The organism is Planococcus sp. CAU13 (assembly GCF_000775575.1).
Taxonomy (GTDB): Bacteria; Bacillota; Bacilli; order Bacillales_A; family Planococcaceae; genus Planococcus.
Genome location: NZ_JRGN01000192.1, coordinates 1 through 57,671 on the forward strand (window position 1 = coordinate 1; position 57,671 = coordinate 57,671).

The 57,671-nt window shown below is 42.5% G+C and carries 57 protein-coding genes and 1 pseudogene (1 of these 58 running past the window's edge); 14 read left to right on the forward strand and 44 right to left on the reverse strand.

Translation table 11 applies throughout. The annotated features are described in order from the left end of the window. Positions 1–120 precede the first annotated feature (120 nt). Both KW93_RS08180 and KW93_RS08185 read right to left on the reverse strand, forming a co-directional pair. A complete protein-coding gene (locus KW93_RS08180) occupies positions 121–3,021 on the reverse strand; it encodes a DUF3427 domain-containing protein (protein ID WP_033542508.1) in 2,901 nt (966 codons plus the stop codon). Between the two features lie 21 nt (positions 3,022–3,042). Next, positions 3,043–3,450, reverse strand: a complete 408-nt coding sequence (locus KW93_RS08185) for a (deoxy)nucleoside triphosphate pyrophosphohydrolase (protein WP_033542509.1) — start codon at positions 3,448–3,450, stop codon at positions 3,043–3,045. Positions 3,451–3,736: 286 nt separating this feature from the next. On the opposite strand from KW93_RS08185, the gene KW93_RS08195 reads away from it, so the two are divergent. The 3 genes from KW93_RS08195 (at position 3,737) to nadS (ending at position 5,020) form a co-directional block, all read left to right on the forward strand. Beyond that, complete coding sequence (locus tag KW93_RS08195) at positions 3,737–4,162, forward strand: hypothetical protein (RefSeq protein WP_033542511.1); 426 nt, start codon at positions 3,737–3,739, stop codon at positions 4,160–4,162. A gap of 175 nt (positions 4,163–4,337) precedes the next feature. Beyond that, a complete protein-coding gene (locus KW93_RS08200) occupies positions 4,338–4,700 on the forward strand; it encodes a hypothetical protein (RefSeq protein WP_033542512.1) in 363 nt (120 codons plus the stop codon). Continuing rightward, complete coding sequence (gene nadS, locus KW93_RS08205; protein ID WP_033542513.1) at positions 4,697–5,020, forward strand: NadS family protein; 324 nt, start codon at positions 4,697–4,699, stop codon at positions 5,018–5,020. Before KW93_RS08200 ends, nadS begins: the two co-directional genes overlap by 4 nt. 105 nt (positions 5,021–5,125) lie before the next feature. On the opposite strand, the gene KW93_RS08210 is transcribed toward nadS, so the two are convergent. Both KW93_RS08210 and KW93_RS08215 read right to left on the reverse strand, forming a co-directional pair. Then, on the reverse strand, positions 5,126–6,985 hold the full coding sequence (locus tag KW93_RS08210) for an LTA synthase family protein (RefSeq protein WP_081986968.1): 1,860 nt from the start codon (positions 6,983–6,985) through the stop codon (positions 5,126–5,128). 1 nt (position 6,986) lies between these two features. After that, on the reverse strand, positions 6,987–8,585 hold the full coding sequence (locus tag KW93_RS08215) for an aminotransferase class V-fold PLP-dependent enzyme (RefSeq protein ID WP_033542514.1): 1,599 nt from the start codon (positions 8,583–8,585) through the stop codon (positions 6,987–6,989). Between the two features lie 410 nt (positions 8,586–8,995). On the opposite strand from KW93_RS08215, the gene KW93_RS08220 reads away from it, so the two are divergent. Next, positions 8,996–10,048 (forward strand): DNA/RNA non-specific endonuclease, encoded by a 1,053-nt coding sequence (locus tag KW93_RS08220; protein WP_033542515.1) that lies wholly within the window; start codon positions 8,996–8,998, stop codon positions 10,046–10,048. A gap of 128 nt (positions 10,049–10,176) precedes the next feature. On the opposite strand, the gene KW93_RS08225 is transcribed toward KW93_RS08220, so the two are convergent. Then, entirely contained in the window at positions 10,177–10,488 is a 312-nt protein-coding gene (locus KW93_RS08225; RefSeq protein ID WP_033542516.1) for a hypothetical protein, read from the reverse strand. Between the two features lie 201 nt (positions 10,489–10,689). On the opposite strand from KW93_RS08225, the gene KW93_RS08230 reads away from it, so the two are divergent. Both KW93_RS08230 and KW93_RS08235 read left to right on the forward strand, forming a co-directional pair. Next, on the forward strand, positions 10,690–11,121 hold the full coding sequence (locus KW93_RS08230) for a hypothetical protein (protein WP_033542517.1): 432 nt from the start codon (positions 10,690–10,692) through the stop codon (positions 11,119–11,121). A gap of 151 nt (positions 11,122–11,272) precedes the next feature. Beyond that, positions 11,273–11,941 (forward strand): DNA alkylation repair protein, encoded by a 669-nt coding sequence (locus KW93_RS08235; RefSeq protein ID WP_033542518.1) that lies wholly within the window; start codon positions 11,273–11,275, stop codon positions 11,939–11,941. Between the two features lie 215 nt (positions 11,942–12,156). On the opposite strand, the gene KW93_RS08240 is transcribed toward KW93_RS08235, so the two are convergent. The 9 genes from KW93_RS08240 to KW93_RS08280 all read right to left on the reverse strand — a co-directional run bounded on the left by KW93_RS08240 (position 12,157) and on the right by KW93_RS08280 (position 21,818). Next, entirely contained in the window at positions 12,157–12,708 is a 552-nt protein-coding gene (locus KW93_RS08240) for an ECF transporter S component (RefSeq protein WP_033542519.1), read from the reverse strand. Beyond that, a complete protein-coding gene (locus tag KW93_RS08245) occupies positions 12,698–13,312 on the reverse strand; it encodes a uridine kinase family protein (RefSeq protein ID WP_152602438.1) in 615 nt (204 codons plus the stop codon). Before KW93_RS08245 ends, KW93_RS08240 begins: the two co-directional genes overlap by 11 nt. A 22-nt stretch (positions 13,313–13,334) precedes the next feature. Beyond that, positions 13,335–14,315 (reverse strand): 2-hydroxyacid dehydrogenase, encoded by a 981-nt coding sequence (locus KW93_RS08250; RefSeq protein WP_033542520.1) that lies wholly within the window; start codon positions 14,313–14,315, stop codon positions 13,335–13,337. A 100-nt stretch (positions 14,316–14,415) separates the two neighbouring features. After that, the gene (locus tag KW93_RS08255; protein WP_033542521.1) at positions 14,416–15,621 is read right to left on the reverse strand and encodes an iron-containing alcohol dehydrogenase; all 1,206 of its coding nucleotides are present in this window, start codon (positions 15,619–15,621) and stop codon (positions 14,416–14,418) included. Between the two features lie 17 nt (positions 15,622–15,638). Continuing rightward, complete coding sequence (locus KW93_RS08260) at positions 15,639–17,084, reverse strand: aldehyde dehydrogenase family protein (RefSeq protein WP_052131525.1); 1,446 nt, start codon at positions 17,082–17,084, stop codon at positions 15,639–15,641. Between the two features lie 12 nt (positions 17,085–17,096). Beyond that, positions 17,097–18,368 carry a lactate racemase domain-containing protein gene (locus tag KW93_RS08265; RefSeq protein WP_235318389.1) on the reverse strand — a complete coding sequence of 424 codons (1,272 nt, stop codon included), beginning with the start codon at positions 18,366–18,368 and terminating at the stop codon, positions 17,097–17,099. Continuing rightward, positions 18,365–19,423: a tartrate dehydrogenase gene (locus KW93_RS08270; protein WP_033542522.1), complete on the reverse strand. Its 1,059-nt coding sequence runs from the start codon at positions 19,421–19,423 to the stop codon at positions 18,365–18,367. The genes KW93_RS08265 and KW93_RS08270 overlap by 4 nt, the downstream gene beginning before the upstream one ends. 171 nt (positions 19,424–19,594) lie before the next feature. Next, positions 19,595–20,356: an SDR family NAD(P)-dependent oxidoreductase gene (locus KW93_RS08275; RefSeq protein ID WP_052131526.1), complete on the reverse strand. Its 762-nt coding sequence runs from the start codon at positions 20,354–20,356 to the stop codon at positions 19,595–19,597. Positions 20,357–20,372: 16 nt separating this feature from the next. Beyond that, positions 20,373–21,818, reverse strand: a complete 1,446-nt coding sequence (locus KW93_RS08280) for an aldehyde dehydrogenase family protein (protein WP_081986970.1) — start codon at positions 21,816–21,818, stop codon at positions 20,373–20,375. 178 nt (positions 21,819–21,996) lie between these two features. On the opposite strand from KW93_RS08280, the gene KW93_RS08285 reads away from it, so the two are divergent. Beyond that, complete coding sequence (locus KW93_RS08285; protein ID WP_033542523.1) at positions 21,997–22,629, forward strand: GntR family transcriptional regulator; 633 nt, start codon at positions 21,997–21,999, stop codon at positions 22,627–22,629. Positions 22,630–22,846: 217 nt separating this feature from the next. Here KW93_RS08285 and rpiB read toward each other — a convergent pair whose 3' ends face one another. From rpiB to KW93_RS08330, 9 genes are all read right to left on the reverse strand, one after another. Further along, positions 22,847–23,311: a ribose 5-phosphate isomerase B gene (rpiB, locus tag KW93_RS08290; RefSeq protein ID WP_033542524.1), complete on the reverse strand. Its 465-nt coding sequence runs from the start codon at positions 23,309–23,311 to the stop codon at positions 22,847–22,849. A 44-nt stretch (positions 23,312–23,355) separates the two neighbouring features. Further along, complete coding sequence (locus KW93_RS08295; RefSeq protein WP_033542525.1) at positions 23,356–24,201, reverse strand: phosphogluconate dehydrogenase C-terminal domain-containing protein; 846 nt, start codon at positions 24,199–24,201, stop codon at positions 23,356–23,358. 73 nt (positions 24,202–24,274) lie between these two features. Continuing rightward, the gene (locus tag KW93_RS08300; RefSeq protein WP_033542526.1) at positions 24,275–25,084 is read right to left on the reverse strand and encodes a sugar phosphate isomerase/epimerase family protein; all 810 of its coding nucleotides are present in this window, start codon (positions 25,082–25,084) and stop codon (positions 24,275–24,277) included. Then, the gene (locus KW93_RS08305) at positions 25,081–25,872 is read right to left on the reverse strand and encodes a triose-phosphate isomerase (protein WP_033542527.1); all 792 of its coding nucleotides are present in this window, start codon (positions 25,870–25,872) and stop codon (positions 25,081–25,083) included. The genes KW93_RS08300 and KW93_RS08305 overlap by 4 nt, the downstream gene beginning before the upstream one ends. After that, entirely contained in the window at positions 25,865–26,554 is a 690-nt protein-coding gene (gene dhaL, locus KW93_RS08310; RefSeq protein ID WP_052131527.1) for a dihydroxyacetone kinase subunit DhaL, read from the reverse strand. Before dhaL ends, KW93_RS08305 begins: the two co-directional genes overlap by 8 nt. Positions 26,555–26,559: 5 nt before the next feature. After that, complete coding sequence (locus KW93_RS08315) at positions 26,560–27,555, reverse strand: dihydroxyacetone kinase subunit DhaK (RefSeq protein WP_033542528.1); 996 nt, start codon at positions 27,553–27,555, stop codon at positions 26,560–26,562. A 233-nt stretch (positions 27,556–27,788) separates the two neighbouring features. Then, on the reverse strand, positions 27,789–29,063 hold the full coding sequence (locus tag KW93_RS08320) for a TRAP transporter large permease (RefSeq protein WP_033542529.1): 1,275 nt from the start codon (positions 29,061–29,063) through the stop codon (positions 27,789–27,791). Continuing rightward, complete coding sequence (locus tag KW93_RS08325) at positions 29,060–29,542, reverse strand: TRAP transporter small permease (protein ID WP_033542530.1); 483 nt, start codon at positions 29,540–29,542, stop codon at positions 29,060–29,062. Before KW93_RS08325 ends, KW93_RS08320 begins: the two co-directional genes overlap by 4 nt. 39 nt (positions 29,543–29,581) lie before the next feature. Then, positions 29,582–30,595: a DctP family TRAP transporter solute-binding subunit gene (locus KW93_RS08330; protein ID WP_052131528.1), complete on the reverse strand. Its 1,014-nt coding sequence runs from the start codon at positions 30,593–30,595 to the stop codon at positions 29,582–29,584. Between the two features lie 536 nt (positions 30,596–31,131). On the opposite strand from KW93_RS08330, the gene KW93_RS08335 reads away from it, so the two are divergent. The 4 genes from KW93_RS08335 to KW93_RS08350 all read left to right on the forward strand — a co-directional run bounded on the left by KW93_RS08335 (position 31,132) and on the right by KW93_RS08350 (position 35,848). Beyond that, complete coding sequence (locus KW93_RS08335) at positions 31,132–31,884, forward strand: DeoR/GlpR family DNA-binding transcription regulator (protein WP_235318390.1); 753 nt, start codon at positions 31,132–31,134, stop codon at positions 31,882–31,884. After that, positions 31,881–33,182 carry a four-carbon acid sugar kinase family protein gene (locus KW93_RS08340; protein ID WP_033542533.1) on the forward strand — a complete coding sequence of 434 codons (1,302 nt, stop codon included), beginning with the start codon at positions 31,881–31,883 and terminating at the stop codon, positions 33,180–33,182. The genes KW93_RS08335 and KW93_RS08340 overlap by 4 nt, the downstream gene beginning before the upstream one ends. Before the next feature lie 3 nt (positions 33,183–33,185). Beyond that, the gene (pdxA, locus tag KW93_RS08345; RefSeq protein WP_033542534.1) at positions 33,186–34,199 is read left to right on the forward strand and encodes a 4-hydroxythreonine-4-phosphate dehydrogenase PdxA; all 1,014 of its coding nucleotides are present in this window, start codon (positions 33,186–33,188) and stop codon (positions 34,197–34,199) included. A gap of 179 nt (positions 34,200–34,378) precedes the next feature. Continuing rightward, positions 34,379–35,848 (forward strand): aldehyde dehydrogenase family protein, encoded by a 1,470-nt coding sequence (locus KW93_RS08350; protein WP_033542535.1) that lies wholly within the window; start codon positions 34,379–34,381, stop codon positions 35,846–35,848. Positions 35,849–36,200: 352 nt separating this feature from the next. Here the strand turns inward: KW93_RS08350 and KW93_RS08355 are convergent, their stop codons facing one another. Next, positions 36,201–37,184, reverse strand: coding sequence for a 2-hydroxyacid dehydrogenase (locus tag KW93_RS08355; RefSeq protein ID WP_033542536.1), 984 nt, complete (start codon positions 37,182–37,184; stop codon positions 36,201–36,203). Between the two features lie 356 nt (positions 37,185–37,540). Here KW93_RS08355 and KW93_RS16940 point away from each other — a divergent pair, with 356 nt between their 5' ends. Further along, a complete protein-coding gene (locus KW93_RS16940; protein ID WP_052131529.1) occupies positions 37,541–38,422 on the forward strand; it encodes a GGDEF domain-containing protein in 882 nt (293 codons plus the stop codon). A 183-nt stretch (positions 38,423–38,605) separates the two neighbouring features. Here the strand turns inward: KW93_RS16940 and KW93_RS08365 are convergent, their stop codons facing one another. The 11 genes from KW93_RS08365 to kduI are packed head-to-tail and all read right to left on the reverse strand — an operon-like array spanning position 38,606 to position 48,525. Then, entirely contained in the window at positions 38,606–39,226 is a 621-nt protein-coding gene (locus KW93_RS08365; RefSeq protein ID WP_033542537.1) for a bifunctional 4-hydroxy-2-oxoglutarate aldolase/2-dehydro-3-deoxy-phosphogluconate aldolase, read from the reverse strand. 42 nt (positions 39,227–39,268) lie between these two features. Next, positions 39,269–40,216 (reverse strand): sugar kinase, encoded by a 948-nt coding sequence (locus tag KW93_RS08370; protein ID WP_033542538.1) that lies wholly within the window; start codon positions 40,214–40,216, stop codon positions 39,269–39,271. Between the two features lie 31 nt (positions 40,217–40,247). Beyond that, positions 40,248–41,012: a 2-dehydro-3-deoxy-D-gluconate 5-dehydrogenase KduD gene (kduD, locus tag KW93_RS08375; protein WP_033542539.1), complete on the reverse strand. Its 765-nt coding sequence runs from the start codon at positions 41,010–41,012 to the stop codon at positions 40,248–40,250. Positions 41,013–41,035: 23 nt separating this feature from the next. Then, positions 41,036–41,947, reverse strand: coding sequence for a DMT family transporter (locus KW93_RS08380; RefSeq protein WP_033542540.1), 912 nt, complete (start codon positions 41,945–41,947; stop codon positions 41,036–41,038). Positions 41,948–41,980: 33 nt separating this feature from the next. Beyond that, entirely contained in the window at positions 41,981–42,736 is a 756-nt protein-coding gene (kduD, locus tag KW93_RS08385; RefSeq protein WP_033542541.1) for a 2-dehydro-3-deoxy-D-gluconate 5-dehydrogenase KduD, read from the reverse strand. Continuing rightward, positions 42,729–43,760, reverse strand: a complete 1,032-nt coding sequence (locus tag KW93_RS08390; RefSeq protein ID WP_033542542.1) for a zinc-dependent alcohol dehydrogenase — start codon at positions 43,758–43,760, stop codon at positions 42,729–42,731. Before KW93_RS08390 ends, kduD (KW93_RS08385) begins: the two co-directional genes overlap by 8 nt. Before the next feature lie 46 nt (positions 43,761–43,806). Further along, positions 43,807–45,114, reverse strand: a complete 1,308-nt coding sequence (locus tag KW93_RS08395) for a TRAP transporter large permease (protein ID WP_033542543.1) — start codon at positions 45,112–45,114, stop codon at positions 43,807–43,809. Positions 45,115–45,138: 24 nt separating this feature from the next. Then, on the reverse strand, positions 45,139–45,624 hold the full coding sequence (locus KW93_RS08400) for a TRAP transporter small permease (protein ID WP_033542544.1): 486 nt from the start codon (positions 45,622–45,624) through the stop codon (positions 45,139–45,141). 16 nt (positions 45,625–45,640) lie between these two features. Further along, the gene (locus KW93_RS08405; RefSeq protein WP_033542545.1) at positions 45,641–46,669 is read right to left on the reverse strand and encodes a TRAP transporter substrate-binding protein; all 1,029 of its coding nucleotides are present in this window, start codon (positions 46,667–46,669) and stop codon (positions 45,641–45,643) included. Positions 46,670–46,689: 20 nt separating this feature from the next. After that, positions 46,690–47,655 carry a C-terminal binding protein gene (locus tag KW93_RS08410; RefSeq protein WP_033542546.1) on the reverse strand — a complete coding sequence of 322 codons (966 nt, stop codon included), beginning with the start codon at positions 47,653–47,655 and terminating at the stop codon, positions 46,690–46,692. Between the two features lie 39 nt (positions 47,656–47,694). Further along, on the reverse strand, positions 47,695–48,525 hold the full coding sequence (gene kduI / locus KW93_RS08415; RefSeq protein WP_033542547.1) for a 5-dehydro-4-deoxy-D-glucuronate isomerase: 831 nt from the start codon (positions 48,523–48,525) through the stop codon (positions 47,695–47,697). A 324-nt stretch (positions 48,526–48,849) separates the two neighbouring features. On the opposite strand from kduI, the gene KW93_RS08420 reads away from it, so the two are divergent. Continuing rightward, on the forward strand, positions 48,850–49,611 hold the full coding sequence (locus KW93_RS08420) for an IclR family transcriptional regulator (protein ID WP_033542548.1): 762 nt from the start codon (positions 48,850–48,852) through the stop codon (positions 49,609–49,611). A 221-nt stretch (positions 49,612–49,832) separates the two neighbouring features. On the opposite strand, the pseudogene KW93_RS08425 reads toward KW93_RS08420, so the two are convergent. From KW93_RS08425 to KW93_RS08445, 5 genes and pseudogenes are all read right to left on the reverse strand, one after another. Beyond that, positions 49,833–50,108: pseudogene (locus KW93_RS08425) on the reverse strand (glycine betaine ABC transporter substrate-binding protein); the annotation flags it as partial. 113 nt (positions 50,109–50,221) lie between these two features. Then, positions 50,222–51,028 (reverse strand): carbon-nitrogen family hydrolase, encoded by an 807-nt coding sequence (locus tag KW93_RS08430; protein WP_327078715.1) that lies wholly within the window; start codon positions 51,026–51,028, stop codon positions 50,222–50,224. A gap of 31 nt (positions 51,029–51,059) precedes the next feature. Further along, complete coding sequence (locus tag KW93_RS08435; protein ID WP_033542550.1) at positions 51,060–51,920, reverse strand: fumarylacetoacetate hydrolase family protein; 861 nt, start codon at positions 51,918–51,920, stop codon at positions 51,060–51,062. A gap of 81 nt (positions 51,921–52,001) precedes the next feature. Further along, entirely contained in the window at positions 52,002–52,742 is a 741-nt protein-coding gene (locus KW93_RS08440) for an SDR family NAD(P)-dependent oxidoreductase (protein ID WP_033542551.1), read from the reverse strand. A gap of 156 nt (positions 52,743–52,898) precedes the next feature. Next, positions 52,899–53,768, reverse strand: coding sequence for a GAF domain-containing protein (locus KW93_RS08445; protein ID WP_033542552.1), 870 nt, complete (start codon positions 53,766–53,768; stop codon positions 52,899–52,901). A gap of 342 nt (positions 53,769–54,110) precedes the next feature. Between KW93_RS08445 and KW93_RS08450 the strand changes: the two genes are divergently transcribed. After that, the gene (locus tag KW93_RS08450; RefSeq protein ID WP_033542553.1) at positions 54,111–54,473 is read left to right on the forward strand and encodes a GNAT family N-acetyltransferase; all 363 of its coding nucleotides are present in this window, start codon (positions 54,111–54,113) and stop codon (positions 54,471–54,473) included. Positions 54,474–54,578: 105 nt separating this feature from the next. On the opposite strand, the gene KW93_RS08455 is transcribed toward KW93_RS08450, so the two are convergent. The 4 genes from KW93_RS08455 to gnd all read right to left on the reverse strand — a co-directional run. Continuing rightward, positions 54,579–55,142 (reverse strand): NADPH-dependent FMN reductase, encoded by a 564-nt coding sequence (locus tag KW93_RS08455; protein ID WP_033542554.1) that lies wholly within the window; start codon positions 55,140–55,142, stop codon positions 54,579–54,581. Between the two features lie 227 nt (positions 55,143–55,369). Continuing rightward, entirely contained in the window at positions 55,370–56,098 is a 729-nt protein-coding gene (locus tag KW93_RS08460) for a bifunctional nitric oxide dioxygenase/dihydropteridine reductase 2 (RefSeq protein WP_033542555.1), read from the reverse strand. Between the two features lie 97 nt (positions 56,099–56,195). After that, entirely contained in the window at positions 56,196–56,882 is a 687-nt protein-coding gene (rpiA, locus tag KW93_RS08465) for a ribose-5-phosphate isomerase RpiA (protein ID WP_033542556.1), read from the reverse strand. Positions 56,883–56,929: 47 nt separating this feature from the next. Then, on the reverse strand, positions 56,930–57,671 hold the 3' portion of the coding sequence (gnd, locus tag KW93_RS08470) for a phosphogluconate dehydrogenase (NAD(+)-dependent, decarboxylating) (RefSeq protein ID WP_033542557.1). It continues 155 nt past the right edge of the window; 742 of the gene's 897 nt are visible here — the last part of the coding sequence; its start codon lies off the right edge, out of view; it ends in the stop codon at positions 56,930–56,932.

Consider the following 57,671-nt stretch of genomic DNA (forward strand, 5'->3'; position numbering starts at 1 on the left):
AATTCTAATTTCAATTCTCATTCATTGAAATTAGATTAATGTATTTTAATAATTTTAACATTTTCCAAGTATTAGCATAACCATGATCTAAAAAAATTTGTTGTTGAAAGTTATCTGGAACTAGCTATCTTCTTCACTCCCAATGTAATAAAACAACTTACTCTCCACACTATTCTCCAACATCAAATTCATATGCACGACCGGAATTGTTTTATTGTTCTTATCTTGCATCGTCGATTGCTCCACTGCGTTTTTATCTGGTGTGGCTTTCCCCAAGTAGTAAAAATCGCCGCCTTCATCGTTATCTTTCTTTATAAAGAGATGCAGATCGATATTGTTTTGTTCGGAATTAATAATCGTTTGGACTTCTGGTGACAGCAACGTACGATTGCTGCGGGTCGACCATTTGAAAATTTCCTGGTTGATGAATTCTTCGTTATAGGCGACGCTCGATTCCACTTCGTCGTGCTTGTGGTAGGTTACAAAGATTGGACATGTGCCGTGTTTCGTTTTATAACCATACATTGTTGAGCTTTCATCGTTATGCCAATTTAATAAGCGACAGGCATCTTTTCGCGTGTATTTCTTATACAATGTCATCGGCTCTTCGCATGTATATTGCTTATTTAATTCGAAAGAACTCACAATAAGATCCAGAACCATCCCTTTAAATGCAGGATTCGACTCCAAGCGATTTTCCAACTGCTCATGCAATCTAAAATTACTTTCTCCGTCTGTGACGACTAAGGGCTTTTCACCATATTTCTTCTGCGAACCAATATTGTAAAAGCTCAAATCCAAAATCCGTTGGACGGATGCCAATGTTTCATTATCTATATAACAATCATTCTCTTTTAAGCATTCTTTATATTCTTCTAGAGATACAACTGGCTGCTTCATCAATAAATCGAGCAACAAAATTTCATGCTTCCTCTTGCCATTCAGAATCTCGAGCGACAGCATCGTGATCACTTGTTCTTCGTAAACCGAGAGCATCGGATCTATTTCTTTTAGCTTCAATAAGAAACGATAGTAATTTTGGTATTTCTGCACGATGACTAATGGATCAATCGAATTGTGATGGATAAAGTCCTGAAGTTGCGGGACATGGCCAATTCGGTTTTTCAGTTCGATATAGGCATCTCGCAATAATTTCATATCCGTTAAGTTGCTGCGTTTAATTGCACTAAAAACGCGGTTTTTCGCAATCGCTTCAAAGTTCACCGTTGAAATCCCTTTGATATAGCTCGTGTCTTTCATGCGTCGTCGGATATTGTCCTTATTTTGCGAGCGGTCCCCGGACAATGCTACAGGAATGAGGTAATTGTTCTTGTAGTTTCCGATAAAATCGATGATCGTTACAAATTCTTTTGAATTATGTTTGCGCAAGCCGCGGCCTAATTGTTGGATAAAGATGATGCTCGATTGTGTCTGGCGCAGCATGACTACTTGGTTGACGCTTGGAATATCAATTCCCTCATTAAAGATATCGACCGTTAAAATATAGTCGAGCTGCTCGCTTTCCAATAATTCCACTTGGCGCAGTCGCTCTTCCTGGGAATGATCGCCTGTTAATGCCGTCGTGCGCAACCCTCTTTTATTGAACTCCATCGAAAGCTGTAAGGCTTCGTCTTTCCGGCTGCAAAACATCAAGCCGCGAACTTTATTGCCGGAATGGCCATAATAAAGGATTTTATCCAGGATGTGATCGACGCGTTCGTTAGTCACGAGTTTCGCAAAAGCCGTCGCTTCGTCGATCACGCCTTCTTCGTATTCAACATCCGTCACGCCGTAATAATGGAACGGGCACAGCATGTCTTCTTCCATTGCTTCCTGTAACCGAATTTCATACGCGATATTGTAATCGAAGAGCTCATATATATTAAAATCGTCGGTTCGCTCTGGTGTTGCCGTCATACCCATTAAGAATTTCGGTTTGAAATACTCAATTACTTTTAAGTAGGATTTCGCTCCGGCTTTATGAACTTCGTCGATCAAAATATAGTCAAACGCTTCTGGATTCAATTGCTGCAGCGTTGAATCTTTAGAAATGGTTTGAATGGTCGCAAATAAATAGCGGGCATCGGTTTGTCGACTGGATCCGGACAGGATGCCGAAATCTTTTTCCATGCCACCTAGGATCCGCATGAAATCCGATTTGGCTTTTTGCAAGATTTGTTCTCTATGTACGATAAATAACATGCGTTTTGGCGCAACGCTTCTCACATCAAACGCTGATAAATAAGTTTTTCCTGTTCCAGTAGCCGACACCACTAAGCCTTTATTATGTCCCGCTTCGCGCACCGCTTGAATTTCCCTTAACGCCACTTGCTGCATTTTATTGGGCTTGATCTCCAGCGCTTCTTCGATCGCGTTCCGCTGATAAGCTTCCGGAAGTTCCGCAACCTTACTTGCTTCTCTTCTAAAATCCGTAGGCACATATGTCTTTTCGTATTCTTCAATCCACTCAGGTGTCAGCGCTTGTGACTCCGCCCATACTTCTTCAAATTGATTGTTAAAATGATGGACCAGATCCCCGTTTTCATGGGAACTCAACTTCACATTCCATTCGTAATTCACTTTTAGCGCTTGGGCCGTCAAATTCGAACTCCCGACGATCAAAGTTTGATGCGTCTTGTGAGAAAAAATATACCCCTTTGAATGGAAGCCTTTCATTCCCGACAAACGCACTTCCACATTCGTCAGCTTTAATAACTCTTTAAATACTTTGGGTTGATTGAAATTCAAAAAAGTCGAAGTCAGAATCCGCCCTTTAATTCCTTTTTGATGCAAATCAAGAAAATGCGATTTCAACGTAGCCAAACCACTTTCCGTGATAAATGCCACCGAAAAGATAAACGACTCGCAATGATCCAGCTCTTCTACAAGCGAATTCAACACATTCTCATTTGTCTTGGCATTATTGATCAACAACATCGGCTTGTACCGCTCGCTGCTGGATTTATTCTGATCAATAAAGCCTTTGTATAGAGAATCCTCTAGGTTCTGCAAAAAGTTCATGGTTCTCCCGCCCATCATTTTCTAATAAGGTAGCTGCTCTTTGTTCCGCGCTAACTTTTCAATTGCCGGTATATCTGCTGGCGCCCATTCGAGCTGCTCTAATTCCTCTGGTTTCAGCCATTCAATTGCGACATGTTCAGTTAACACTGGTGTCCCTTTTAATAGCCGACAGTAATATGTCGTGAGGTGCACAATGCCAAAATCATATTCATAGACCGTGTGCTCAACCTGATCCCCAATTTCAATTTCACAATGCATTTCTTCTTGGATTTCGCGTTGTAAAGCCATTTGTGGCGATTCGTCTTGCTCGATCTTGCCACCTGGAAACTCCCAAAGTCCCGGCAACGCTTTTTCAAAACCTCGTTGTGCACAAAGAATTTTTCCGTTAAGGGTGATGACTGCTCCTACTACGTGGATGTTTTTCTTCATGATGGCCTCCGATACTATTCAAACAATATATATGAGTTTCTTCTATTATAACTGGTGTTGGAAGAAATACATTGAAGAATCTAAATTTTCCCAAACGAATATTTATTACATCCCGAAGTTTATCATTAGAATTTTTTGCTTTGAGATCATGTTTGTTTCTTTCAGAATTATTTTAGATAAAAGATAACGGAACTTATAGCGTGTCCCTCCGATAAAAAACTTCGACTTTACTAGGCACTTTGATATAATTAGAATATTACCAATTTATAGGAAATGAGGAGATATAATGTCAGATCGTGTAAAATCGAGAGGAGTAAACAAGACCGTTTTAAAGCAGGATTTAGGATTAAACCAGCTATCAAATACTAGTATTTTTATGAAAGATCGTGTGTTTGTTTTGTCCCCTTCTATGCAGAATGCTCATAATTGGTTTGATTTGAGAAAAATTAATATTGACCGATTTAATGAGAACATCACAAAAGGCTTTTTACTCATCCGTTTTTTTGACAAGTTTTTATTGACTGATCTCTCCCTATTTAAAAAACACATGATGCCCGAAGAACGATTCGTATACACAAAATCTATAGGTGATCATTGGAAATTCAACATCATCCAACAAGGAAGCAATTATTTGATTGTTAATCAGCAAGATCGGACAAAGAAATATAAGATTGAAGAAGTATCATTGGAGAGACTACGCCAACTGATATAAAGATTTATTGCAAGACCAATTACATAGCTCTTTTAAAAACCAGAGTTCCAGAGAAACTTTCCTAGGAAACCTGTTTTTTAAGAATATATACCATAGATTTTCAACATGAAATTGATATACCCTATTTAATAGGGTATAATAACAGTAGTACATATCAAAAAACGCCGAGGTATCCATGAAAAGAACATTTGTGTACGTAGAGAATTTTGATCAAAAGTGGAAGCAACTTGGACTAGGTGCCGCTGAACAACGTGAACTGGAACTTCAATTACTGATGGATCCGATTTTAGGAGCTGTAATTCCCGGTACGAGTGGTCTTAGAAAGATGCGTTTTTCTCCAGAAAGCGAGAAGAAGGGAAAAAGTGGAGCTTACAGAATAATCTATTTGGACATTCAGACTTCTTCGCATACGATTTTGCTTTTGATTTACGCAAAAAATCAGCAAGCGACGTTGAAGCCCGATCAAAAGAAAATCCTAAAACAATTCGTAGATCAGTTAAAGAGTTTGTATACTTCTGAAAGGATGGATGGAAAATGAATGAGAATCAATTTTTTGATGAACTGAAAACCAGCTTAGGCCAAGCCATTGATTTTGCAGAAGGCAACCCATCAAAAGTCAGAACCAAAACCGTGTCGATTAAAGAATTGGCCACTTTTTCTGCACAAGACATCAAAAGTCTGCGTCTGCAGATGAACTTAACGCAAAAGTCATTTGCAGCTCTTATCGGGGTCTCTGTCAAAACAATTGAATCATGGGAACACGGCACCAACCAGCCGAGCGGTGCAGCACGGCGATTACTAGAAATCTTGAGTAATCAACCTCACGTAGCAGAAGAACAGCAAATTATCTCTGTCTAAATCAATAATCATGTAGTCAACCAATTCAACAGAAAAAGACTGTCGGTTTTTAGTTAAGGTGGGACGCCCCACTAAACAACCGGCAGTCTTTTATTGTTCTATGACTCATTCCTCCCCCACCACATACCTCAACAAATCCCCAAAAATAATCTTGTCCGACAGCTTCAGCTCTTCCCTCACCGTTTCCAGATAAGGCTCACAGTGCTGAACGTCCAGCGCTTCTCCGCTTTCCTTGCTGTAACAGACATTGTTTTTGTAGATGTAATCCTCCGAGACAAAGCTGCCGTCCCGGAAAATGACGGGGTGGTCGCTGTCCCGGGTGAACAGGTTATGGCCGAACGAATAGCGGGTTTCGGTCTTGATGCCCATCAGATGGAGGAGCGTCGGGCGGATGTCGATTGCGCCGCCCGGGGTCGAGATGGTTTCGCCTTCCTGGCCCGGGATGTGGATGATCAGCGGCAGCTGCCTTTGCTTCATCCCGCTCGCCGGCGTCGCTTCCTTATTCAATAACTCATTCAGGCCATCTTCGTATTTTTCGGAAATGCCGTAATGGTCACCGGCCAGGACAAAGATCGTGTCTTCGTACATGCCTTCTTCTTTTAAGGTGTCGAAGAATCTTTCGAGCGACTCGTCCAGGTAGCGGACGGTCGTTACGTAGCGGTTGACGACGTCTTCCTGCGTCTCGGCCTCGTCGATGAACACATCTTCTTCTTCCAGCAGGAACGGGAAATGATTCGTCAGCGTCAGGAATTTCGCGTAATACGGCTCCGGCAGGTTTTTCATGAACGCTGCCGACTGCTTAAAGAACGGAATGTCCTTCAAGCCGTAGTTGACCGAGTTGTTTTCCGTTACTTTATAATCTTCTTTTGAAAAATAGCGGTCGTAGCCGAGTGTCTCGTACATGACATCGCGGTTCCAGAACGTGTCGACATTGCCGTGGAAAGTGGCCGCGTAATAATCGTTTTCTTCCTTTAATATATGCGGAAGGCTGTGGAACGTATTGTCCGGCCGCCTCACAAATACAGAACCGCTCGGCAGCGGATAGAGGCTCGTATCCATCATGAATTCCGCATCGGACGTCTTGCCCTGCGCCGTCTGGTCATAGATTTGATTGAAATAAAAGCTGTCCTGGATCAACCTATTCAGGAACGGCGTCACTTCTTCGCCGTTCACTTCCTTATTGATGACGAAATCCTGGGTGGACTCGAGACTGATCAGCACAATGTTTTTGCCTTTCGCCACACCGAACAGCTCCGTCCGTCCCGGATTGGTCTGCTGCAGGTATTCGATGGATTCAACCGCTTCCGCCTCCGAAATCGTGAGCCGCTGCAGCGGGGCGCCCAACCCTAACGCAATGTCATACACATGATAATTCAGAGGGCCTAATGACTTCACCACTTGTTCCCGGTCATAGGAATCGGAAAACAGATGGACGGATTGGATCAACCCCAGGCTGACGGCCAGCACAAGCATTGCAGCACCGAATGCCAGGTATTCCTTCTTTATTCCTTTTTGGACCTTGAACTCGGCCTTCGATTTGAAAAGCAGCCAGCCGACCACGAATAGATCGATAAACAGCAGCACGTCCCACCAACTCATCAATTCGACGGTGCTGGCGCTGAGGCCGCCGACATTGGCGAATTGAAAAAGAACGGGTGCTGAGACAAAGTCGTTGTAGAAGCGGTAATACAAGAGGTCACCGTAAAGGACGCCAGTTCCCGCCACCAGTAACCCAAACAATACGTAAGGGTTTACTTTCCTGCCGAAATAAAAGCTGAAGCCCATCACAAGCACCAATGAACCGATGGAACCTGTCAGGATGAGCACAACGTCAAAAGGCGACTGGATGCTGAGATTGAAGCCGGCGAAGCAGACGATGACCGTCTTGAGCCATAGGATTCCCGTAATCAGCCCAGTCAGCCCGATGCCGGGTGAGTTTTTAAAGCGTTCTGTTAATCGTTTCATATCAAACCAGCTCAGCTTTCCGGCGCATCGTTTTTCGGAGAACAGCCAGTGCGCTCTCGAAATCCGCCAATGTCAGCTCGCCCATCAAGGCAAACTGGATCCAGTTGCGGTCCAGCAGGTAATCACTTTCGTAACTTGTGATGATTCCTTCTTCTTTCAGCTTGTTCCCGATTTCGTTCGAGGAAATAACAGCCGGAATCGGAATCGTCAGGATGCCGGGTGAATAGCTGTCGTCTCCTAGAACGGTGAAGCCGGCATCCGCCAGCAAGCGCCTTGCCGCGTTTCCAATACGTGTTTTATTGCCAAAATCGATTCTTTTCAACGCTTCATGCAACGCGTAAACGAGATTCGACGAATGGGTATAGGGAATGCTGCCGGCCACCGCATACTGCCCCAAATCCAGATAGCGCGGGATAGATGGGTCCGGCACAACCGGCTCCCGGTGGAATACAACGGCCAGGCCCGGGTAAGAAGCCAGCCCTTTGCCGCTTACGGTGCTCGCCAAATGGACTTCACGTAAGTCAACAGGAACGATGCCGACGGAACTGCAGGCATCGACGCATAATTTGATGCCGCGCTTCTTCGTCAGCTCCGTGAGACTCTCTAAATCGTAAAGATAGCCTGTGGACGTTTCGCAGTGCACCGTCCAAAGCCAGGTGATGTCCTTATTCACTTTGAGCAGAGCTTCGACTTCCTCAAGCGGAATGTTGCCGTTCCACGGCTTCTCCAGCGTATCGAACTGCAGGCCAAGCCTTACTGCGTGATCGATCAGCCGGTAGCCGAACTCCCCGTTCGCGAGGATCAGCCCTCTCCCCGGCAGCTTTTTGATCTGCGCAGCCACGAGGTCATTCGCCAGCGTCCCCGTCCCCACTGCAATCTGGGCATGCCGGGCGTTCACAAGCGCGCAAAGTTTTTCACGGACGATTTTCATTTCTTCAATAAAATCGAGCGAGCGGTGCGAAATGGCTCCCTGCCTGAATGCCTCTTCGACCTCACTGTGGATCGCCACCGGGCCCGGCAGGAAATTCAGCTGTTTCGCCGGTCTCTTCCTTTGCATCATTTTTGCAAAGGCGATGGACGTCGTTTCAAATTTCTCTTTCGTCAGGTACATCGGCTGGAACATGGCGCCTTCTTTGCCGACCATTTCGCCGAACGGTTCAAAACCGATCCGCCTGTACAGCTTGATTTGGCGGTCGGTGCCTGAAATCAGCGCCATATCAAAATGCGATTCCAGGCAATAGCCCACCAGCTCATTCACGAGCTGATAAAAAACCAGCGTTCTCCTGTAACTCTTTTTCACGGACAGCAGCCGGACTTCGCACGGCTTCGCACCGCTCGGTAAATACCGGTCCAGATCGTCCAGTTTCTGGTCAAGCGAAAACGGACGGTTGATGCGCAGTGCAATCATGCCGACCACTTCTTCCCCGTCTTTTGCAATGATGTAGATGTTTTCCTGATCGAATTTATCGACCAGCCGCCTGTCCTGGTTCTGCTGATGCTGCGGAATTTCTTCGACAAACGTTTCGTAGTTCAGCTCATGGATCTGGTTGAGTTCGTCCGGTTCCGACGCTATCTTATAGACTAACTTAGTCTGTTCCATTTTTTGCCCTCCTCCCGCGAAAATGGATGGGAATTAAAGAATATGTATTTTTCCATTTACTTTCCTCTATGTAATTGTACCAGTACTGACCGGAATTTTTACTATCAGCCACTCTTTTTGTCAGATAATTATCATTGTTTTAAAAATCCCCAATATATTGATTATCTACTATAAGAATAACGATTCGAAAAAGGGAAAGTTTCAAAGATGGGGCATTTTTCCACAGCAGCTTTTATTGCAGAAATCTCTTCAGATACCAAAATAGATGATGACAATAAAAAACTAAATATTCCCAGACAAAATTTCATCATCACCCAACATTTTCCTTCCGATTCCTGTTATATTTAGAGATGGAAACTGGCACAATTGAGCTGGAAGATTGATACCAATATACATAAAGGATGTAAGAAATGAAAAAAAACATGAGCTATTTGCTGCTGCTTTTATTGGCCATCTTCATGGTGGGCTGCGGCACTGCAGAGGAAGCAAAGACAGACACAGAATCAGACGTGGAGACGGCGGTGCAGGAAGAAACGCCGGCTGAAACAGAAGAAGCCGCCGAAGAAGAAGCACGCCTGGCAGCTGAAAAAGAAGCAGAAGAGAAAGCGGCTGCTGAGAAGGAAGCGAAAGAAAAAGAAGAACAGGAACGTCTGGCGCAGGAGAAAGCGGCCGAAGAGGAAGCTGCCGCACAGGCAAAAACTGAATTGTTCGCAGGATACAAACTGATCGAAGTGGACGGCGGCGATTTGTCCGGACACCGTGAAGCCAATGTTGTCGTTGACATCGGATTCGGCGACCGTGAATACTGGGCCTTTACGAACGAGCACGGGCAATTGGTGCGCGTTGTGGCTGCTGAAATTATTCTGCAGGACGATGACAACGAACCGGTCACATCGGAGGGCAGATACTATTCTGACGAAGCAAAAGTTCCCGGCGTTGAAAGTGATATTTTAGATGAAGGCCATGTCATCGCCGATTCACTCGGAGGCGTGGCGAACGCCTATAACATCACGCCGCAGGAGAGCACGCTCAACCGCCACGGTGACCAGGCTTATATGGAAAAAGTAATCCGTGATGCAGGCGGCGCAACGAATTTTGAAGCCATCATCACCTATCCGGATACGAAAACGCACGTCCCTTCAAGCTACAAGTACAGCTATACCGTAATGGGCAACGAAGTCGTTGATGAATTCGCCAACGGAAACCCGGACGAAATCAACGCATCCCTCGGTCTGACGGGCGGCGGATCTTCGGGCTCAGGCACTTCAGCAACAACGCCTGCCCCTCCCGCTTCAGCCCCTGCAGCCGCTGGCGGTGACGTGTCCGCTGTCGACACGGACGGCAACGGTCAGGTGACGATCAAGGAAGCAAAAGCTGCAGGTTTCAGCATGCCGATCTACAGCGATCACTGGCTGTATCCGTATATGGATGACCGGAATAATAATGGGATGGTTGGGGAATGAGAATTCCGACTTTGAAATGAAATTAAAGAATGGAAGTGGAGACGGCGATGCTTTGGCATTGCCGTTTTTGTTTGTATCGTTCTTTTATTGCTTAATGCAGATAACTACCATGGTAAACAGGTTAAAACTTAGTTTGCAATTCTCTCACTATGTATTATTAGATTGATTATATTTAAAATGGCGGTAACTGCAAACAGAACTATTGAAACAAACGCGAAAGCCCCCATCGTGTCCATAAGAGAAGACCAATCCTCAATCTTTACTAGATGATGGATATATAAAATCACGAAAGCCAGCGACATGGCACAAGCACTGAGACTTATAATTGAACGCGTGATCCAATGATTATGCTTTTCGTAACGTCCAAAATTTACAACAGGAAATATCCAAGCAGCCAGTCCAAATACAAGGCTGCCAAAACTGAGCCAAACAGAATCCATTTCTAATCCCCCTTTCACTTTTATTTTCTAAATTCATATTAGCTATTCTATCCATTAAATGAATAATAAGTATGAGTATTCCGTTAACTCTGACGACCTGCATGCCTCGAAAGTTCCTTAAACTCTAATACAGCCATTTATATAACACTTTTTTGAAAGCCTATGTATAGTGCCCATTACCAATTACATAGGAGGGATTTTATGAAAATGTGCAAAGTATGCCGAAAGAAGCCGCGGCTTGAGCGGCGTGTGGACAGCGCGGGCAATGTGTTTTGTTCGGACGACTGTTTTGAGAAAATCGAAGGCGGGCCCGATGACTTCAGCCATCCCTATATCGATGATTACGAGATGCTGCGGAGTTCCTATATTGACTGGATGCAGAATTACGAGGATGATCTGCACAAAAGCGTCTATTTCGGTTACCCGAAGAAGTGCGATCTGCTGGAGTGGCTGGATGAGACGATGGATCCGTATTGGGGTTATTACGGGCTTGCCGGCAGTGATGGGGTGTTCTCTGCGGAGATTTTCTTCTATATAAAGGAGCTGCTTGGGTTACAGGAAACGGTGCGTGGGTGGGAGATGGATGATCGGAGGTATGGGAGATGGCTGAAAGAGTGGAATGCTCAAAAGTAAATTTGCATGAACTTTTGAAGGACGGAAATTGAAAGAATCAAACTCCAATAAGGTTCCCCTTCTTTAATTGCGATCAAATGTTATGATTACATTAAATATGGCTGCTGTTCTGATTTAGGCGGAGAAAACTTTAATAAAGGAGTTGGAGAAAATGAGTGAAAACAAAGCTGCAGAGATAAAACACTCTTCAAAAGCTGAAGATATCCTCTCTCGGATTGACAGTAAAACGAAGCTGGGCGATTTGCGAAAAATCGCGAAAGAAATTAAAAAAGATCATAATCTGGCGATGGAACTTTGGGCAACCGGAGAGTTTTTGCCCAGGCTATTGGCGATTTTGATCATGGACAAAAAACTGCTTTCACCGGATGTGCTGGATCAGCTTGATAAGGATATGCTGGCCCACCCTTTTGCTGAACGGAATAACTTAATGGATTGGTTAATGGCCAATCAGCTCACCAAAGACAAGAAGACGATTGCCCTCATGGAGTCGTGGGAAAACAGTCCTTCCGCTCTTCAACGGCGGATTTTCTGGTATTACCAGGCGCGATTGAGATGGACCGGCCAGACGCCGCCCGACAACACCGCTTACCTGCTGGATGCAATAGAAGCGAATATTGCACAGGAAGAGCCGGAAGTCCAATGGGCGATGAATTTCACCGCAGGCTGGATAGGCGTTCATGATGAAAAAAATCGCGACCGCTGCATTAAAATCGGTGAGAAAACAGGGCTATATAAAGGCGACATGGTATCAAAAGGATGCACGCCGGACTATTTGCCGGAGTTTATTGCGATTGAAGTGGATAAACGGAAGAATGATTAGTTGGCTTTGGAGAAATTGTTTGGTATATAGATATCGGAGAAGACGGCAGTGCCCAGCAGTGCCGTTCACTTCCTTCTTCGTCTCACCCAGTAATGCCGAAGTCATAATACCCCATCATTTAGTTGAGAACCATATTATACATGAAATACTAAAGCCCGCTTTCTCGATTTTATTATCGAAAGCAGGCTTTTGGGTTTTGATTCAGCAATTTCCAGCTAATTTCTCGCAGCAAATCTCGGATACGCTGATAAATTCAATTTATTTAAAGCGAACAGGATCGGTGGAATAATTAATATTTGAATGATTATGCCGGGTAAAGCTGTTACAAAAGCACCTCCAATAAATACTTCAAAACCATAAGGGATGCCTGCCATCCCAAACAATATTGCACTGGAGATCCCCAAAACTATTCTCCCGCCAATCATGGCGATTAATAGAGAAGGAAGAATTTTGCCCTTTGTTACTTCATAGAAAATACCAGCCAGTAATCCATATGTCGCCAGCTCAGCCATCATGGATATACCAATCGGGAATAAAGGCGGCATTCCTGTTAAGACGAAAGAGAGGAACGGCAGGATAATGCCGCAAACTGCACCATATCTATACCCGCAAATAAAGCCGCAAATCAGTACTGGAATATGCATTGGCAATAAGACCGATCCTACATTTGCAATGGGCAAAAGATGGAGCATTTGCGGAAGAATAATTCCGATGGCAATGCAGATGGATGTATAAACTAGTTTCCTGGTTGTATGATTATTTTTCAATTTGTTTACTCCCTTTCTTAAAAAACCCTTTGCCATTCGTCGTATCGATTATTACATCGCATTGGTTTTCAATACCAGATTCTGAAAAGTATTTTTCTTCCAAAGGAATCCATTTCTGTTGAAATGCCTTTAATCCTTCAACCCCGTTTCTTTCTGCTATACGCGCTGCCTGTACAGCAGAATCCACAGTCATGAAAATTTTCATATCATAAATATCTTTTATTTTATGATATAAACTGTAAGAACCTTCTATTATATAAAGGAATTTCTTCTGTAAATTACGAGGTTCTTCGAAAGAACTGGTTTTACAATCATATGACTGTATGACTATATTTTCCCCGCGATTAAGAGGAACAATTACTTCTTCATCAAATCTTTCATAATGAATATTTTCACCCGGTTGCTGTAAACGTTCCTTTGTCCGCAGCGGTGCTGGCAGAAAGAAGTCATCCATATGTATGATATGACCATCTAATTCTTTGGCAAGAACAGATGCAAAAGTGCTTTTCCCACTCCCGCACCTGCCATCAATCGCCACGATAACCGTTTCCTTAATGAGGAGTTGTTGTTTAATATAGTGAATCAATTCATCTTGAATCTCCACTTGAATCTCCCCCTTATTACTTTTACGGCTGATATACATCCTTATTCACTATATACATCATTTTTCTTCCTTCTAATGCACCTATCAGATCCGTCATGGTAATATCCAGCATTTTTAACCGTGTTTCAATGTTTGCACTACCAATATGCGGTGTAGCCACTACATTTGGCAATGTCAATAATTCATGTGTCGCTTTTATAGGCTCTTCTTCAAATACATCTAAGCCTGCTGCAAAGATTTTATTTTCCTTTAATATTCGATATAAATCCTTTTCGTTCACAACGGGACCTCTTGATACATTTATAAATATAGCTGTTTTTTTCATCATGCTGAATTCCTTATATTCCAGCATATGTCTTGTTTGTTCTGTTAACGGAGCTAGCATTACAACAACATCTGATCGCTTCAGTAATTCTTCAAGGGAACTATATTGTGCCTCAAATCGCTCTTCGCTCTCGTAATTCCTCTTACGATTATGATAGAGAACCTTCATACCCAATCGGTTTGCCATGTCTGCCAGTTCTTTGCCGATACGCCCCATACCAATTATACCTATTACAGATCCCTTAACGCGGTTTCCTGCAAACATAAATGGTCCCCAGGCTTTCCAGTGCCCATTTCGTATAAAATCCATGCTTTCACCGATTCTCCGAGAGCATGTATACATTAATGCGATAGCGTGCTCAGCAACTGCCTCTGAAAGCACATCCGGTGTATGAGCGATTGGAATCCCTTTTTTAGTTGCTATATCAATTGCTATGTTATCATAGCCAACCCCCATTGTTGCTACCGCCTCTAATTTTTTTGCGGCATTAAAAAATTCTTTGTCTAGCTGATCTGCGACATTCGTATAGACAGCTTCTACATCAGCTGCTTTTTCCAAAAACAGCTTGCGGGGCATTGGAATATTTTCTTCTTCCCACATTACAACTTCGTACTTCTCCTCAATATATGGTGCAAGCAATTCTCTTTGAAATGCTCTTGTAAACAATATCTTTTTCATATATTCCTCCCGTGATTAATAATCTTAGCTGAAATATCCATTTGTATAAGCCTATAAAAAAGCTCACTTAGATTTTTTCAACTAAGTGAGTTCAATATGTTTAGAATGCTTCCTCTAATAATGCCAGTAAATTATTTTTTGACAGCGCACGTGGATTATTGCCTGCTAAACGTTTAATTTCTAATGTCTTTTCTGCAATCCCTGATAATTCATCCTGTTTAATCCCAATTTGCGATAACTTTATAGGTAATCCTATACTTTCATTCAATGAAAGTAAGTATTGATATAACCCTTTAATTTTATCGTCCAATGTTAAGTTTTCATTTCCTTTTACAAGTAAGCTATATAGTTGTGCTGTTTTACCAGGATCCATCTTTGCATTAAACTTCACTACGTAAGGTAACAGCAATCCAATAATCTCTCCATGAGGAGATTTTGTTTTCCCGCCGATAGGGTAGGCCAAAGCATGGGCTAGTGCTGTACCGGAATTCGAAAATGAAATACCTGCTAACAGGCTGCCAAGCAGCATATTTTCACGCGCATGAATGTTGCTTCCTTGATGAACAGCAATTTCCAAGTTTTCACTAATGGTTTCAATTGCTTTTAACGCCAATGGCTCGGTCAAAGGAAAGGCCCCTTGAAACGTTACTCTTACCCCTTGCTCAAATGTGTGGAAAGGTTTTGCAGTATACGCTTCAATAGCATGTGCTAATGCATCAATACCTGAACAAGCTGTTACATAAGAAGGTAATCCTAATGTTAAGGTTGGATCAATCAATGCGATTCTCGGCCTCAAATAGCTATCAGATAACCCTACCTTCAGCTCAAGCTCTACATCATTAATTACTGCTACTGTGGTTACTTCAGAGCCTGTCCCCGCTGTTGTTGGAATCGCAATGACAGGAATTACATCTCCCGGTATCAGTTTTTTTCCATCATAATAATCACGTGGTGAGCCGCCATATTTCAGTAACAGGGAAACAATTTTAGCAAAGTCAATTGAGCTACCCCCGCCAAGTCCAATAATTAAGTCGAAACTATTTTGCTCTTTTAGTTTTTCATATGCTGATACAACCGCTTCTAACGTAGGCTCTGGAATAGCTTCATCAAATACAGTTACATTAAATGATCCTTCCTTTAATGGGATTAGGACCTTATTTAATATCGGTGTACTTGCAAGGCCTTTATCTGTAATAACTAAAATATTTTCATAGTTGAAACGCTTTAATACTTCTGGAATTTCTGATACTGCCCCATTCCCAAAAATAATTTGTTGAGGTCCCATAAACTCCCAAACAGTTTTCATGATTCTCCCCCTTCAAATTATGTAGCATGTATATTAATTAACTTTAAATCAGTCATTTCTTCGATAACGTATTTTGGACCTTCTTTTCCAAGGCCGCTGTCTTTTACGCCGCCATATGGCAGGATATCTACTCGATAAGTAGAAGTTTCATTAATATTTACTCCGCCTACTTGCAGTTTTTTCGCTGCCAGCATTGCTACTGATAGATTCTCGGTAAATATACCAGCCTGTAAGCCGAACCTGGAATTATTAGCATTTTTTATCGCTTCATCAATTGTTTTGTAAGGAATAATGGTAATTACCGGAGCAAAAACTTCCTCACAAACAACTTTCATCGTATTGTTGGCGTTCGTGATAACAGTAGGTGAAAAAAGAGATCCGTTTCTTTTCTCCCCTGCTACAATAGTCGCTCCCTCTTTTACAGCCGCTTCAATCCACTCTTCTGTACGAATGGCTTCGCCTTCATTGATCATTGGCCCGATATCAGTATCCTCTTCCAAAGGGTCACCGACTTTAATCGTATCCACGATTTTTTTAGCCAATTCTAAACTCTGTTCATATAAATCTTCATGCACAAAAAGACGTTGAACCGAAATACATGCCTGGCCTGCATTTGAAAAGCCTCTTCGAATACAGGCATCCATTGCATAGTTAAAATCTTTCACATCATGATGAATAATGTTTGGTGAGTTGCTTCCAAGTTCCAGTACCACATGACGAATACCGGAATTATTCTTCAAAAATTGGCCCACCTCCGGACTTCCTGTAAAAGTATAGAAATCAATGCGGGAATCTTTTACTAATTGCTGGCCGATTACACTGCCTTTACCATTTACAATATTTAAAAACCCTGCAGGTAAGCCTGCTTCGAGTAAAGCTTCTCCAATAAGTGCAGCAGAAATCGGCGTTGCTTGTGCCGGTTTCAATACGATTGTATTGCCCGCAGCAATAGCAGGCGCAATTTTATGACAGGTTAAATTGAATGGAAAATTAAACGGGGTAATTGCACAAATTACTCCTTTTGGAACCCGGATACTAAATGATAATTTACCATCATTTCCCGGTTGCCCTTCAATCGGCATTCCTTCTCCAACAATACGCTTTGCTTCCTCTGCTGACGCAATAAATGTTTGAATGCCCCGATCCACTTCCTGACGTGCTTCCTTAATTGGTTTGCCCACCTCTTGAGCTATAGCTAAGCTAATTTCCTCTTTACGACGTGCAAATACCTCTGCTGTTTTCATTAGAATTTCATAGCGCTGGATGATGGGCAACGTTCCATTTTCAAATGTTTCTTTTGCAATGGTGATAGCTTCATCAATAATTTTTTCATCAGCATAAGCCACTTTTGCGAAAACTTTTTTACTGTATTTATTTTGAACGTCAAAAGTTTTTTCACTTAAACGCCATTCGCCATTCAACAGGTTACCTACTTCTTTTACAGTTCCAATTACTATTGTCATATCATTCACCTCTTAATCTAATGGATAGCTATTATCCAAAAATTCCCCATACGTCAGTTGTTCTAAAATCTCATATTGCTTCTTTCCTTGCATCTCTAAGAGTACTTTCTCAGAGACATACATTTCTTCCAAGTTTAATGTATTCGCTATTTGAATTAACTTCAAGTCAGCCAGTTCTTTCTTTTTCAATAGCTGAAGGCTTATTTTTAATGCTTCACGAACATCTTTTAAAACCATTGGAATATAAGCTCTCTTTAAAAAAGTTGTGGTAATTGTATTTTCATTCATTTTTTTAAAATTGATTTTATGAAACAATTTTTCTGTAACAAAATCAGCAAGACCTACGCCTAGCGCATTTCCATGGGACGATTCAGATAAATCGTCCACAATGATAAATTCAATTTCAGGTCTTACGGGATCTGGCTGATTTTTTATATTGATTCGGCCAATGACGTTTGTATCCATTCCTGTTCCACTGAAGTTTTTTCCTATTTCATTAATTACTAAAATATCAATTTCATCAACTGGCAGCTTCGGAAGATTGTCATTTGCTATTTCCAGTAACTTAGGTTCCATCGAAATAATTTCATGCGTGTGAATAGCCTTAACAACACTAGTATGATCATAAGCATCTTCAACAATTGCAAGACCAAACAAAATAATTCCAGAATCAAATACAATTTCGGCAGTATCTCGAATATGATTCCGTAAGCCTTCTACACCGAAAGAATGCATTGTCCTGGCCATGGCATGGTTCCCTAAACCGATTGTAGACATTTTACTTAAACCACTTTCATAAATCGCTGTGAAATCAGTGTGTTTTTTTATACGATTGATAACTATTACGCCATCACTTTCATAACCGATTTTATCTGTATAAACAGGCACACCATTTTTTGTTTCACCAAGCTTTACTACTTCCATTGATGAAAGAATCGGCACCCCGCAGCTTACTTCTGTAATTCCTAAGCTTTCCAGCACTTCTGTTTGCCCTTCTGCCGTTGCACCGCCATGACTTCCCATGGAAGGAATAATAAAAGGGTTCGCACCCTTTTCTTTTAAAAAGTTGATAACCGTCACAACGATTAGCTTTAAATTATGAATCCCTCTGCTTCCCACAGTTAAGCCGATTCTTTTTCCACTTAAATTTACATCAGAGAAATTCAACGTCGCTAGTTCAGATAAAATTTCTTCTTTCAGATTTGGTATTGATTTTTCCGGAAAAATATTTTTTATCTTATAAATTTTTAAATCGTTAATCTCTTGATATGGAGACTCTATCATTTTTCCTTCAGTCTCTTCATTAATTCGTCTGTAAAATCTGTTGTTCCATATTTCCCGCCCAAGTCAGGAGTTTTAATGCCATCCACCAACAAGTCTTCTACTGTACTTAAGAGCATAGAAGCAAGTTCTGTATGACCAAGGTGGTCCAGCATCAGTTTGGCCGTCCACAATTGTCCAATCGGATTGGCAATATTTCTTCCAGCAATATCTGGTGCCGATCCGTGAACCGGCTCAAACATGGATGGATATTTTCCATTTACATTGATATTGGCAGCTGGTGCTATTCCTATACTGCCCATGATGGCCGCACCAATATCCGTCAGTATATCTCCAAACAAGTTACTTGCCACTATGACATCAAATGATTCTGGTTTTGTCACGAAGTAGGCACTTAACGCATCAATATGAATTAGTTCTGTCTCCATACCTTCATGTTTTGCTGTTACTTCAGTAAATACCTTATTCCAAAACGGCATGCTGTAAAATAATCCATTCGATTTAGTTGCACTTGTTAATTTATTTCCCCGATTTTTCGCTAACTCAGAGGCATAACTTATTACATGCTCTGTAGCTTTACGGGTAAAGACATTGGTTTGAATGGCGATTTCATCCTCATCTCGATGAATCGACCCGCCGACTTGACTGTATTCTCCCTCGCTATTTTCACGTACGACGACAAAGTCGAATGGGGCATCGCTTCTAAGAGGGGACTGAATGCCTTTTAAGCTTTTGACTGGACGCAAGTTAACCACCTGCTGAAATTCACGTCGAATATTAATAAGTGCTCCCCACAAAGCAATATGGTCCGGAACACGCTTGGGATCACCAATCGCCCCTAAAAAAATGGCATCATGATTTCTCAATTGATCGTAGCCGTCATCCGGCATCATTTTTCCATACTCCATATAATAATCACAGTTCCATGGATAAATTGTCTTCTCAAACTCAATTCCTCCATGAATATCTGCCAATAAATCCAACACATTTAAACTTGCCGGCACAACTTCTTTCCCGATACCATCACCTGGCAAAACGGCTAAATTAATCTTTCCCACTCTAAATCTCCACCTTCTAGTTAGTTATATATATCAAACAGCTATTTAAGTTGAACAAATAATTTAATATTCATAATTGGTTCTTCACAGTAACCGGTCCTTTCGGTAAACTTTACTTTTTGTTTATCCGAAAGGAAACATCCGAAAAACTAACTTCTGCCTCTATTGTTCCTATAGACCTCTTCCGCCATCAACATTAAACACGGAACCCGTGATAAACGAAGCATCGTGTGAAGATAAATAAGCAATCATTTTGGCAATATCTTCAGGAGTACACAGTCGGCCAATTGGCACGGAATCCGTATAAATTCTGCGTCCTTCCACTGGATCTAAACCATTATAAAACTTCTCCAGCATCGGAGTTTCCGCCGGTCCTGGATTGATAACATTCGCCCGTACCCCATGTGGAGCAAGCTCCAGCGCAATTGAACGCGTGAGTTCAACTAACCCGCCTTTTGATGCGCAATATGCTGATAACCCTGGACGCGGACGAACAGAAGCAATAGAAGAAACATTGACGATACTTCCTTTTGTAACTTTCAAGTGTGGTATAGCATACTTTGATAATAAGAATGGGGCTTTAAGATTGACAGCCATTTGTTTTTCCCAGAAATCCTCTTCAACTTTCTCAATTTCCGTAAACGCCATTGGCATCCCAGCAATATTTGCTAAAACGTCAATTTGTCCAAATTCTTCCACTGTTTCATCGATGACTCTTTTTGCAATTTCTTGCTTTGAAATATCTCCTGTTACGACTTTGCATCTCGCGCCTATGTTTTCCACCAATTCCTTTGTAGCTATTGCATTATTTTCATTTATATCTGCAATAACTATTGCTGCGCCTTCTCCAGCCAGCTCCAGCGCTGTTGCACGCCCCATTCCCGAACCTGCTCCAGTAATAATAAATACTTTATTTTCAAATTTCTTCCCCATTATTTTTCCCCATTTCCTAGTTATAATTGATGATAACCACTTTTTCATCTGTCATTTCCTTGATTGCATAAATTGGACCTTCTTTTCCTAGGCCACTATCTTTAACCCCTCCGTACGGCTGCCAGTCCGAACGATACGTTGACACATCATTTACAATGACGCCGCCAAACTCCAGTTCAGCAGATGCACGCATCACAAGATTTAAATCTGTTGTAAATAATCCCGCTTGAAGACCGAACTTAGAGTTATTTGCTTCTTTAATTACTTCGTCAATCTCCGCATATTCCAGCAAACTGATAACTGGACCAAAAATCTCTTCACATACAACTTTCATAGTAGGTTTTAAATTTTTTAAAATAGTCGGCTCTATGAACGCCCGATCACGCTTTCCGCCTGTCACAACGATAGCACCTTCTGTAACCGCTTCCTTTATCCAGCTTTCAACACGCTCTGCCTGCCGTTCAGAGATTAATGGTCCTACATCAGTAGCCGGGTCTTCCGGGTTGCCGACGCTCAGAGCTTGTGCGGCTTCTTTCAAATATTCTTCAAATTCTGCGAAAATATCTTTATGTGCATAAATACGCTGAACAGAAATACATGCTTGCCCATTAAGCGTCGCCAAACCTCTTTTTGCACACAGTTGCGCAATACTTCTTAAATTCTGCGCATCTTTATGAATTATGTTTGGAGAATTGCTGCCCAACTCTAATGTTACTTTTCTTACGCCTACAGAGTTTTTTATATGAGTTCCTACACCGACACTTCCTGTAAACGTATACATATTAATGCGATCATCATGCAGTAAATACTCACCCGTTTTATGACCATATCCATTTACTAAATTGATAAAGCCATTTGGTAGACCAGCTTCTTCAAATATATCAATAATTTGAGCAACCGTAATCGGCGCTAACTCTGCTGACTTTAATACCACCGTGTTTCCTGCTGCAATAGCTGGGGCAATTTTGTGCATCGCTAATGTAAATGGCAAATTAAATGGCGTAATTGCCGCTACTATACCAACAGGTACACGAACGGTGTAAGCAAGCTTTTTCTCTTCTATTGTTTTATTCGGAAGTGGCACACCCTCTCCAAAAATTCTTCTGGATTCCTCTGCAGAGATGATTAAGGTTTCAATACCCCGATCAATTTCCACATATGAATCTTGTAAGGATTTCCCTACCTCTCTTGTAAGAGAAAGTGCCAGTTCTTCTTTCCTTCTTCGAAGAATAGTTGCTGCTTTGGATAAAATTTCATAACGTTGTTGTGCTGATAGTTTTATATTTCGAAAAGTTTCGTGCGCACTTGTAACCGCTTTCTTTACGAGCTCTTCATCCGCACAATAGACTTTTGCCAATTGCTCATTTGTAAATTTATTTTCAACTATTAAGGTTTCACCTTGAAAAATCCGCTCGCCGTTAATAACATGTCCAATCTCAAGTAGCTCAGTTTGTTTAACCAAAATTACCTCTCCTTTTAACGGAATTTTCTTTCTAGTTCGATTATATTTTAATTGTATACCTTAGTCAATACATATTGTATACAATTTGTATTAATGATACTCTATTTAAAACCTGTATAATATTTATCAGTCTAATTTTTGTTTTATAATTCTATTTTCGTAGTGAAGGAGTACCTAAATGAAGAAGCTGACATTAAAAGAACAGGCCTATCAGCAAATTAAAAAGCTAATTATAGACGGAAACTTTAAGCCTGGTGAATCATTAACAGAACGAGAGCTTACCGAGCTACTGAATATGAGCCGCACCCCTATTCGATCGGCTTTAGAAAAATTAGAAGCAGATGGATTTATTCAGAATCTGCCTAATAAAGGACCTGTCGTTTCGAATATTTCCTATCATAAACTTTTGAATATTTATGATTTGCGGATAGCTATAGAATCTTATAGTGCGAAACAATATTCACATGTTGCATTTACCAAAGAGATGCAAAAGTGTTTCAAAGAAAATTTGAATGAGCAGAAGAATGCAATGGATCAACAAGATTCTATAAAATTCTCTTACTTTGATCGGGAATTTCATTATCTGATTTTGAAATTTTATGGAAATGAAGAAATCATAAAAGTATTTGAACAAATTCAAAATCAATTATTACTTTTAGCTTTGGAAGTATTCAAAAGCAAACAAGGAAATTTAAAATTATTTTTCAATGAGCATCAAACAATCTACAATTTAATTTTAGAAGGAAATGGTGAAGAAGCTGCAAATATTGTCACCAAACATTTAGAATATGGAAAGCAAATCCTATTATAAATTTCTCATGAGATAGTTTTTCCAATTAAAATAAGCTCTGTTAGGTGTAATGAAAACAATTACACCTAACAGAGCTTATATTTATCCAGTAGCTTTAAACAAGAGTCTTATAATTTTCCAAATCCTTCGTAAAGTTTTTGATTCCCACATCTATTAAGGCAAACAGCCTTGTACTAATAGTTAAGAACCTCAATAGGGCTATGGGTGATTAAGTTTATTAAACACTTTTGTTCTCTAAGTACTCTTTTTCTCGATCTATAATTTGCTGAACTTTTCTAGCTGAATTTCCGCCTGGGAAACTTGATTCTAAATATGCTTTAACCACATGTTTCGCTACTTCTGGACCTACAATTTTTGCTCCCAATGTAATAATTTGAGCATTATTACTTTTTTGTGCCCGCTCAGCTGAGTACGTATCGTGACATGTAGCAGCCCTGATTCCCGGAACCTTCCCAGCTGCAATAGCCATCCCTATTCCCGTACCACAAACTAAGATGCCTCGCTCAACTTCTTCTGAATTAATTGCCTCTGCTACTTCAAAAGCAGTCCCGGGGTAATCCACTTCTTTGGAAGTTTCATCTTCTCCGTATTCAATTACTTCATGACCTAACTCAGTAATGTATTTTTTTAGTTCTTCTTTTAATTCAGCTGCATTATGATCTGCTCCAATACCAATCTTCATTCTGACTCCTCCTCCGTATGCTTGCTGGTTTATGAAAATTTTATTTAAGATAGTTTAAGCATTTTTTGAATTGTTAAGTCCAGATGGTCTTTTTCAAAAACCTTCTTCCAGTCCGGCTGAATAATAGCTTCTTTTCCTAAATCAATTGCGATTAAGCAAGCATCAGAAAATGGGTTCGTGCCTTTTAAAGCTACAGCTAGCGCTATATTGATATGACCATATAACATAGCTTTGGCAGCTTCCTCAGGTACGCCTAGCTTAATGGTCTCATCTAAACTTTCTTTGAAAATCGTTCCAATCATGCATGTGATTGTTTCTACTAAAGTCGGTTCTAAAATAGCCATTTGTTCAACTGTAATTACATGACATTTTACCACGGGTGCATACATCAGCTCTATTATCTTTAATGCTTCTGCAAGAATTGCATCATCCCCTGAATGGACAGCAACAACAACATCTTGAGGAGCTGCTACTCCACCAAATGCATCATCGTATTCTTCTTTAGTATATCTCTCTAAAAAGACTGATGGATGACATGGATGGGCAACGATCGATGTATGATCATCATCTATCACTAGCTGATTTGCATAGGCTGCTGCTGGATCTAATGTAATAACTACGGCACCAGATTTTAATAATGGTTTAACTTGTGATGATACAGCCTTGATATAAATATCCGGCACTGCCAGAATTACATAATCGCTTTCTGGAAGAGCTTCTTCTAAGGAAAAAACCTTTAAATTTCGTTCCTCTAAATTTTTCAGATTTCTTTCAGAACTTTCTACACAACGTAATTGAAACGGCGCATCCGCTAAATTGTTCGAAATGCGTGTACCCATTTTCCCTCCTGCACCAACTAATGTAACCTTTAGATCTGTTAAACTTCTCATTTTTTCTCCCCCTTTAAATTTCACTATAGTTTTACTTTTTGGTATTAAGCTATATATGCTGCTTCTATAAAATTCAACTTTCTCGTGAGAACAGACCCTCAATGTGCTCAATACTTTTTTCGATCCACTGTTTTTCCAGTCGAACCGTTTCTTCCATTGTTTCTTGCTTAGGCAGCCAAAACTCCATAATGGCATTCGGCTGTTTTTTATGTTCCTTTAAAACCTTTATCATAGATGCAGCGTCCAATTGCCCTTCACCAAATGAGGTGCCTGTTAAACTAAATCCTACCCATCCATCTTTACGCGTAAATTTGAAATCTTTCAGATGTAAATTGTTAATGTATGGAGCACTTAGTTTTATTACGTTTTCAGGAGACTCTAAATTAGCAATACAATTGGCCGGATCTAAGCAAACACCTAATATCGGACTGTCCACTTTCCTGATTATTTCGATAATTTCCGCTGTTTTTCGCTGTTCATACGTTTCTAAAGCAATCTGTATGCCATGCTGCTCGAAGACTGAAGTTGCTTCCTTCAATAATTGAATGGCTTCTTCTTTTCCGGGAACGAATGTTTCATCATTTAACATGGTCCTCAAGGTTTTACTCTCCAATAGACGGCAGATTCTTAAATATGCAGTCAACTTAGCAGAGGAAATGCCTCTGGTCCCTACTTCTAATTCGACTCCGTGTTCTTTGGCTATATTGGATATCCGGATCAACTCTTCATCATTATAAGACTCTAATTCTGGATAATCACAAATTTGCAGTAAATCCAGCCCATAGGCTTTCGTCTCTTTAATAATTTCTTCCAGAGTTAAGGCTTTTGGGTTGTCTTTCGAGATTTGCCAAAAAAATGAGTATGTGCTCAATCCTAATCTCATGATTCAACCTTCTTTTCTTGTGCAGTAAACTCTTTCACTTGAAGTAAAATATTTTTGAAAGAGTCCAGATTCCATGCCGCTCGCCCAATAAACAAACCATCGACATGCCTGCATTTTAAATAAGGAATAGCGTTTTCAGGATTTACACTCCCCCCAAATAAAATAGGAACCGATTTTCCGACTTCACCGAGGATTTCTTCCAATAAATCTCGAACACATTCGTGGACTCCCTCAATATACTTTGGTTCAGCAATTTGCCCACTTTCTCCAATCGCCCAGTAAGGTTCATATGCAATCCAAAGTTGTTGTGCATCTTCTATTTCAATCTTATGAAGTATTGTTTTCAATTGGGTTGCTAATACATCTTTTGTAAGCAAGAGTTCTTTTTCTCGACTTGATTCACCAATACATACTAGAGGTTTCAATCCATGCTTAAGTGCTGCTTTTACTTTCTTATTAAGATTTTCATCTGTTTCGTTAAAATACTTTCTTCTTTCGGAATGGCCTAATTCAATTACTTGTACACCTATTTCTTTTAAATGTACTGGAGAAATTTCGCCTGTATAAGCTCCCTCATCCTCCCAATGCATATTTTGTGCTCCTAATAGAATAGTAGAATCATTCAAAATTTCTTGCACCGGATGGAGGCTCGTAAAGGATGGAATAATGAATAATTCAATATCAGTTGAAAAATTTTGAAAAAACCCTTTCAAATCTGCAGTATATTCTTTAGCTTCTCCAATGGATTTGTACATCTTCCAATTCGTTCCTATTAACGTTTTAGACATTTAAGAGTTCTCCCTTTTTTTCGAGCTCCTCCACATAGTTTTGCATGGATTCGAAAATAATAGAGATGGTAGTAGCCCCTGCATCCTGGTGTCCAATTACACGTTCCCCCAAAGACTTCGCACGACCGAATTTCGCAACCAGCACTTTCGTGTCTTCTACACCCCGCTTGGCTGCTTCTGATGCATTTCTTAATGAAGCGACTAGTCCAAGTTTGTTTTCATTTGCTTCACGCAGCGCATTAACAGCCGGTGATAATGCATCAATCATTGTTTTATCGCCAACCTCTGCCTTTCCGCGAGCTTGAACGCCCAGTAAACTATTTTGGAAAATTGCACTTAATGTCGCGACATCAAGTTGCTCTATTTTCTCCTGGCCTTTAACACCTGATAGAAACAATGTTCCAAATAAAACACCTGAAGCGCCACCCATGTTCCCTATCATTGCTTTTCCTATTTCTGCGAAAATATCATTTATTTTGTCGTAATTATTTGCTTCCAATTTTTCCAGCGCATTTTTAAACCCTACTTCCATTCCAATACCATGATCTCCATCGCCAATAGCACAATCAATATCTGTTAATAATGGCTTTGATTCGATTACCTTTTCTCCTACATAGATAAACATATTGTTAACTTGCTCTACTGTGAGTATATTACTCGTGCTGTTTGTTTTATTAGTCATAGCTTTCAACCTCTCTTAAAATAATATGGTGAATAGGCTGGTTTATCATAATAGGTTTTCAACTCTTCATCCACTTTCATTAAAGTTATAGAAAATCCAGCCATTTCTTGTGTTGTACAATAATTGTTTACATCGGTATGGTGAATTTTAACTCCCTTTTCCAATAAAATTTCAGTAACTTTTCGATTTACAATAAATAATTCCATCAATGTTGTTGAACCTAATCCGTTCACTAATATACAAACTTCATCACCTTCAGTAATTTCAATATCATCAAAGATATATTCCATCATAATTTGTGTAAGTTTATCTGCTTCCATAATTTTTTCTGTTCGTATACCAGCTTCTCCATGTATGCCCAGTCCAAACTCAATTTCATCTTCTGCTATTTCAAATGTGTAACGTCCGGTACTAGGAATCGATCCTGGAGAAAGTGCTACGCCGATGGAACGCGTAGAATTAGCAGCTTTTTGTGTAATTTCAGTTACCTTTTCTAAAGGTAACCCTTCCGCCGCCGCTGCACCTGCGACTTTAATAACAAAAACATCTCCTGCAATACCTCTGCGATTATGAGCTTCTTCTTTAGAAGCCGATGCAATATCATCATTTACTAAAACTGTTGCTGTATGAATATCCTCAAATTCGGCAAGCTCTGAAGCCATATCAAAATTCAATGTGTCTCCAGAATAGTTCCCATAAACATATAAAACACCTTTCCCTGCATCAACTGCTTTAGTTACTTCCATAATTGTATTTGGCGTTGGTGCTGCGAAGACATTTCCTACAGCAGCACCAGTAGCCAAACCTTCTCCTACAAATCCGAAGAAGAGCGGCTCATGCCCACTTCCACCACCTGTAATAACGGCTACTTGTTTCTTTTCATTCTCTATGTAAATTCCATTTTCATTAGGGGTCTTTTTGTAAACGTTTCCATGAGCATATAAAAATCCCTCGAGCATTTCTTGAACAACTTTATTTGGGTCATTAATAACTTTTTTCAAAAGTTTCTCTCCTCTATATTAAAAATTCTGACACTTCATTCTTTCAAGTAAGAATAACATCTCGGTCTATTTTAAATCAAGGAGTTTATAGACATTGCATCCCATGTTTTCTATAATTTTCACTTCTACAAAGTATGATCAGTTACCAATTTGTATTGAAATCCTCTGTAAATGTAACAGACTAGAATAAAATAGCAGTACAAATCACTAAGATTTGCACTGCTGAAGGCAAGCTATTTATAGAGGGTTGGCAACCACATTGTAATAATTGGTACATAGCTAATTAACATTAATACTAAGAATAAAACCCCGTAGAAAGGAATTAAACCTCTTGTAATATCTGTCAGTTTTATCTTGGCAATTTGACAACTTATAAATAGATTTACACCCAATGGAGGCGTACACATACCTAATGCTAAGTTTATAATCATAATAATGCCAAAATGGACTGGATCAATGCCCATTGCAACTGCCACCGGCGCTAACAATGGAGCTAAGATAATTACAGATGCACTTGTCTCCATAAACATTCCTACGATAATCAAAAGCAGATTGATCATCAAGAGGAATAGCAACGGATTATCTGTAATATTTGTGAAGAAAGTCGCTACGAGAGTAGGTATACCTTCTCGGCTTAATATCAAACCAAAAATCCCTGCGTTCGCAATTATGAACATTACGATTGCTGAAGTAACGCCCGCACTTATACACATTTGATGCAGGTTTTTTATTTTGATTTCCCGATATACAAATGTCCCAATAACAAAGGCATAGAATACAGACACAACAGCTGCTTCCGTTGGAGTAAATATCCCCCCGTATATGCCGCCTAAAATAATTACAGGCATTAAAAGCGCTAAAATCGCATCTTTAAATGCTGCCCATACTTCTGCAGGTTTTGCTTTTACCTCTTTTGGATAGTTTCTCTTTTTAGCAATCATATACACTAAAATAAGTAGCGAGATAACTATAACTATTCCAGGTGAAATGCCCGCCATAAATAGATCGCCAATAGAAGTATTCGTTGTTACTCCATATAAAATCAGAGGTACAGAAGGTGGTATAATAATCCCTAACTCCCCCGAGACAGCTGTCACTGCCCCGGCAAAGTTACGATGATATCCACGTGCTATCATTGAAGGGATAAGAATGGATCCGACAGCTGCTACGGTAGCTGCACTCGAGCCAGAAATTGCAGCAAAAAACATAGATGTCAGAACTGTTACCATTGCTAAGCCGCCAGTTCGGTGACCAGTTAAAGAATTTGCAAAGTTTATAAGTCGTTGGGAAATCCCACTCGTTTCCATTAGCTTTCCAGCCAAAATGAAGAATGGAATTGCCATTAAAGAAAATGAATCAATTGAGGTGAACATACGTTGTGCCACCAATATTAGCGATGTTTCTCCAGCATATAATAATGTAAGCACAGCCGATAAACCCAATGCGATTGCGATAGGTACCCCAATGATAAAGAAGGAGAATAAAGAACCTATTAAAACTGCCGTCATTCTTGAACACTCCCTCTAATGGTCACGGCAATCGCTGCTATAGCATTGATTATAAGAAGAAAAGCGCCTAATGGAATTGAAAAATAAGGTATGGACATCGAAATTTGCATAGCCGGAGATGTCTGGGCACTCACCAAATTCATTAAATTCCAACCATAAACTAATAAAATCACAAAAAATATAATAGAAATTATCAACCCAATAACTTTCAATACTTTTTTAGCTGTAGGTTTTAATAAATCTGGTAAAATTTCTACCGCTATTAGCTCATTATAACGAATAGCTAATGCAGCACCAAAAAACACTGCATAAATTCCTAGGTATCGAGTTAATTCTTCAGACCAATGAAGTGGAAGGTCTAAAACAAAGCGTGAAAATACCTGCATAACCATAGTTATTGTCATTGCAATAAGAGCAACAGTCAGTGCAATCTTCACAATTATGTTAATGCCATCCACACTTTTTACAATTGCATTCATTCTCTAATTTACCCCCTCTAAAAACCTTCAAGACTCTCTTCAGTTAGCACCTTCTTTGATTTTATTGTAAAGTTCTTCATATTCCCCTTTATGTTTATCGATTATCGGCTGGGCTGCTGCTTGAAAAGCCGCTACATCTACTTCGTTGATCTCCATACCCTTTGATTTTAGTTCTTCAATTTGTGTAGCTTCATTCTCATCAATAAATTTAAAATTCGCTTGTTTTGCTTCTTCCGCTGCTTCGCGAATAATCTCTTGATGGTCATCAGAGAACTTCTCAATAGTAGATTTACCAACTAATAAGACTGCTGGTGAATAAACGTGTCCTGAAAGCGAAGCATACTGTTGAACTTCTTCAAGTTTTGAAGAATGGATAATCGCAATAGGATTTTCCTGGGCATCAATTACCCCTTGCTGTAAAGACGTAAATACTTCGCCCCAAGCCATAGGTGTTGGACTTGCACCAAACGCACTGAATACTTCTTGATGTAAAGGCACTTCCATAGTACGAATCTTTACTCCTTCCAAATCTTCAGGAGTTTGGATTGGACGCGTGCTATTTGTAATATGACGGAAACCGTTCTCCGCAAAAGCTAAATTGACAATTCCATTTTCCTCTAACTTTTCGTTCAAAACGTCTCCTACTTCTCCACTTAAAGTTGTACGAGCATGCTCTACATTATCGAATAAAAATGGAAAGTCTAGAATATAGAATTCTTTTACGAAGTTACTGATTACTCCGGTAGAGATAAATGTTCCATCTAAAGAACCAACTTGAACTGACTCTAGCATGTCACGTTCGTTGCCGATTTCACTGTTGTAGTGAACCTGGACTGTAACTTCTCCATTTGAATCAGCTTCTACTTTCTCTTTAAATGTCTTTAGAAATGCTCCATAATGCGAATCTTCTGTCTGGGTTGTTCCAATTGTTAGTTTATCTGATGAACTTTCACCTGATGACCCCTCAACTCCAGCATCTGAATCCGAATTACCGCATGCAGCTACCAGTAAAGCTAAAATTGAAATAAATCCCAACAAGATTAGTTTTTTCATTATTTTTCCCCCTATTTTTTGTTTTCCCTTAAAGGTAACGCTTACATTTCGAAAGATTAATCCCCCCCTGAAGTACTGAAGATAAGAAATCTATGTCGATAGAAATTCACAATCTTCTGATACTTTTTATCATGTTAACACTTTCATATACTTTTATTCAATACTTTTTTTAAAGAATCAACTTTAATAATATAATCTTTAAAGCACAAAGCACTGGAAAGCTGGGTTGCTTTAATAAATTGAACCAGCAACTTAGATCTCTACTACAAGTTAAAAGCCTGTTTACTATAAGAATATTTTATTAGTTTGAATGTTAAATTCTATCATTGCCTGGTAATTATTAACTTTCACTTTATTAAACTAATATTTTTGTCTTCATTATTGTTAAATTATGTAAAATAAATCACTTTTAATAAGCTCATTAAAATACTTGTCGTTAAAACATAACAGAAAATATTGACAATTGTTAATAATAAACAGATAATATGGTTTAAATTATTATACATAGTAAGAGAGGGATTATTCTGACACCTGAAGTGCGTAAAAAAAGAATTTTGGAAACGCTTTCTTCGTCCGGAAAAATTGACATCTTAGATATGGTAAATCTGTTAAACGTTTCGGCTATGACTGTACGACGTGATTTAGATGACTTGGAAAGACAAAAGCGGCTAATTCGTACGCATGGTGGAGCAGCACTACCTCAAATGTTAATCAGTGAACAGAGCTTCAAAAAAAAGGTTTCTAAAAATCTTTCCCTCAAAGTACAAATTGCAAAAAAGGCTGTGAATTTAGTAAAAGAAGGTATGACAGTGTCGCTGGATACCGGTACGACAACACTAGAGATTGCAAAATTATTGAAATCACGTAAAAACATCACCGTAGTTACAAATGATATTAAAATAGCTTCAGAACTCATGGACAGCAAGCTAAAAATAATTATTGTGGGTGGACATGTACAAAACGAGGTAGGTGCAATCTACGGGCCATTTGCAGAATCGATTCTAAAAAATATTCATGTGGATATTGCTTTCTTAGGTGCACATGCGATTCACGCTACTTACGGTATTGCTTCTACTACATTCGAAAAGGCGACCATCAAAAAAATGATGATCGAAGCTTCTGAATCTGTTTACGTGGCAGTGGATACTTCGAAATTTAATCAAAAAGCTTTCGCGAAAATCTGCAATGTAGATTCTGTAACCGGTATAATCACTGACAATTCTTTATCAAGCGAGATAGAAGAAATATACGAGAAGATGACGGATTTCATAAAGGAAGTGGATGGATGAAGGTCGGAATTATTGCCGATGATTTAACAGGTGCCAATGCTACCGGCATCAGACTAGCAAAAAAGGGATTCATCGCTGCAACGGTCGTATTTGACGGTAATATCCCGACAAAGGAGAAATACACATCAATAAGTATAGATACAAACAGCCGTTATTGTCACCCAGATCATGCCATAAAACGTGTCATAAAGGCTTATAATCAACTTTCATTGTGGGGAGCAAGCGTTGTTGGCAAAAGAATTGATAGCACAATCCGTGGAAACATTGGAGTTGAGACAGATGCCTTACTTTCAGTGATTGGGAAAAAAAGTGTAGCAGTTGTAGTGGCTTCCTTTCCAGATTCAGGAAGAATCGTAGCTGGCGGTTATTTACTAGTAGAAGGAACACCAGTTCAATCGACAGATGTGGCAAAAGATCCGATGAATCCCATCAGGAAGTCGCATGTGCCGACTCTGATGAAAGAACAAAGCGTACATACAGTGGCCCATATCAGCCTTTCCACTGTCCTGCATGGAAAAGAAGCGATCAAAGAAGAGCTGGTGCACCAGCTGGAAGAAGGACATCGCATTATAGTCATTGATGCGGTGACGAACGAAGAAATTGATCACATTGCGGAAGCGATGGCCGCAATCGATGGACCCTGCTTTGTTCCAGTGGATCCCGGTCCGCTGTCAGCTGCCTACAGCGCTCTGAAAGCACATCAGGATGTCCAGCAGAGCAAATGGATTGTGACTGTCGGAAGCGCAACGCCACTTTCTGGGCGACAAATCCGTTACCTGATCGACAAGACGAATTCACGCCCCGTTTATGTAAATGCAGAAGCGCTTGCTTCCGTTTCCGGTACGTGGGATGTGGAAATCGAACGGGCAAAGTCGGAAGCGTTGCACGAAATAACATTGCAGGATACGCTAATCATCACCACGTATACACCGACTTCACAGGTACTAAATCTGGCTGAAATTGCGGAGCGCGAGGGTGTAACGGAAGAGAAACTGGCCAACCGCATCACGGAAGGCCTTGCACATATCACACACGAAGTGATCCAGCAAGCGGATGTGCCTATCGACGGATCGTTCTCAAGCGGCGGAGATGTAACAGCGGCATTGTGTTCAGTCAGTAAAGCTGAAGCGATTGGCCTCGAAGATGAAGTTCTGCCGCTCGCCGCTTACGGCCGATTTATCGGTGGAACATTCGACGGCATGCCGGTTGTAACCAAAGGCGGCATGGTTGGAGAAAAGCAGTCAATCTATGATTGTGTGAAATTCTTGAAAACCAAAAAACAAGAAGGAAGTGTTTAGAATATGGCAAACGTACGTGAAATTATTGCAATTCCAATGGGTGACGCAGCAGGAATCGGACCGGAAATCACCGTTAAATCCCTGGCAAAAGAAGAAATTTACGCCATGTGCAAACCGCTTGTAGTAGGGGACGCAAATATTCTCCGCAAAGCGATTGAAGTGACAGGCGTCGATTTGACTGTGAACACAGTGGAATCTCCAGCTGCCGGAGCTTACAAGTTCGGCACAATCGATGTGCTGGATCTGGCGAATATCGATATGGACGCATTCGCTCCCGGCGAAGTATCCGGACAAAACGGGAGAGCCGCATTCGAATACATTGAGCGTTCCGTAAAACTTGCGATGGACGGAGAAGTAAAAGCACTGGCTACAACGCCGATCAACAAAGAATCGTTGCAGGCAGGTAAAGTCCCATATATCGGCCATACGGAAATGCTTGAAGACCTGGGGGGAGCTCCGGATCCGCTGACAATGTTCCAGGTGAACGGCTTGCGCATCTTCTTCCTGACACGCCATGTATCTGTAAAAGAAGCGATTTCGCAAATGACAGCCGAACGCGTCCATGATTATTTGATCCGCTGTGATTTGGCACTTCAGCGTCTTGGTGTTGAAAGCCGTAAACTCGCAGTAGCCGGCCTTAACCCGCATTCAGGCGAAGGCGGATTGTTCGGAAATGAGGAAATCGATGAAATCAAACCGGGCATCGAATCGGCGAAAGCTGCTGGAATCGATGCATACGGCCCGGTACCTGCCGACTCGGTCTTCTTCCAGGCGCTGAATGGAAAATACGATGCTGTTCTTTCGCTTTACCATGACCAGGGGCACATCGCAGCGAAAATGACCGATTTCCACCGTACGATTTCAATCACGAACGGACTGCCTTTCCTGCGCACATCTGTTGACCATGGGACAGCTTTTGATATCGCATGGAAAAACATCGCATCCAGCGTCAGCATGGAAGAGTGCATCAAACTGGCGGCGGAATACGCACCAAAATTCACAGCCGAATCTCTTTAATTAATTTTAGAAAAGATAGTAAATAACCAGGCTCTGTTTTTTATCAGTAAAATTTGAAATGCAGTCCAGAGCTCTTAATTAAGAATAACTTTTATTATATTTTCTTTCTTTTTGTCATATTATTTCATCTTTCTTTGTAGGGGAACATATTCGTAATTCATAAGAAAGAAGGGGAAAAAGTGGAATCAGTCTCTGTGGATAGAGAGTTAATGTTAATTAATGGGAAATGGGAAGAGAGCTTGAGTTCAGAGTTTATTACGATTGAAAATCCATCTGTCAGAGGTTCAGTGCTCGCTGAAGTTCCTAGAGCTTCTGCAGAAGATGTAAGTAAGGCCGTCGAAGCAGCTAATAAAGCATTTAAATCTTGGAAGGCTCTTCCTTCACGTGAAAAAGGAAAACTGCTCTGGAAAATTGCAGATGCCATAGAAGAACAAGCCGAAGAATTTGCCAGAACAATTTCCATGGAGACTGGAAATGCTATTCGGACACAAGCTAGAGGCGAAGTAAAGAGTGTAGTGGAGATTTTTCGATACTTCGCAGGAGTTGCAAGTGAAATAAGAGGCACTACCAGCCCAGTAGACAATAATTTAATGGCATATACACAAAGAGAACCATATGGTGTTGTTGGAGCCATTGTACCTTGGAATGCTCCGGTTCAACTATCATCATTAAAAATCGCACCGGCAATTGCTTCTGGAAATACGATTGTCTTAAAAGCTGCAGAAGATGCTCCTCTAGGTGTTCTGAAATTAGCAAAAGTTTGTTCTAAATATTTACCCCCTGGTGTCGTAAATGTCATTACTGGATATGGACCAGAATGTGGCGAGGCGTTAACAAGCCATCCATTAGTTAAGAAAATAACTTTTACAGGTTCAACCGCAGTAGGAAAAATAATTATGAGAAAAGCTGCAGATCGAATTGTTCCTGTTTCACTAGAATTAGGAGGTAAAAGTCCCCAAATAGTGTTTCCGGATGCTGACAACGATAAAGTAATTGAGGGGATTATTACCGCCATGCGATTTGCAAGACAGGGGCAATCTTGTTCTGCAGGAACACGTTTATATCTTCACACATCTATTTTTGATTCCTTTGTAGACAAATTAATAAATAAATTAAGGCAACTTAAAGTAGGTAATCCATTGGATGAAGAATCAGATATGGGATCTATTATTAATAAAAAACAATTTGATAAAGTATGTTCCTATATTGAAGCGGGTTTGAATGAAGATGGAATAGAGCTATTGTTAGGTGGAATGCCACCTGGCGAAGGGGAAATGACAGAAGGGTATTATCTTCAACCAACACTTTTTTCATGCAAAGACAATAACAGTAAATTGGCTAGAGAAGAAATTTTCGGACCATTGTTGTTGATTATTCCATGGGAAAATGAAGAAGATGTTATAGAAGCTGCCAATGACAGTTCCTATGGTTTAGCAGCTTTTGTTTGGACGAATGACACTAAAGCTGCATTGAGAGCTGCAAATAAAATTGAATTGGGCTGGATTCAAATTAATCGAGGAGGAGCTCAAATGCCGGGTCTTTCATATGGTGGATACAAGCAAAGCGGTATAGGACGTGAATTTTCATTGGAGGGTATGTTAGATAGTTATACACAAGTGAAAAGTATTATGATTGATTTCAACGACTAAATTCAAGAAAGTGATACTTATTGATTTTCAAAAATCATCTAAAATTTATTTTAACCTTTAATAATTATATGTTAATAAATATGATTATCTTCTTGCAGAGAATTACACCAAGCCATTCAGAAAATAAGGAAAAAAACCGGAGCCCAGAGAAAAACTCTTAGGGGATCCGGTTATTTTTGTTCCAATATACAGTTGATTGCATGTCTTCAATTACTTATACTCCTGAAAATCGATACAAAATTTTTTGGTAATATCTCATTATTTGCCATGGACTGTATAGTTTCTGCAGACTCTAAGCAGACAATTAAATGTGTCCTAAACAATTTTGCAAGTCACGACTAACATAAACGATTTATTTAACAAGATCTTTCAATTCCTTCACCACATTATCGGGAACCTTACCTGTCACCCCGGCCACCAGATTTTCCGCCGCTTTCATCGCCATGGCGTTTCGTGTGTTTTCTGTCGCAGAACCGATATGTGGCAAAGCGACAACATTGTCCATTTTCAACAATGGATTGTTCGGATCGACCGGTTCCTGTTCAAAGACGTCCAGTCCCGCACCCCGGAGTTTCCCTTGCTGCAGCGCTTCTATCAACGCCTCTTCATCGACAACAGCCCCTCTGGCACAATTGACTAAAATAGCGTCCGGCTTCATCCGCTCCAATTGTTCTTTGCCTATCATATGACGGGTCGACGGCGTCAAGGGCAGGATCAATACGACAAAATCGGAGCGTTCGAGAAGTGAATCCAGATTGCTGTATTCCATGCCATATTTTTCTTCAAGTTCGGGCTTAGGTGTATTGCTGTTGTAGAGGACATTCATCTCAAAGCCGAAAACAGCACGTCTTGCAATTTTCTCACCGATGCGCCCCATGCCGACAATCCCCATCGTTGCATGATGTACATCTTTGCCGAAAATTTCGCTTGACTGGGTCTTTTTCGTCCAGTTTCCCTGTTTTACATAATGATTGAGTTCCGGTACCCGCCGTGCACTCGCAAGGATCAGACTGAAAGCCAGATCAGCCACCGTTTCATCCAGTACGTAAGGTGTATGGGTACCGAGTACTCCATATTCCTTCATGGCTTCCAAATCGAATGAATCGTACCCGACTGCAGTGTTGCTGATTATTTTCAGCTGCGGCAGCTGCTTCAGGAATTCTGGTGTTACGGCAGGATTTGCAGCCAGCAGGCCATCCACATTCTTAGTTTCTTCCAGGAGCACATCTGCCGGTATCCTCTCTTTTTGTCTCCAGATGCGGTATTCACAATGCTCAGCTATGTAATTTTCCACTTCCTGCGGTACAGGCCTTGCGATAAAAACTTTCGGTTTCATGGAATCGCTCCTTTATTTTATAATTATGATCTGAGTTTACATGAAAAAATAAAGAAAACTAAGGAAAATGATTGATTGTGAAGAAACGGCGTTGTTCCACACCGGAGTTTCTTCGTGCATTTCTCCCGGTCTGGCTTGATTTCCCTTGCTTCTGCACCTGTGCCTTTCGACTAGTTTAATAAATTTTAAAAATGGGTAAATTTTACTTGAGAACTATTACTTAGTATTTACACTGGTTAGAGTTCGATTATCCTGTGAGTTGCTTATTATTTTTTATGGAGTTATTTTCCAATAGGGCTGAGACTTTGTTTTTACAGTCGGACTCGGGGAACATCACAGAGAAAGCAGGGTTGCACGTGCCGAAAAATTATAGTTTCTATATGTTTGGAGTTTTTCTCGGAATTGGTTTGCTGGTCGGACTGGCTTTCCCATCCGTTTTGCAGCTGTTTACCCAAATCCCGCCAGAGGATAGATTCCTCCTGTATCTGCTGGCGATTGCGGCCGGCCTGTTTACAGGTGCAGCCATTTTTTTGGTGAACCATTCTTTTAACCGATACATAATCGGCCATTTCCGCGAAGTGCTGGCCCGTGTTCAAGATGAGGATTACAGCGCGCGTGTGAGATTCTCCGGCCAGGACATGCTCGGATTACTGGGGAATGATGTCAATTGCACGCTCAGCCAGCTGAAAGAAAAAAGCGAAGAAGCGCTGCATGATGATTTGACCGGCCTTCCGAACCGCCAGTTTTTGAAACAATATTACCGGAGGAACAAGAGCAGGCTGGCCGAAGAAAGAACCGCCTTTCTCTTTTTTGATCTCGATAAGTTTAAGGATATCAATGATCAATTCGGCCATCTGTACGGGGACCGTGTGCTGGTCAAAGTGGCTGAGCGGGTCCATTCCGCACTGGCTGAAGACGAATTCCTGGTGCGGCTGAGCGGTGACGAATTCCTGCTCGTGGCGAAGCTTTCAGAAGAGTGCACAGGCAAAGATCTTGCCGAGCAGTTGACATCGCTTTTCACAGAGCCCTACGAGATCCATGACACCTTCTTACAGGTACAGACCAGCATCGGCGTCAGTACGGCTCCCGCCCATGGCACCGAGCTTGGCGAGCTGATCCGGAAAGCGGATTTCGCCATGTATAAGGCGAAGAAAATTAAAGGGGTCACTTATTACATATCAGAGGAAAAGATGGAAAGAGCGAAATCTTTGGCAGATGGAGCGGGGGAGGCTTGTTGATGATTTCTATTTCCTTCTATATATAAAAAGACTCGGCAAACTTTAGAGTGACCCAATAAAATAAGGTTAAAAAAACACCCCCAATGTCGTATATAGCATCAACGACAATTTGGAGGTGTTTTTCTGTATAATGCAATATTTAAAGTCTTACCAGATTTACTGAAGATTTTCCGTGTTTACGAATTAGCGGGTCATTTCCAGCCATTTTTCCACTTCTTTTGCCAGCCCAGTCCAATCACTTTCAGCTATCAGATCTTTTCTCAACAAAGCGCTTCCTGCACCAACAGCAATGGCTCCGGCGTCCAGATAAGATTTGGCAGTGTCAATGGTGATTCCGCCTGTCGTCATAATCTCAATATGACTTAAAGGACCTTTTACATCTTTTATAAATGCCGGCCCAAGGACTGAAGAAGGGAAAAGTTTTACCATAACTGCACCTGCCTGGTGGGCTCTGAGCATTTCACTCGGAGTAAAAACACCCGGGATAACCGGAATACCGAGTTCTGCAGCACGCGTAACAACCGCTTCATCAAGTGCTGGTGAAACTATAAATTGTGCCCCTGCTTCAATCGCCCGGTCGCAGTCTTCTATTGTCAGTACCGTCCCCGCTCCAATCAGCATCTTATCACCGAATACTTCGAGTGCTTCCCGGATAATCAAATCTGCCCGATCGGATTCCATCGTGACTTCGATTACACGTATACCGCCATCATAAAGGGCCTGCACTATTTCAAAGCTTTTTTCGTAAGGAACTTTTCTCAAAACCGGTATAATGGTTGCTGCTTTTAACTTCTCGATGATCATATAGTTCTCCTTTCCCCCGCAAAAAAGCAGGAGAAGAATTTTTTAGCGTTCTATCATTTCCCGCTCTCCCATAAAACATTCCACTTCTTCAAGATAAGGCAATCCTTCATTATCTCCATGGACCTGAACTACCATCGCTCCTATGGCGTTGGCAAACTGCAAAGTCTTTTCCACTGACCAACCGCGGATTGTGCCATACAGGAAACCGGAATCGAAGCCATCTCCAGCGCCGACCGTATCGACTACTTTTGAAACTTTCACACCCGGGAAGTGGGACCAACCATCATTTTCCAATAGATAACAGCCATTTTCGCCATCTTTAATAACAGTGTATTCAATTGGGAATTGCCTTAATTTCTCAATCAATTCGTTGTCTTGAACTGTTTCAAAGAGCAATTCCAATTCTTCTCTGCCGGCCAATAAATAATCTACATAAGGAAGAAAAGTCATAATTGTTTTTCTTGCCTTTTCCTTCGACCATAATTTCAATCGTATATTTGGGTCAAACGATACTTTGACGTTATTCTCTTTAGCAACTTTTAAGGCTTTCAATATAACCGCTGAATTTCTGTCATCAATTGCGGAAAATACGCCTGTAACATGCAATACCTGGGCTTGTCTAATGTAGTCTTCAGGCAGCAATTCGGGAGTCAGTGTTTCTGTCGGTGAGCCTTTTCGATAATAAAAGGTTTTCCCTGCTCCTGATTCCTGTACTTCCTTGAAGTTCAGTGATGTCGAATACCCTTCCATCAACTTCACTTCCGATACATCAATGCCTTCTCCGCGGACAGTATTTAAAATGTGCTTGCCAAACTCGTCTTTTCCAAGTCTGCTGATCCATCCCGCTTTTAAGCCGAGCCTTGCGCACCCTAATATAACGTTCAACTCGGCTCCACCAATTTTGCGTTCAAATTGATTTACAAAGCGAAGGGGTCCTTTTGATTTCGGATCAAATGTAATCAATCCATCTCCGATTGTAATAATTTCCATACAGGCTCTCCTTTTGTCTTGCTTATTTTATTTATCTGCCCATCCATCCGCCGTCTACTACAAGCACATGTCCGTTTACATAGTCTGATGCCGGTGATGCAAGAAACACGGCCGTTCCAGCCAAATCATCAGCTTCGCCCCAGCGAGCCGCAGGAATCCGGTCCAGAATGGACTGATTTCTTTTTTCATCTTTGCGGATGGCTTCTGTATTATTGGTTTCAATATAGCCCGGTGCGATGGCATTTACTTGTACTCCCTTGCCTGCCCACTCATTTGCGAGTGCTTTCGTAAGTCCGGCAACCGCGTGTTTACTCGCTGTGTAAGCCGGAACGAACAAGCCGCCCTGGAATGACAGTAACGAAGCGATATTGATGATTTTACCTGAGCCTCTTTCAATCATCGTCTTACCGATTTCCTGTGACAGGATGAATACCGAGTTGATATTGACATCCATAACGCGCAGCCATTCGTCTTCCTTGAATTCAGCTGCCGGCTCCCGGTGAATTACGCCCGCATTGTTAACCAGGATATCGACAGTGTACTTCTCCAAAACCGGAGCCAGTTTCTCACGAATGGATGAGGTATCGCTCAAATCGATTAAAATCGTTTCGCATGTCCCTCCGATTTCGTCTATCTTCTTTTGGGTATCGCCCAGATTGTCCTGATGTCCGAGTAATAGCACATGCGCGCCAGCAGATGCCAGGCCAAGAGAAATCGCTTGCCCTATTCCTGTTCTCGCTCCGGTGACAAGAGCTGTTTTACCTTTTAATGAGAAGAAATCAAGTGAAAATGACATGTTGGTACCTCCAGTAATATATTTTAGTTTCGTTCCAGCTTTCTTTTTTTCCATAGATCTTCTGCGGCTCCGGAACCTAAGATTACCCCTGCCACTACAAAGACAAGTCCGATCAGATGAAAGACAGTAAGGATCTCCCCTAAGAAGAAAGCTGAACCCAAAATTCCGAAAAGAGTATTTAAGTTGATGAATATCGCTGCTTTCGCCGGCCCTACTTTACCTACCGAATAGTTATACATCATATGTCCGATTGCTGTCGCAATCATGCCGGAGCAAATGATCAGAATCCAGAATGTCGCATCCATTTCCCTGAAAACCTGCCATTCCGCCGGTTCCTGGTAAAGGCCGATAAGAAATAATCCAGCTGAGCCGATGATGAACATATAACCGGTCAGTAAGCGCGGGTCCAAAGTTGCCGCTGCTTTGCTGATGAGCAAAAAGCTCAAAACTTGGCCTAAGATAGATAGGAATATATAAATATCGCCCAATGACACTGAACTTACTCCACTGCTTCCTACAACAACTGTTGCAGATACGCCGAATAAGCCAAGGACAAAGCCTGTCCATTGCAGAAGCGTCGGTTTAAGCCGCAATAACAGCAAGCCGAAAACCGCCGTCATGATGGGCCCTGTTCCCAGGATCAACCCGGCATTTGTACCGGAAGTCATTGTTAGTCCTACGGAAATGAAGTAATGGTGGATAACAACATTCAGCATGGATCCACCGAAGATATACATCCATTCTTTTCTGGTAGGCATTCTGATCAGTTTGGCAAAATATAAAATGATGAAAACTGTGATTCCGGCGATAAAAATGCGCAATGATGTCATCGTGATGGGACCCATTTGAGCTGTTAAGTATTTCAATGCCGGAAGATTCATCCCCCAGGCAAACATGACTGCTACAAGGAGCAGATATAATCTAAAATGACTCATCTAATCCCTCTTTTTAACGGCTTCCTGCAGCTTTTACCTTCCAAGCCAGCCTCCGTCCACTGGAATTGTGATGCCATGGACGTAATCAGCTGCCGGCGAGGCCAGGAAGATAACAGCTCCCTGCATATCTGTTGCCTGTCCCCATCGTCCTGCGGGAATGCGATCAAGGATCTGCCGGTTTCTTGTTTCGTCAGCCAGCAGAGCTGTATTCATTTCTGTGTTCATGTACCCCGGTGCAACAGCATTTACGTTTACACCGCGGCTTGCCCATTCATTGGACAGGGCTTTTGTAAATTGCATAACCGCACCTTTGCTTGCCGCATATGCCGGAACACGCAATCCCCCTTGAAATGACAATAAGGAGGCAAGATTGATGATTTTTCCATATCCTTTATCAAGCATGTGCTTTCCAAAAGTCTGACAGAAGAAAAAAGGAGCGTTTGCATTTACATCCATCACGAAATCCCAATCGTCTTTGGGAAATTCTTCTGCGTTATGCCTTTTTTGGACACCTGCGTTATTCACTAAAATATCGACTTTGCCCATCGCGGCTATGATCTGCTGCAGCAGTTCGTCGTATAAGTGAAAGTCGACCAGATCGAATTCAACGGCCAGTGCTTTGACCCCATGCTTTTCGATATCCTCGATAACCTGTTTTTCTATTTTCCTTGCAATAACTACAACATCCGCTCCTGCGCTTGCGAGCCCCAAAGCCATTTCTTTCCCGAGGCCTCTGTTCCCGCCTGTGACTACGGCTACTTTGCCGGTTAAATCGAATAATTTATTCATTGGAAGAACCACTTCCTGTCGAATGGAACTCATACATAACCTTGACGGCATCCGACTTTTGGGTCAGCAGATCAAAACCTTGCTGCACTTCCTCTGCCGGCAAAACATGCGTGATTATTTCATTGAACAGCTTATTTTCCGCCAGCAGGTCAACAGCCAGCGTAAAATCTTTTTCTGTATAGACACGGATGAAATTCATGGACAGCTCTTTAAACATGCCTTTCAGCAAATCAAGTTCAGCCGGTTTTTTATAGGCAGCAACCATGACAATCGTTCCCCGTACTTTAACTGCGTCCATTACATGAGCCAGTACCGAGGGGTGCCCCGCACAGTCAAATACGAAATCTGCACCGACGCCGCCTGTGTTTTCCAAAACTTTGGCTTTCACATCTTCTTTTAATGGATTGATCGTTGAGAAACCCAATTCTTCCGCTTTTTTCAGGCGCAGTTCGTTGGTCTCTACAATTGTTACGTTGGAAGCTCCGTAGCTTTTCAGCACCAAACCGACGCAGAATCCGATTGTTCCTGCTCCAAACACGACGGCATTGTCTCCCGGTGTGTAATTCCCTTGTCTGGCCGCATGGACAGCGACTGCCACCGGCTCAACCAATGCACCTGAAGCTAACGGCATGCCCTCTGGCAATGCAACTACATTTTCAGCCGGTACCGTCACAAAATCGGCCATTCCACCGTCACAATCGATGCCGATCAGTTTCAATTTTTCACAGACATGGCTCTGGCCATCCCGGCAAGGAGCACAATTTCCGCATTTCAATAATGGATTTACTGTGACAGGCGTGCCTTCTTTAATGGAAGGATGGCCTTTTACCATGGTTCCGGAAAACTCATGCCCGAGCACCAAAGAAGCTTGTGCTCTGGGATGCGCGCCTGAATAGATATTCAAATCACTTCCGCAGATTCCGGCATGGGACGATTTGATCAACGCCCATCCTTCCGTCAGTTCGGGTATTTCTTTGTCTTTTAATGAAACTGTTTGCGGTCCTTCATAGACAATCGTTCTCATCGTTTCACATCCTGATTCGTATAGTCATATTGTTTCTTTAGATGGATTATTTTACTAAGCCAAGCAATTCAGGCAGTTTAAGTGACAGTTCCGGTACGTATGTAACGACCATCAGCACCACGATTGTCGCGACAAAAAACGGGATCAACGGCCGGACAACACTTTCGATGCGCAGATTGGCCACTTTGGCACCCACGAACAGGACTGGCCCTACCGGCGGAGTTATTGTTCCGATGCTGAGGTTGAATACGATTATGATACCGAAATGGACTGGATCGATTCCGAAACTAAGTGCAATCGGCAGGAAAATTGGTGTAAATATCAAAACTGCCGGAGTGGGGTCCATGAACGTCCCAATGATCAATAACACCAGATTCATGATCAATAAAATCAGAATCATATTGTCTGTGATGCTGAGTAACAAGTCTGCAATGATGCCAGGTATATTGGTGAAGGACATAACCCATGACATAATAGAAGAAACACCAATCAGAAAGATGACAATAGAAGTGGTTTTTGCGGATTCGAGTAATATTCTTGGCAGATCTTTAATCTTTATTGCCCGGTATATGAAAGCGAGCATCAATGAATAGACTACTGCAATTGCTGAGCCTTCGGTCGCTGTAAACACACCGCCAACGATTCCTCCGATGACGATGACAATCAGCAGCAGACTCGGAATGGCTTCCAGAAAAACAAGCAGAGCAACTTTTAATGGCACGCGGGCTTCACTTCTGTAACCGGCTTTTCTGGCATAGAAGAAAGCTATTACCATACATGCAATTCCCCATAAGATCCCCGGTACATATCCGGCCATGAATAATGCAGATATGGAAGTTCCTCCACTGACCAGCGAATAGACGATCAACGTGTTGCTTGGTGGAATAAGCATACCGGCAGGTGCCGATGCAATATTCACCGCTGCACTGAATTCACGGTTATATCCTTCTTTTTCCTGAAGAGGCGCCATCGTGCTTCCGACGGCTGCTGCTGCTGCAACTCCCGATCCACTGATGGATCCGAAAAGCATGTTTGCCAGCACGTTGGTATGGGCCAGCGATCCCGGCATTCTTCCGCTCAAGACCTTGGCGCAATTCACCAGCCTTATGGCGATTCCTCCATTATTCATGATGACTCCTGCCAAAATGAAAAAGGGGATGGCCAGTAAGGTAAAGGAATTCATCCCGGTAAACATTCTTTGGGCTGATGTTAATAAGCCATTTTCCATATCCAGCAAAGTGAACATGGCCAGTGCTGATGCCACACCCACACTAATGCTGATTGGTGCTCCTATAATCAAAAGAAAAGCTACACCGATAAACAATATCAGTGCGGCCTGAATAGCAACATCCATTTGACATAACCCCCTAACCTAAAATCAAATTTCCTCTAAAGGTTTTTTCTTCTGAAAAATCAAAAAGATATTATACGCACAATAGAAAATGATACAAATTCCACTAATCGGCATTGCCGCATATAAATAGCCTACAGGGATTTGCAATGATGCAGACAATTGTGTCCAGGCAAGTGCAGTAACAGTGTATCCGCCTTTTACAAGGACCGCTGCTGCAAAAGCGATGACCACTAATTCTATAAAGACTTCCACGCCCATTTTGAGTTTCTGGGGAAATTTATCCCTGATAAATTCAATGGACATATGCCCGTTTTCTCCGAACACATAGGCCGAACCGAATAATACCAGCCAAACAAAACAATACTTGGCAAGCTCTTCAGAAAATACACTCGGATCGTTAAAAACGAACCGAGTGATCACTTGCCAGGTTACCAATAAAACCAGGAAGGCGAATAAAAATATACACATTGCTCCTAAAACTTTATCCAACCCTTTTTTTAAGTAGCTCACACTATCACTCCATTACTTATTCAGCTGCACTGCGGACTTTATCATACAAGGCTTTGGCACTTTCAGATGTAAGTTTTTCATCAATCAGCGGCTGAACCGCTTCGCGGAAAATATCAATATCTACTTCATTGAATTGTGCGCCAGCTTCTTCAGCAGCTTTGATTGCAGCTTCAGTATCTGCATCCCAAAGTTCCACTTCAAGATCGATTGCCGCAGCCAATTCTTCTTCGAAAATTGTTTTGTGCTCATCAGACATTCCTTCCAGAATATCTGTGTTCAAAATCAGGTAATCCGGAAGCATCAAATGGTTGGTGTATGAATAATATGGTGAAATTTCAACATGCTTCAAATTCGAAAAGATCAATTCATTGTTTTCTCCGCCGTCCAATACGCCGGACTGGATAGCTGTGTATACCTCACCCTGACCAAGCGGAGTACCTACTCCACCCATATAGCTCATCATCTGAAGGTTCGTATCACTTTCGATTACACGGATTTTCATTCCTTTTAAATCTTCCGGTGTTTCAATAGGCTTCGTCTTGTTGTATACATTTCTGATTCCGCCGTGGAATGCTCCCAGAACAGTCACTCCCTGATCTTCCAGAGAAGTGTAAAGATCCCCGACAATTTCCTTGTCATTTAATACATTCATTTGATGTTCTTTTGAATCGAATACGTAAGGAAGGTTGAATACAGAGAAATCTTCATTGAACCCTTCCAATAAGCTGCCTGCTACGATGGACATGCCGATTGTTCCGGATTGAACAAGCTCGATCGTTTCGCGCTGAGCACCAAGCAATTCGTTCGGATAAAGATCGATTTCATAAGCTCCGTCTGTTTTCTCTTTCAGAACTTCACCGAATTCTTCCATCGCTTTGTATTGCGGATGAGTATCAGGCTGGTTAAAAGCCACTTTCAGCACCTGAGTTTTTACTTCGCTGCCCTCACCCGAACCATCGGCATTTGAAGAATCCCCACAAGCCGCTAACAATGACATCGATGCAAATGCAGTAACAAGAGCTAAATTTTTGTATTGTTTTTTCATTTTTTCCGTCCCCTTTGATTTCATAATTGGTTTACTGGATATTTCACTTGTTCATTTGCTATGAAGCGCACTGCTTCTTCCGCAACTTTTCTTTTCAACTCTTGAGCAGACTGCTCGGAATACCAGGCCATATGCGGTGTGCATAAAAAGTTGGCATGTTCCAGTAAAGGAGAGTCATTCCCCACCGGTTCCTCTTGGAACACATCCAATGCAGCGCCAGCAATTCTTTTATCTTTCAAAAATTGGTGCAAATCTGCTTCGTTTATGATTCCGCCTCTTGACACATTAATCAGATAGGCGGTGGATTTCATCTTTTCCATTGCCGCGGCATCTATCAGATTTTTTGCTGTTTCCAATGGACAATGGATCGAGATCACATCCGAAATTGCCAACAGCGATTCAAAGTCGATCATTTCAACAAAATCCGGTGTGTTTTTCTTCCTGCTTTCGCTTCTGTTAAGGTCATAAGCAACGACCTTGCAGCCAAGAGCATGCACTTTATGGGCGAATGCTGTACCGATTCTTCCTAAACCGATGATTCCTACAGTTTGTTCGCTGTGCCTGAAAACCGGTATCGAAAGCTGGTAGTTCCAGCCGCCATTTTTTACTTGTTCATTCATTACCGTGATTTTTCGCGTAAGCGCTAACATTAAGGCCAATGCATGATCAGCTACTTCATGCATTCCGTAATCCGGCACATTGCATACTTGGACACCGTGCTTAGTAGCTGCTTCCATGTCGATATTGTTAACTCCGACACCGTAGCGGATGACCAGCTTCAACTCGGGCAATTGCTCCATAACTTTGTCGGTGATCGGTGCATATTGATTCAGGAAAACGGCAGCACCCTTGCCGTTTTCAATCACGTCTTGTTCAGTCTTGCAATTCTGCAATGAATAAGTGATTTGAGACTGCTCAAAAATATTATTTTCAATGTCAATATTTTCATGGTCACAGTCAGTAATCACCACTTGAAAATTATTCATTCACTGACCCCTTTCCAATTGCTCACTGCTGAAAAATAATTAGCGCAGATCTTTCATCGGGACATGGTCCATATCATCAAAGTCCTGATTTTCTCCGCACATTCCCCAGATGAACGTATAGTTGCTCGTTCCCGCCCCTGAGTGAATTGACCAGCTCGGAGAAAGGACTGCCTGTTCATTTTTCACAACTATATGGCGGGTTTCATCAGGCTGCCCCATCAAATGAAAGACTCTTGTGTCTTCTTCCATATCGAAATAGAAATAAACTTCCATTCTTCTTTCATGTGTATGGCTAGGCATTGTATTCCAGCCACTTCCTTCTTCGAGAACGGTAACTCCCATGCTCAACTGGCAGGATTCCAAAACATCAGGATGAATCAGTTGATGGATTGTGCGTTTGTTCATGGATGAATCCTGTCCCAACGGACGTTTGATCGCCTGGTCCAAACCTACTTTTACGGTAGGCAGCTTTTTATGGGCAGGACAGGAGTTGATGTAGAATTTCGCAGGGTTGGCAGCATCTTCAGATTCAAATGAAATATCTTTTGTCCCGCGTCCAATATAAATTCCGTCTTTTGTGCCAAGAGTGTATACTTCCTGATCTAACGTAATTCTTCCTGGACCTCCGATATTGATGACGCCCATTTCTCTGCGTTCCAGGAAGTATTCAGCTGCCAGTTCTTTTCCGGCATCAAGAGTTAAAGCTTGCCCGACCGGCATTGCACCGCCATAGATTATCCGGTCAACGTGGCTGTATGTAAGCTCTACCTGATCAGGACTGAAAACAGTCTCCATCATGAATTCTTCTCTGATTTTTTCAGTTCCGTATTTCTTAAAATCTTCTGGATGATGTGCATAAAGTACTTTCACGTTATCTCTCCTCCAAATGGGTTTGAAATTCATAAGCGAAACATTTATAAAGCGCTTTCATCAAATACAAAAAAATAATTCCGCTTAAGCATATTGGTCCTTATTAAAAAATATGATATTATTGTTCCACATAGCAGAACACCGTTCCACTTTTTTAATTATACAGGGTATCAAAATAATTTCAACAAGATTTTTGAAATTATTTAACAGTTTTGCCTATTAATCAAAAGTTGAGTTTACATTACATAAGAATCTCCTTATGATAAATAGATACATTCAAGTAATATATATATAAGATGATTACCAAGGGGGCAAAAGCAAGTTATGTCAAATGTACAGTCTATAGAGAGGGCTTTTAAGCTTTTAGATGTATTATCTGAATATCCTGAGGGAATTCAAATTACCCGTCTGTCCGAAAAAGTAGGTTTATCAAAAAGCACAGTCCACAGGCTTTTGGCTACGCTTATCAACTTAAATTACGTTTATAAAGATATGGAGTCAGAAAAATACAAGCTAAGTTACCGTATCATCTCTTTATCCCGAAATTTGATAAACAATATTGACATCATTCCTGTAGCAAAACCATTTTTGGAAGCGTTATCTGAAGAGGTCAATGAAACCATCCACCTTTGCATCGAAGATATGGGCGAAGTTATGTACGTGGATAAAATTGAAAGCAACCAGACGATCCGGATGTTCTCAAGAGTAGGCAGCCGTGCACCGATGTATTGTACAGGTGTAGGGAAAGTGCTGCTGTCCGGTAAAAAACCGGAAGATTATCAGCGTATTGCTGAAAGTATTGAGTTTGTCCGCAAAACCCCAAACACTATTTTGAACAAGGAGCAATTAGAACAAGTAGTAGGGGCAATCAGAGAGAAGGGTTACGGACTGGATGACATTGAAAATGAAGAAGGTATTCGCTGTATTGCTGCTCCAATTTTTGATTCCCAAGGAAAAGTAATCGCAAGCTTCAGTATCTCAGGTCCCACTACACGAATGACAATGGAGCGGGTCAATAACGAACTGGTATCAAAGGTAAAAGATACCTCCATGAAGATTTCACGGCAATTGGGTTACAGCAAGTAATTTAAAGAAAATGCAGTGACAATCAGTTAAAAAGAAGAAACTTCACATGAGGTTTCTTCCGAATTTTTTATTGTAAAATTATTCAAGCTCTCTATTGCATTTCTTCGTGAATAATTGATTGGCTATGGTAATCTCTCTTTTAAAGACAATCTGCAAACAAAAAAACCGAACCCGGAGAGAAAAATCTCTCCGGGATTCGGTTCTTTTTTATTTCCTTATTCTTCCGGCAACAAATCTTCAATCGAATCGATGTCCATATAAGCCGGCACAACAAATCCGATTTTGGCGCCTTCTAGGATTTCACCCGGGTTCACCATGTCATCGCCGCATGTTTCAAACTGTGATGAGTGAGTTCCCGGCAGCCATGCAGCAACCATTGCGTCCGCCTGGCCTTCAGCCACTGCTGACCACATCACTGCATTATCAAGCGGCGTCAACATGACGTTAAATCCTTGCGTTTCAAGCACTTGGCCGACTACAGTCGTCGAAGTGGCTTCAATATTTTGTTTTTGCCGGTGGTTTCATTGGCATTTTCTACATTAAAAAGCACAGCTCCGACGGATTTATTCCGGAGCTGCGCTGTTTTTATTATCCATATTCAAAATACCATTTATATTTCCTTCTTATACAAATGCGGCACCCGGCTCATGAAAATCGGCACCTCTTCCCTTACTGTATTCACTTTTTCGAGATCGAGTGCAATTGATATTGTTTCTTCGTCTTCAATGCCCGCTTCGTATAATACGTCTCCCCACGGATCAATGGCCATTGAAGCTCCCGCAAAGGCTACTCCGTCATATTCCCCCACTCTGTTTGCGGAGACCACATACATCTGGTTTTCGATGGCCCGCGCTGTCTGCAGTATTTTCCAATGTGTGGTTCTTGCTGCCGGCCATTCGGCGACCACATGCAGAACCTGGGCTCCGTCCAGCGCCATACTCCGGATAATTTCCGGGAACCTGAGGTCGTAGCAGATGATCAGGCCCATTTTGATGCCTTCCAGTTCAAATACTTCCGGCACCTTTTCTCCGCCTGTCAGAAAATCATGTTCGTTCAGCATCGGCACCAGATGGACTTTATCGTATTCATAAACCAGTTCCCCGCTCCGCGAAAAGACGAAAGATGAATTATAGAACTTGCCGTCTTTTTTATTGGCGACGGACCCCCCGATGATATTGACCTGGTATTTCAGCGCCAGCTCTTTCAAAAAGCTTTTTGTCTCGGCGCCGCCTGTATCGGCCACCTGTTCCAGCGCATCCAGAGTATAGGCAGTGGTCCACATTTCAGGCAGCACGACAATATCCGGATTGTTTTCCCGCATTTCAGCCTTCAGCCACTGACTCACCTTCAGCCGGTTCGCATCGGGGTTGCCCGCTATGATATCCATTTGAAAAACCGAATATTTCATCCCAATCACTTCTTTCAATAATTTATAGCTTCTATCTTTATTATACCTTCAAATCCCTCACCGGATTCACCAGCGTCTCGAACCCATCGATGCGGCATTCCACCACGTCGCCGTCGCGAATGACGACAGCTCCCGGTGTTCCAGTCGAAATGATATCCCCCGGCAGCAGCGTCATGACTTTGGAATGAAATGAAATCAGGTGCTGCGGCTGGAACGTCATATTCGATACAAGGTTGTCGCGGTGGATTTCGCCGTTGATGACGGTCGCCACTTTCAACCCGAGCACGTCTTCCACTTCGTCCGCCGTGACCAATTGCGGGCCAAAGCTGAAGAAGGTGTCAAAGCTTTTGGCGCGTGTCAGGTAGCGCGGATTTTTCTGCAGAATGTCTTCCGCTGTCATGTCGATGACGGTTGTGTAGCCTGCGATGACACTGAGGGCGTCTTCTTCTTCGACGTCTTTGCATACTTTTCCGATGACGATGCCGAGCTCCGATTCCGCCGTTGTGCGGTCGGATTGCAGCGGCACGTTGATGGTATCACCCGGCCCAATGATTGTCGTGTCGGGTTTCATGAAACTTGCCGGCTCGGTATTCGGCGAGACTTCGCTGAGATCCGCAGCGTGCTCGACGTAGTTCAGGCCGATTCCCCATATTTTACGGGGATGACGGTAAAGCGGACCGTATTCGACGTTTTCGACTGCCAGTTTATTCAGCGCCAGTGCATCCTGTCCGCCGAACCACTCTTTAAACGGCTCCAACTGCTCAAGCGGCAGCAAATCGAAAAGATTTGTCGGCCAGTCCTGGTTGAATTCTTTATTGATTGCCTCTATTGGTAGTCCACCTGCAGCAGTAACGACTGCCGCAGTTTCATTGCCATGAATTTTGATGGTTGCCAAACGCATATGTATCGACCCTTCCGTAACATTAGTTTATCAAACAAAACCGCCACCCCGCTACTGGGGCAGCGATTTCCCTTACATGGTTTACTGCGCCGTATACCCGCCGTCGACCAGAATCGTCGTGCCGGTCATGAAATCATTTTCGCTCAGGAAAATGATGGCGTGGGCGATTTCTTCCGGTCTGCCGAGACGGCCGATCGGGTGCTTGTTTACGAGCTGGTCATAGAATTCAGGTCCGAGCGCATCGCGGTTGACCATGCCGGATTCCACGTAGCCCGGCGCCACCGCGTTGACACGGATATTCTTGTTGGCGTATTGGAGAGCGAGTGATTTCGTCATCAGATTGACGGCGCCTTTGGAAGCGTTGTACGCGAACGCACCAGCTTCACCCACACTGCCGAGGATGGATGCGGTATTGATGATGACTCCGCCGCCGTTGTTCATCATGTGGCGGATGGCGTGTTTGGCTCCGAAGAATACGCTGTCCTGATTGACTGCAATGACTTTGTGGTAGTCTTCGTAGCTCAGTTCATGCGTTTCGCTGAGAGCACCGACGCCGGCGTTGCTGACCAGGATGTCGATGGTGCCGAATGTATCGACAGCAAACCTGATCATGTTTTCGACCGCTTCCTCATTTGAAACGTCGACTTGGAAGAAATCCACTTCTCCGCTGCTTTTCAGATCTTCCACTGCCTGTCTGCCGCCTTCTTCATTGAAGTCGGCGACTACGACTTTTGTGCCTTTCGCCAGATAGGCTTTTGCCGCGGCGAGTCCGATTCCTGAAGCGCCGCCTGTCACCACTGCCACTTTTCCTGCTAAATCCATGTGCGTGTCCTCCTTTTTAATGAGTTGCACCTCTTATATTATCTGAATTTTTTACTAATTAAAACTAAAAACCTCGCTTCATAAACTATGCAAAATCCCGCAGGCGGCCATTTTCTCAGACGACTCCTGCGGGATGTGTTTTATTTCTTATCGTTTTCAGTTCCAGATGAACGCTTTATCCTTCTCTTTCATCGTGAACCCCATTTTCTCGATGGCGATCTTGAGCGTTGCTTCCTTCTGTTCGCCTTTCAGCGAATGGGCGAAATGTGGAACATTCAGCGCAATGGAAGGAGTGATGCCTGTTATGACCGGCTTGATACCCATGATCTTTAAGCTTGTCACCATGTCCAGCAGGGGCTGTTCAATCCGGGGATCAATTTCCGTGATCCCGGAAAAATCGATGATCAGGCAATCGAGGTTGTTGCCAGCTTTTTTGACAACATCTTCAACCATCTGCATGGCGCGTTTCAAAGTGATATGGCCGATGATCGGCAGGATGGAAATGTCGTTTGCCAGCGGGACAAGCGGTGAAGATAGCTTTTGAATTTCTTTTTTTGCCGTTTCGAGTTCAAGGATATATGTCAGCAGCGACGACATCATCATAAACATTTCCTGATGTTCCGGCGTGAAGGTAAACGGATGTCTATCCAAACCGCATATGGTGCCATACACTTTTCCGTCTTCATAGTAAATCGGAATTCCTATGAAAGAGCCGTTATCGAACTGCGAAGCGATTTCCAGCTGGGAAGCCCCTTCATCCGCTGAAATATCCGCAATCTTAAGCGCTTCCCCTCCATGCCGGATCGCCAGGCCGCAAAAAGTCTGTTCCAGAGGCGCTTCGTAGCCTGCAGCCACGAGCTCTTCGTTCCTGTTGAACGCTTGCGTGATTGTATTGGTCACTCCATCATTTTCTGCGATGAACAGGGTATTGATATCCATTTGGCCACTGAGCATTTTCAATACCTGGTTGGCAGCTTCATTAAAATTCATAAATTGCCGGGACGGACCCGCATTCGGGTATTCCATCGTATTCCTCCTCTTTCAGGAGTGCAGGCACTGATTGTTTGCTGCACTTTTGCCTGGCAATATTTTTTAGGCAACGCACTATTAATACCCTATTTTACTGATTCTAATCTCCTAAATTCCTTCTATATAAAATAAATAGTAGCTTTGGATTGAAATTGTCTGTTTATTGCCTTATTATGTAAGGAGTAAGCTGATTACAACTCAAGCATTATTTCATTTATGAATAGACATAATTTGGCCGTGTATACCAGACAATAGAGCTGGAAATAACGCCGAAAAGAGGACAGCCTCTTTTCGGCGTTTTTTTATTGGCCGCTTCATACAATAAAGGAGGGAAAGCCGATGGTTCTGACCAGGTACAAGAAAGCTAATGAAAAAATCGCCATGGGTTTATTGTCCTTTATGCCCCGTGAACAAAATTTGGTCGTCCTTAAAAAGACGATGGAGCGTTACGCCAATGACCCGGGCTGGCAATTGTATTTGTGCAAACGCGACGATGACTGCATCGGGGTAATCGGCATCGAATTGGATGACCATACGTTCAATGTCCACCACATCTGTGTCGATCCCTCTTTCCGAAACGAAGGCGTGGGCCATTTCATGGTGGAGAAAGTGCAGGATTTTCACGAGCCGCTCGCTTTGTCCACGACTTCCGAGACGAAGGATTTTCTTGCGAAATGCTGGGAAAAGCAGCATACGATTTAACTAATAACCCCGCCAGCTCAGCTGGCGGGGTTAAAACGTCCATTTCTCCAATTCGAAAAAGAGACAGCGGAACTTCCCGTTGCCTCTTCTCAAAAAGTACGTATTTTATTGATTGCGCAGCGGCTGCAGCGCATTGGTCCAGGCGTTTACCTGATCGAGCATGGTTGTGACCGAACCTTCGTGGACTTCCGCCGGCTTGAACTCGCTCATGTTCTCAAAATCCGTAAACAGCGACATCGCCGGATGCGCCCGGACGGTGGCCACCTGCAGTTCGGCCATGATGATGCGCAACGATTCCGCTGCCCGCACACCGCCGGATGAACCGTAGCTGACGATGCCCGCCGCTTTATTATTCCATTCCACATAAAGGTAATCGATGGCATTTTTCAATGCCGACGTCACGCCATGGTTGTATTCCGGGCAGATAAAGACGTAGCCATCCAGTTCCGCAACTTTCCGGGACCACGGAATGGCTTCCGGCGTCTGATAATCCTGGCTGTACGCCGCAGAAATCGGCTCCGCATACATCGGCAGATTGAATTCCTTCAGATCCACAATTTCGTATTCCGCGTCTCCGCGCTTGTCCGCAATGCTTTTCACCCACTCCGCAACCTGGATGCTGTTGCGTCCCGGGCGCGTGCTTCCTGCAATGATACCAATTTTCGTCATGAAAATGATGCCTCCTCCATTGTAATATGCAATCTCAGGGCTTTCATATCGTGATGCATATTCATCATAGGAAAAAAAGGTGGGAATTACAAATGAAAAGACTGAATATTCTATTCCATGAAGTTTTTGCATCCTGTTCCATTATTTTATCCTGCAGTTTCTTCTATATAAATAAAAAAAAGAACGTCCGTTAAGTGCGCAGGCACTTTGTGGACGTTCTCTTTCATTTAAACAGAAGGGACAGCCGGCTGATCGACAGCCAAAAATTCGGAACGCTTCCCTTCATGCTTATCGAGCATGATCTGCTCAGGCTCAATGCCCTGTTCACGCAGGATGGTGATATTTTGCGTAAGGAACTCATCGCTCCCGACGACATAGAAAAGCCCTTCTTTGTCTGCCGCCAGGTTTTTCATTTCTTCGTAATAGTCTTTGCGGTTGCCGACAAACTGCGAAGTGAAATTTTTATCAGATGCAGATTCGAAAATCGAAGTGAAGAGGAAATCTTTTGTTGAATCGATGTTCAAAGAATGGATTCCTTTGACGTTATCGGCGCGCTCGAAATAATCCAGCACAAGCGGTCTGAACGTCGCCAGGCCGACACCAGATGACAGCAGGTAAACTTTTTTGTCCAGTCTTTTCAGCGGTACGTTGGAATGCGTTTTGAAAATCGCCACTTCCCCGCCGACGCCAAGCTCCCGCAGAATCGTTTTGAACTCAGAGCACTGCTCTTTTATGCGGGTCGTAATGCCGATTGAATTCTCGTTCGGCAAAGTGGAAATGGACATGTGGCGGATCAGGCTGCGGTTCGGCTTTTCGCCTTCGTTGAATCCTCTGAGCGCCAGGTGAAGGTGGGAACCTTCCTCCCATGTAAAACCTTCCGGGCAGTCGAGCAGGAATGTTTTCACCTCAGGTGTTTCTTCAATGATTGTATTTATCTTCGTCCAGTATATTTGCATTTGGATCCTCCTTCACATTTGCGTGCATATTATCCTTACTATACACCAAGTGATAATTATTCTCAATTAAATGAGAGGATTATTTACAAACTGGCTTTCACTTTGTTTTATTGATGACCATGGTCCCTTCAGAACCGGCCAAAATCACTTTATCCGTCAGGCCGATGAACAGGCCGGTCTCGACAACACCGGTGAGAAGTTTAATCTCGTTATGCAGCTCAACCGGATTTGCGATTGACCCAAAAGCACAGTCCAGGATGTAATTGCCGTTGTCTGACACAAACACCCGGCCGTCCCGCTTCCGCAGAACCGGCACAGCACCAAGCGCCGCAATTTTAACAGCCGTGCACTGCCAGGCAAATTGCAGGACTTCGACCGGCAGCGGGAAACGGCCGAGGCGGTCGACCATTTTCGATTCGTCGGCGATGATGATGGATTGTCTGGCATTTACAAGAAGGAGCTTCTCGCGGACGAGCGCCCCGCCGCCGCCTTTGGTCAGCCGGAAATTCGGATCGATTTCATCCGCTCCGTCTATCGCCAGATCGAGCATTCCGGCTTCCGAGAAATCAGTCAGTGGAATGCCGAATTCCTCCGCCCAGCCAGCTGTCTGACTCGACGACGGGATGCCTTTTACGTTAAGGCCCTGTCCGGCAAGTTCGCCGAGGTGCTTCAGCAGCCAATAGACGGTCGAGCCCGAACCGAGGCCAAGCACCATGCCGTCTTCTACATATCCCACTGCTTTTTCGGCGGCTGCTTTTTTGTAGAGATCCTGATTTTCTGTCATCCGGAATCCCCTCCCTGTTTGAAATGTGTTCTTTGAGCAGGCCAGTTTTATTTCTTAACGACGTCATGCCCCCCGAATTCATTGCGCAGCGCAGCGACGACTTTGCCGCTGAACGTGTCTTCTTCGAGGGAACGGTAGCGCGTCAAAAGGGAAAGTGTAATGACCGGAGCCGGCACCTGCAGATCAAGCGCCGTTTCGACCGCCCATTTGCCTTCGCCCGATGAATGCATGACGCCGCGGATATCGCCCAGTTTCGGATCTTTCGAAAATGCGCTTTCCGCCAGCTCCATCAGCCAGGAGCGGATGACGGAGCCGTTGTTCCACACTTTCGCCACGCCTTCCAGGTCATAGTCATAGGGGCTCTTCTCAAGAATCTCAAAGCCTTCCGCCATCGCCTGCATCATACCGTACTCGATGCCGTTATGGATCATTTTCAGGAAATGGCCGCTGCCGGATTCCCCGGCGTAAAAGGAGCCGTTTTCGACGGATACGCTTTTGATGATGGGTTCGATGAATTTGAAAGCGTCCGGATCGCCGCCGACCATCATGCAGATGCCTGTGCGTGCGCCGGAAATGCCGCCGCTCGTGCCGCAGTCCATGAAGCGGATGCCTTTCTCTTTCAGGCTTTCGTTCGTCCGGATCGTTTCTTTAAAATTTGAATTGCCGCAGTCGACGAGGATATCCCCTTCTTCCAGAAGCGGCTCCAAAGCCGCAATGACATTTTCCGTCGCTTTGCCGTGCGGCACGAGCATCCAAAGAACACGCGGCTTTTCCAGCTGCCGCACGGTT

Bases quoted from the DNA above. Each gene is read 5' to 3' on its own strand.
- KW93_RS08180 (WP_033542508.1), bottom strand. From the start codon at position 3,021: ATGAACTTTTTGCAGAACCTAGAGGATTCTCTATACAAAGGCTTTATT.
- KW93_RS08185 (WP_033542509.1), bottom strand. From the start codon at position 3,450: ATGAAGAAAAACATCCACGTAGTAGGAGCAGTCATCACCCTTAACGGA.
- KW93_RS08195 (WP_033542511.1), top strand. From the start codon at position 3,737: ATGTCAGATCGTGTAAAATCGAGAGGAGTAAACAAGACCGTTTTAAAG.
- KW93_RS08200 (WP_033542512.1), top strand. From the start codon at position 4,338: ATGAAAAGAACATTTGTGTACGTAGAGAATTTTGATCAAAAGTGGAAG.
- nadS (WP_033542513.1), top strand. From the start codon at position 4,697: ATGAATGAGAATCAATTTTTTGATGAACTGAAAACCAGCTTAGGCCAA.
- KW93_RS08210 (WP_081986968.1), bottom strand. From the start codon at position 6,985: ATGAAACGATTAACAGAACGCTTTAAAAACTCACCCGGCATCGGGCTG.
- KW93_RS08215 (WP_033542514.1), bottom strand. From the start codon at position 8,585: ATGGAACAGACTAAGTTAGTCTATAAGATAGCGTCGGAACCGGACGAA.
- KW93_RS08220 (WP_033542515.1), top strand. From the start codon at position 8,996: ATGAAAAAAAACATGAGCTATTTGCTGCTGCTTTTATTGGCCATCTTC.
- KW93_RS08225 (WP_033542516.1), bottom strand. From the start codon at position 10,488: ATGGATTCTGTTTGGCTCAGTTTTGGCAGCCTTGTATTTGGACTGGCT.
- KW93_RS08230 (WP_033542517.1), top strand. From the start codon at position 10,690: ATGAAAATGTGCAAAGTATGCCGAAAGAAGCCGCGGCTTGAGCGGCGT.
- KW93_RS08235 (WP_033542518.1), top strand. From the start codon at position 11,273: ATGAGTGAAAACAAAGCTGCAGAGATAAAACACTCTTCAAAAGCTGAA.
- KW93_RS08250 (WP_033542520.1), bottom strand. From the start codon at position 14,315: ATGAAAAAGATATTGTTTACAAGAGCATTTCAAAGAGAATTGCTTGCA.
- KW93_RS08255 (WP_033542521.1), bottom strand. From the start codon at position 15,621: ATGAAAACTGTTTGGGAGTTTATGGGACCTCAACAAATTATTTTTGGG.
- KW93_RS08260 (WP_052131525.1), bottom strand. From the start codon at position 17,084: ATGACAATAGTAATTGGAACTGTAAAAGAAGTAGGTAACCTGTTGAAT.
- KW93_RS08265 (WP_235318389.1), bottom strand. From the start codon at position 18,368: ATGATAGAGTCTCCATATCAAGAGATTAACGATTTAAAAATTTATAAG.
- KW93_RS08275 (WP_052131526.1), bottom strand. From the start codon at position 20,356: ATGGGGAAGAAATTTGAAAATAAAGTATTTATTATTACTGGAGCAGGT.
- KW93_RS08285 (WP_033542523.1), top strand. From the start codon at position 21,997: ATGAAGAAGCTGACATTAAAAGAACAGGCCTATCAGCAAATTAAAAAG.
- rpiB (WP_033542524.1), bottom strand. From the start codon at position 23,311: ATGAAGATTGGTATTGGAGCAGATCATAATGCAGCTGAATTAAAAGAA.
- KW93_RS08295 (WP_033542525.1), bottom strand. From the start codon at position 24,201: ATGAGAAGTTTAACAGATCTAAAGGTTACATTAGTTGGTGCAGGAGGG.
- KW93_RS08300 (WP_033542526.1), bottom strand. From the start codon at position 25,084: ATGAGATTAGGATTGAGCACATACTCATTTTTTTGGCAAATCTCGAAA.
- KW93_RS08305 (WP_033542527.1), bottom strand. From the start codon at position 25,872: ATGTCTAAAACGTTAATAGGAACGAATTGGAAGATGTACAAATCCATT.
- dhaL (WP_052131527.1), bottom strand. From the start codon at position 26,554: ATGACTAATAAAACAAACAGCACGAGTAATATACTCACAGTAGAGCAA.
- KW93_RS08320 (WP_033542529.1), bottom strand. From the start codon at position 29,063: ATGACGGCAGTTTTAATAGGTTCTTTATTCTCCTTCTTTATCATTGGG.
- KW93_RS08325 (WP_033542530.1), bottom strand. From the start codon at position 29,542: ATGAATGCAATTGTAAAAAGTGTGGATGGCATTAACATAATTGTGAAG.
- KW93_RS08330 (WP_052131528.1), bottom strand. From the start codon at position 30,595: ATGAAAAAACTAATCTTGTTGGGATTTATTTCAATTTTAGCTTTACTG.
- KW93_RS08340 (WP_033542533.1), top strand. From the start codon at position 31,881: ATGAAGGTCGGAATTATTGCCGATGATTTAACAGGTGCCAATGCTACC.
- pdxA (WP_033542534.1), top strand. From the start codon at position 33,186: ATGGCAAACGTACGTGAAATTATTGCAATTCCAATGGGTGACGCAGCA.
- KW93_RS08355 (WP_033542536.1), bottom strand. From the start codon at position 37,184: ATGAAACCGAAAGTTTTTATCGCAAGGCCTGTACCGCAGGAAGTGGAA.
- KW93_RS08365 (WP_033542537.1), bottom strand. From the start codon at position 39,226: ATGATCATCGAGAAGTTAAAAGCAGCAACCATTATACCGGTTTTGAGA.
- KW93_RS08370 (WP_033542538.1), bottom strand. From the start codon at position 40,216: ATGGAAATTATTACAATCGGAGATGGATTGATTACATTTGATCCGAAA.
- kduD (WP_033542539.1), bottom strand. From the start codon at position 41,012: ATGTCATTTTCACTTGATTTCTTCTCATTAAAAGGTAAAACAGCTCTT.
- KW93_RS08380 (WP_033542540.1), bottom strand. From the start codon at position 41,947: ATGAGTCATTTTAGATTATATCTGCTCCTTGTAGCAGTCATGTTTGCC.
- kduD (WP_033542541.1), bottom strand. From the start codon at position 42,736: ATGAATAAATTATTCGATTTAACCGGCAAAGTAGCCGTAGTCACAGGC.
- KW93_RS08390 (WP_033542542.1), bottom strand. From the start codon at position 43,760: ATGAGAACGATTGTCTATGAAGGACCGCAAACAGTTTCATTAAAAGAC.
- KW93_RS08395 (WP_033542543.1), bottom strand. From the start codon at position 45,114: ATGGATGTTGCTATTCAGGCCGCACTGATATTGTTTATCGGTGTAGCT.
- KW93_RS08405 (WP_033542545.1), bottom strand. From the start codon at position 46,669: ATGAAAAAACAATACAAAAATTTAGCTCTTGTTACTGCATTTGCATCG.
- KW93_RS08410 (WP_033542546.1), bottom strand. From the start codon at position 47,655: ATGAATAATTTTCAAGTGGTGATTACTGACTGTGACCATGAAAATATT.
- KW93_RS08420 (WP_033542548.1), top strand. From the start codon at position 48,850: ATGTCAAATGTACAGTCTATAGAGAGGGCTTTTAAGCTTTTAGATGTA.
- KW93_RS08435 (WP_033542550.1), bottom strand. From the start codon at position 51,920: ATGCGTTTGGCAACCATCAAAATTCATGGCAATGAAACTGCGGCAGTC.
- KW93_RS08440 (WP_033542551.1), bottom strand. From the start codon at position 52,742: ATGGATTTAGCAGGAAAAGTGGCAGTGGTGACAGGCGGCGCTTCAGGA.
- KW93_RS08445 (WP_033542552.1), bottom strand. From the start codon at position 53,768: ATGGAATACCCGAATGCGGGTCCGTCCCGGCAATTTATGAATTTTAAT.
- KW93_RS08450 (WP_033542553.1), top strand. From the start codon at position 54,111: ATGGTTCTGACCAGGTACAAGAAAGCTAATGAAAAAATCGCCATGGGT.
- KW93_RS08455 (WP_033542554.1), bottom strand. From the start codon at position 55,142: ATGACGAAAATTGGTATCATTGCAGGAAGCACGCGCCCGGGACGCAAC.
- KW93_RS08460 (WP_033542555.1), bottom strand. From the start codon at position 56,098: ATGCAAATATACTGGACGAAGATAAATACAATCATTGAAGAAACACCT.
- rpiA (WP_033542556.1), bottom strand. From the start codon at position 56,882: ATGACAGAAAATCAGGATCTCTACAAAAAAGCAGCCGCCGAAAAAGCA.